This is a genomic window from Paraburkholderia sp. GAS41 (assembly GCF_050436545.1).
GTDB lineage: Bacteria > Pseudomonadota > Gammaproteobacteria > Burkholderiales > Burkholderiaceae > Paraburkholderia.
In genome coordinates this window covers 113095-170330 of sequence record NZ_JBNDMK010000016.1, presented here as the reverse complement: position 1 = coordinate 170330, position 57236 = coordinate 113095, and the positions used below count along the sequence as shown (strand labels likewise).

The 57236-nt window shown below is 64.1% G+C and carries 52 protein-coding genes (2 of these 52 only partly in view); 28 read left to right on the top strand and 24 right to left on the bottom strand.

Annotated elements, in window-relative coordinates; all coding sequences use genetic code 11:
* Together P3T43_RS21955 and P3T43_RS21950 are read left to right on the top strand one after the other, a co-directional pair.
* Window positions 1-1186: the 3' portion of a sensor domain-containing diguanylate cyclase gene (locus P3T43_RS21955; protein ID WP_429283140.1), read on the top strand. It extends 491 nt beyond the left edge of the window; the window shows 1186 of its 1677 coding nt (coding positions 492-1677); its start codon lies off the left edge, out of view; it ends in the stop codon at window positions 1184-1186.
* A gap of 123 nt (window positions 1187-1309) precedes the next feature.
* A complete protein-coding gene (locus tag P3T43_RS21950) occupies window positions 1310-1576 on the top strand; it encodes a hypothetical protein (protein WP_429283139.1) in 267 nt (88 codons plus the stop codon).
* A gap of 29 nt (window positions 1577-1605) precedes the next feature.
* Here the strand turns inward: P3T43_RS21950 and P3T43_RS21945 are convergent, their stop codons facing one another.
* On the bottom strand, window positions 1606-2922 hold the full coding sequence (locus P3T43_RS21945; protein ID WP_429283138.1) for an ATP-binding protein: 1317 nt from the start codon (window positions 2920-2922) through the stop codon (window positions 1606-1608).
* Complete coding sequence (locus P3T43_RS21940; protein ID WP_074265463.1) at window positions 2906-3631, bottom strand: response regulator; 726 nt, start codon at window positions 3629-3631, stop codon at window positions 2906-2908. The genes P3T43_RS21945 and P3T43_RS21940 overlap by 17 nt, the downstream gene beginning before the upstream one ends.
* Before the next feature lie 222 nt (window positions 3632-3853).
* Between P3T43_RS21940 and P3T43_RS21935 the strand changes: the two genes are divergently transcribed.
* Entirely contained in the window at window positions 3854-4390 is a 537-nt protein-coding gene (locus P3T43_RS21935) for a periplasmic heavy metal sensor (RefSeq protein ID WP_429283137.1), read from the top strand.
* A gap of 166 nt (window positions 4391-4556) precedes the next feature.
* Here the strand turns inward: P3T43_RS21935 and P3T43_RS21930 are convergent, their stop codons facing one another.
* On the bottom strand, window positions 4557-5267 hold the full coding sequence (locus tag P3T43_RS21930; RefSeq protein WP_429283136.1) for a pirin family protein: 711 nt from the start codon (window positions 5265-5267) through the stop codon (window positions 4557-4559).
* Window positions 5268-5701: 434 nt separating this feature from the next.
* Window positions 5702-5926 (bottom strand): hypothetical protein, encoded by a 225-nt coding sequence (locus tag P3T43_RS21925; protein ID WP_429283135.1) that lies wholly within the window; start codon window positions 5924-5926, stop codon window positions 5702-5704.
* Between the two features lie 162 nt (window positions 5927-6088).
* On the opposite strand from P3T43_RS21925, the gene P3T43_RS21920 reads away from it, so the two are divergent.
* From P3T43_RS21920 to P3T43_RS21905, 4 genes are all read left to right on the top strand, one after another.
* Window positions 6089-6778, top strand: a complete 690-nt coding sequence (locus P3T43_RS21920; protein WP_429283134.1) for an ABC transporter permease — start codon at window positions 6089-6091, stop codon at window positions 6776-6778.
* A complete protein-coding gene (locus P3T43_RS21915) occupies window positions 6775-7488 on the top strand; it encodes an ABC transporter permease (protein ID WP_429283133.1) in 714 nt (237 codons plus the stop codon). Before P3T43_RS21920 ends, P3T43_RS21915 begins: the two co-directional genes overlap by 4 nt.
* Before the next feature lie 20 nt (window positions 7489-7508).
* Complete coding sequence (locus P3T43_RS21910) at window positions 7509-8288, top strand: ABC transporter ATP-binding protein (protein ID WP_429283132.1); 780 nt, start codon at window positions 7509-7511, stop codon at window positions 8286-8288.
* Between the two features lie 582 nt (window positions 8289-8870).
* The gene (locus P3T43_RS21905) at window positions 8871-10007 is read left to right on the top strand and encodes a porin (protein ID WP_429283131.1); all 1137 of its coding nucleotides are present in this window, start codon (window positions 8871-8873) and stop codon (window positions 10005-10007) included.
* A gap of 144 nt (window positions 10008-10151) precedes the next feature.
* Here the strand turns inward: P3T43_RS21905 and glnK are convergent, their stop codons facing one another.
* Together glnK and P3T43_RS21895 are read right to left on the bottom strand one after the other, a co-directional pair.
* Window positions 10152-10490: a P-II family nitrogen regulator gene (gene glnK, locus P3T43_RS21900; RefSeq protein WP_074265470.1), complete on the bottom strand. Its 339-nt coding sequence runs from the start codon at window positions 10488-10490 to the stop codon at window positions 10152-10154.
* 100 nt (window positions 10491-10590) lie between these two features.
* Window positions 10591-12279 carry an NAD+ synthase gene (locus tag P3T43_RS21895; protein ID WP_429283130.1) on the bottom strand — a complete coding sequence of 563 codons (1689 nt, stop codon included), beginning with the start codon at window positions 12277-12279 and terminating at the stop codon, window positions 10591-10593.
* Between the two features lie 138 nt (window positions 12280-12417).
* Between P3T43_RS21895 and P3T43_RS21890 the strand changes: the two genes are divergently transcribed.
* Together P3T43_RS21890 and P3T43_RS21885 are read left to right on the top strand one after the other, a co-directional pair.
* Complete coding sequence (locus P3T43_RS21890) at window positions 12418-13587, top strand: GNAT family N-acetyltransferase (protein WP_429283129.1); 1170 nt, start codon at window positions 12418-12420, stop codon at window positions 13585-13587.
* Window positions 13588-13590: 3 nt separating this feature from the next.
* Window positions 13591-13911 carry a GIY-YIG nuclease family protein gene (locus P3T43_RS21885; protein ID WP_429283128.1) on the top strand — a complete coding sequence of 107 codons (321 nt, stop codon included), beginning with the start codon at window positions 13591-13593 and terminating at the stop codon, window positions 13909-13911.
* Between the two features lie 78 nt (window positions 13912-13989).
* On the opposite strand, the gene ppa is transcribed toward P3T43_RS21885, so the two are convergent.
* Window positions 13990-14517 carry an inorganic diphosphatase gene (gene ppa / locus P3T43_RS21880; protein ID WP_429283127.1) on the bottom strand — a complete coding sequence of 176 codons (528 nt, stop codon included), beginning with the start codon at window positions 14515-14517 and terminating at the stop codon, window positions 13990-13992.
* Window positions 14518-14694: 177 nt separating this feature from the next.
* On the opposite strand from ppa, the gene P3T43_RS21875 reads away from it, so the two are divergent.
* Together P3T43_RS21875 and P3T43_RS21870 are read left to right on the top strand one after the other, a co-directional pair.
* Window positions 14695-16134 (top strand): aldehyde dehydrogenase family protein, encoded by a 1440-nt coding sequence (locus tag P3T43_RS21875; protein WP_429283126.1) that lies wholly within the window; start codon window positions 14695-14697, stop codon window positions 16132-16134.
* 123 nt (window positions 16135-16257) lie between these two features.
* A complete protein-coding gene (locus P3T43_RS21870) occupies window positions 16258-17016 on the top strand; it encodes an SDR family oxidoreductase (protein WP_429283125.1) in 759 nt (252 codons plus the stop codon).
* A gap of 35 nt (window positions 17017-17051) precedes the next feature.
* Here P3T43_RS21870 and P3T43_RS21865 read toward each other — a convergent pair whose 3' ends face one another.
* Genes P3T43_RS21865 through hemC form a run of 3 tightly spaced genes read right to left on the bottom strand, consistent with a single transcriptional unit; the run spans window position 17052 to window position 21237 of the window.
* On the bottom strand, window positions 17052-18242 hold the full coding sequence (locus tag P3T43_RS21865; RefSeq protein ID WP_429283124.1) for a heme biosynthesis protein HemY: 1191 nt from the start codon (window positions 18240-18242) through the stop codon (window positions 17052-17054).
* Window positions 18243-18244: 2 nt separating this feature from the next.
* The gene (gene hemDX, locus P3T43_RS21860; protein WP_429283123.1) at window positions 18245-20254 is read right to left on the bottom strand and encodes a fused uroporphyrinogen-III synthase HemD/membrane protein HemX; all 2010 of its coding nucleotides are present in this window, start codon (window positions 20252-20254) and stop codon (window positions 18245-18247) included.
* On the bottom strand, window positions 20254-21237 hold the full coding sequence (gene hemC / locus P3T43_RS21855; RefSeq protein WP_429283122.1) for a hydroxymethylbilane synthase: 984 nt from the start codon (window positions 21235-21237) through the stop codon (window positions 20254-20256). The genes hemDX and hemC overlap by 1 nt, the downstream gene beginning before the upstream one ends.
* A gap of 457 nt (window positions 21238-21694) precedes the next feature.
* Between hemC and ppc the strand changes: the two genes are divergently transcribed.
* From ppc to P3T43_RS21835, 4 genes are all read left to right on the top strand, one after another.
* Window positions 21695-24829 (top strand): phosphoenolpyruvate carboxylase, encoded by a 3135-nt coding sequence (ppc, locus tag P3T43_RS21850; protein ID WP_429283121.1) that lies wholly within the window; start codon window positions 21695-21697, stop codon window positions 24827-24829.
* A gap of 283 nt (window positions 24830-25112) precedes the next feature.
* Window positions 25113-25928: a helix-turn-helix transcriptional regulator gene (locus P3T43_RS21845; protein ID WP_429283120.1), complete on the top strand. Its 816-nt coding sequence runs from the start codon at window positions 25113-25115 to the stop codon at window positions 25926-25928.
* 98 nt (window positions 25929-26026) lie between these two features.
* Window positions 26027-27433: an argininosuccinate lyase gene (gene argH / locus P3T43_RS21840; protein WP_429283119.1), complete on the top strand. Its 1407-nt coding sequence runs from the start codon at window positions 26027-26029 to the stop codon at window positions 27431-27433.
* Between the two features lie 268 nt (window positions 27434-27701).
* Window positions 27702-28625 (top strand): bestrophin family protein, encoded by a 924-nt coding sequence (locus P3T43_RS21835; RefSeq protein ID WP_429283118.1) that lies wholly within the window; start codon window positions 27702-27704, stop codon window positions 28623-28625.
* 24 nt (window positions 28626-28649) lie between these two features.
* Here the strand turns inward: P3T43_RS21835 and P3T43_RS21830 are convergent, their stop codons facing one another.
* The 5 genes from P3T43_RS21830 to apbC form a co-directional block, all read right to left on the bottom strand.
* Entirely contained in the window at window positions 28650-29372 is a 723-nt protein-coding gene (locus tag P3T43_RS21830; RefSeq protein ID WP_429283117.1) for a lysozyme inhibitor LprI family protein, read from the bottom strand.
* 2 nt (window positions 29373-29374) lie between these two features.
* A complete protein-coding gene (locus tag P3T43_RS21825) occupies window positions 29375-31660 on the bottom strand; it encodes an Orn/Lys/Arg decarboxylase N-terminal domain-containing protein (RefSeq protein ID WP_429283116.1) in 2286 nt (761 codons plus the stop codon).
* Between the two features lie 90 nt (window positions 31661-31750).
* Window positions 31751-32320, bottom strand: coding sequence for a dCTP deaminase (gene dcd / locus P3T43_RS21820; RefSeq protein WP_012432068.1), 570 nt, complete (start codon window positions 32318-32320; stop codon window positions 31751-31753).
* Window positions 32321-32486: 166 nt separating this feature from the next.
* Window positions 32487-33020 carry a superoxide dismutase family protein gene (locus P3T43_RS21815; RefSeq protein ID WP_429283115.1) on the bottom strand — a complete coding sequence of 178 codons (534 nt, stop codon included), beginning with the start codon at window positions 33018-33020 and terminating at the stop codon, window positions 32487-32489.
* A 119-nt stretch (window positions 33021-33139) separates the two neighbouring features.
* The gene (apbC, locus tag P3T43_RS21810) at window positions 33140-34228 is read right to left on the bottom strand and encodes an iron-sulfur cluster carrier protein ApbC (RefSeq protein WP_429283114.1); all 1089 of its coding nucleotides are present in this window, start codon (window positions 34226-34228) and stop codon (window positions 33140-33142) included.
* A 292-nt stretch (window positions 34229-34520) separates the two neighbouring features.
* On the opposite strand from apbC, the gene P3T43_RS21805 reads away from it, so the two are divergent.
* Both P3T43_RS21805 and metG read left to right on the top strand, forming a co-directional pair.
* Complete coding sequence (locus P3T43_RS21805) at window positions 34521-35171, top strand: OmpA family protein (protein ID WP_429283113.1); 651 nt, start codon at window positions 34521-34523, stop codon at window positions 35169-35171.
* Between the two features lie 383 nt (window positions 35172-35554).
* Window positions 35555-37705 (top strand): methionine--tRNA ligase, encoded by a 2151-nt coding sequence (gene metG, locus P3T43_RS21800; protein WP_429283112.1) that lies wholly within the window; start codon window positions 35555-35557, stop codon window positions 37703-37705.
* Between the two features lie 113 nt (window positions 37706-37818).
* Here metG and P3T43_RS21795 read toward each other — a convergent pair whose 3' ends face one another.
* Entirely contained in the window at window positions 37819-41943 is a 4125-nt protein-coding gene (locus tag P3T43_RS21795) for a translocation/assembly module TamB domain-containing protein (protein WP_429283111.1), read from the bottom strand.
* A gap of 54 nt (window positions 41944-41997) precedes the next feature.
* Window positions 41998-43830 (bottom strand): autotransporter assembly complex protein TamA, encoded by a 1833-nt coding sequence (locus P3T43_RS21790; protein WP_429283110.1) that lies wholly within the window; start codon window positions 43828-43830, stop codon window positions 41998-42000.
* Window positions 43831-44086: 256 nt separating this feature from the next.
* Here P3T43_RS21790 and P3T43_RS21785 point away from each other — a divergent pair, with 256 nt between their 5' ends.
* The 4 genes from P3T43_RS21785 to panD all read left to right on the top strand — a co-directional run bounded on the left by P3T43_RS21785 (window position 44087) and on the right by panD (window position 46659).
* Window positions 44087-44272, top strand: a complete 186-nt coding sequence (locus P3T43_RS21785) for a DUF3460 family protein (protein WP_429283109.1) — start codon at window positions 44087-44089, stop codon at window positions 44270-44272.
* 2 nt (window positions 44273-44274) lie between these two features.
* On the top strand, window positions 44275-45147 hold the full coding sequence (locus tag P3T43_RS21780) for a segregation and condensation protein A (RefSeq protein WP_429283108.1): 873 nt from the start codon (window positions 44275-44277) through the stop codon (window positions 45145-45147).
* A gap of 231 nt (window positions 45148-45378) precedes the next feature.
* Window positions 45379-46212: a pantoate--beta-alanine ligase gene (gene panC, locus P3T43_RS21775; RefSeq protein WP_429283107.1), complete on the top strand. Its 834-nt coding sequence runs from the start codon at window positions 45379-45381 to the stop codon at window positions 46210-46212.
* Between the two features lie 60 nt (window positions 46213-46272).
* Window positions 46273-46659: an aspartate 1-decarboxylase gene (gene panD / locus P3T43_RS21770; protein ID WP_429283106.1), complete on the top strand. Its 387-nt coding sequence runs from the start codon at window positions 46273-46275 to the stop codon at window positions 46657-46659.
* A gap of 81 nt (window positions 46660-46740) precedes the next feature.
* Here panD and P3T43_RS21765 read toward each other — a convergent pair whose 3' ends face one another.
* A complete protein-coding gene (locus P3T43_RS21765) occupies window positions 46741-47376 on the bottom strand; it encodes an AAA family ATPase (protein ID WP_429283105.1) in 636 nt (211 codons plus the stop codon).
* A gap of 175 nt (window positions 47377-47551) precedes the next feature.
* On the opposite strand from P3T43_RS21765, the gene P3T43_RS21760 reads away from it, so the two are divergent.
* The 3 genes from P3T43_RS21760 to P3T43_RS21750 all read left to right on the top strand — a co-directional run bounded on the left by P3T43_RS21760 (window position 47552) and on the right by P3T43_RS21750 (window position 48771).
* Window positions 47552-47971, top strand: coding sequence for a PaaI family thioesterase (locus P3T43_RS21760; protein WP_429283104.1), 420 nt, complete (start codon window positions 47552-47554; stop codon window positions 47969-47971).
* A gap of 132 nt (window positions 47972-48103) precedes the next feature.
* Window positions 48104-48349, top strand: a complete 246-nt coding sequence (locus P3T43_RS21755) for an AbrB/MazE/SpoVT family DNA-binding domain-containing protein (protein ID WP_429283103.1) — start codon at window positions 48104-48106, stop codon at window positions 48347-48349.
* Window positions 48247-48771, top strand: a complete 525-nt coding sequence (locus P3T43_RS21750) for a type II toxin-antitoxin system VapC family toxin (RefSeq protein ID WP_429283102.1) — start codon at window positions 48247-48249, stop codon at window positions 48769-48771. Before P3T43_RS21755 ends, P3T43_RS21750 begins: the two co-directional genes overlap by 103 nt.
* 75 nt (window positions 48772-48846) lie before the next feature.
* Here P3T43_RS21750 and P3T43_RS21745 read toward each other — a convergent pair whose 3' ends face one another.
* Both P3T43_RS21745 and P3T43_RS21740 read right to left on the bottom strand, forming a co-directional pair.
* Complete coding sequence (locus P3T43_RS21745) at window positions 48847-49263, bottom strand: DoxX family protein (protein ID WP_429283101.1); 417 nt, start codon at window positions 49261-49263, stop codon at window positions 48847-48849.
* Between the two features lie 152 nt (window positions 49264-49415).
* A complete protein-coding gene (locus P3T43_RS21740; protein ID WP_429283152.1) occupies window positions 49416-50921 on the bottom strand; it encodes a cobyric acid synthase in 1506 nt (501 codons plus the stop codon).
* Between the two features lie 99 nt (window positions 50922-51020).
* On the opposite strand from P3T43_RS21740, the gene cobU reads away from it, so the two are divergent.
* From cobU to P3T43_RS21720, 4 genes are all read left to right on the top strand, one after another.
* The gene (cobU, locus tag P3T43_RS21735; RefSeq protein ID WP_429283100.1) at window positions 51021-51569 is read left to right on the top strand and encodes a bifunctional adenosylcobinamide kinase/adenosylcobinamide-phosphate guanylyltransferase; all 549 of its coding nucleotides are present in this window, start codon (window positions 51021-51023) and stop codon (window positions 51567-51569) included.
* A 2-nt stretch (window positions 51570-51571) separates the two neighbouring features.
* Window positions 51572-52507, top strand: a complete 936-nt coding sequence (gene cbiB, locus P3T43_RS21730; protein WP_429283099.1) for an adenosylcobinamide-phosphate synthase CbiB — start codon at window positions 51572-51574, stop codon at window positions 52505-52507.
* A complete protein-coding gene (gene cobD, locus P3T43_RS21725) occupies window positions 52500-53519 on the top strand; it encodes a threonine-phosphate decarboxylase CobD (RefSeq protein WP_429283098.1) in 1020 nt (339 codons plus the stop codon). Before cbiB ends, cobD begins: the two co-directional genes overlap by 8 nt.
* A gap of 116 nt (window positions 53520-53635) precedes the next feature.
* Window positions 53636-54559, top strand: coding sequence for a cobalamin-binding protein (locus tag P3T43_RS21720; RefSeq protein WP_429283097.1), 924 nt, complete (start codon window positions 53636-53638; stop codon window positions 54557-54559).
* Between the two features lie 82 nt (window positions 54560-54641).
* Here P3T43_RS21720 and cobC read toward each other — a convergent pair whose 3' ends face one another.
* The 4 genes in view from cobC to P3T43_RS21700 are tightly spaced (at most 36 nt apart) and all read right to left on the bottom strand, a layout consistent with a single transcriptional unit that may run on beyond the window.
* Window positions 54642-55232 (bottom strand): alpha-ribazole phosphatase family protein, encoded by a 591-nt coding sequence (cobC, locus tag P3T43_RS21715; RefSeq protein ID WP_429283096.1) that lies wholly within the window; start codon window positions 55230-55232, stop codon window positions 54642-54644.
* Window positions 55217-55975 carry an adenosylcobinamide-GDP ribazoletransferase gene (locus tag P3T43_RS21710; protein ID WP_429283095.1) on the bottom strand — a complete coding sequence of 253 codons (759 nt, stop codon included), beginning with the start codon at window positions 55973-55975 and terminating at the stop codon, window positions 55217-55219. The genes cobC and P3T43_RS21710 overlap by 16 nt, the downstream gene beginning before the upstream one ends.
* A gap of 24 nt (window positions 55976-55999) precedes the next feature.
* A complete protein-coding gene (gene cobT / locus P3T43_RS21705) occupies window positions 56000-57082 on the bottom strand; it encodes a nicotinate-nucleotide--dimethylbenzimidazole phosphoribosyltransferase (RefSeq protein WP_429283094.1) in 1083 nt (360 codons plus the stop codon).
* Window positions 57083-57118: 36 nt separating this feature from the next.
* Window positions 57119-57236, bottom strand: partial view of an ABC transporter ATP-binding protein gene (locus P3T43_RS21700; protein ID WP_429283151.1) — the final stretch only. 725 nt of this gene lie beyond the right edge of the window; 118 of the gene's 843 nt are visible here — the last part of the coding sequence; the start codon falls outside the window, past its right edge — the gene reads right to left on this strand; it ends in the stop codon at window positions 57119-57121.

Here is a 57236-nt window from a genome sequence, read left to right as displayed (position 1 = left end):
GCTGCTGGGCGCCTTCGGGGAAGCCTATGGGGTGGGCCGGGCGAGCGGCGAGCCGGGCATCTTCATCGCGGCGCCGGTGTATGACGACGGCATTCTGGTCGGCGCAGTGATCGCCAAGGTGGGGATTTCACGGCTGCGCCACTGGGTCGCCCATGCAGGCACCTTCGTGGCCGACGAGAACGGCGTCATCATCATGGCCCACAACAGCGCGCTGGAAGGCCACGCCCTGCCGGACGGCCACGTCAAGGAGATGAGCGCCGCCGAACGACAGAACATCTATCGCCACGGAGACTTTCCGAACGTCCAGATCGAGGCGGACATGCAGCAGGTACGCGAGCAGGCGCCGTGGGTGCCCGCGGACATCGCGACGCATCTGTTCGGCACCGCGGATCGTGCCACGCCGGCCCTCTATGAATCGCGCGGCGGCCTCAACTCGGGACTCTCGGCCCATCTGGTCGACCCGCTCGCCGCGTGGCCCGAACTGCTGCGCAACCATAAGCGCGACCGCTTGCTGGTGTTTCTGACGCTGGCGGGCACGGTGGCGCTGGCGTGGGTGATTACCGTGTCCTATGTGCGTGAGCGCCGTCACCACCGCGCCACGCGCGATCTCGCCGAGCAGTTGCAATCGGCCAACACGCTGCTGTCGGCCGAGGCCCGCCACGATGCGTTGACCGGTGCACTGTCGCGTCGCTACTTCCTCGACCTGTTGCGCCATGAAATCGAACGTGCCCACGCGAGCGGCCAACCGCTTTGCATGGCAATCGGCGACCTCGATCACTTCAAACAGATCAACGACCGCTTCGGCCACGCCGCCGGCGACCGCGCCCTCGAGCATTTCGTCGATACCTGTCGTGCCGAACTGCGCGGCAGCGACGCGATCGGCAGACTGGGCGGCGAGGAGTTCGGCATCCTGTTGCCGGCTACCGCCCTCGAAGGCGGCCGCGAGGTCGTCGAACGGTTGCGCACCCGCCTCAAGGCGGTGCCGTCGACCAAGCTGCCGGCCTCGGCCAACCTCAGCGTCAGCATCGGGATCACCGAACTGTCGCCGGAAGATCTGCCCGAGCGGATCATGAGCCGCGCCGATCTCGCGCTCTATGCCGCCAAAACAGGCGGCCGCGACCGCACCGAGGCGCTGCCGCCGGACGACACCGCGCCGCCCGCGCGCACCGCCGCCACGACCTGGTAGCCTGCTCACCTGATTACCTGTCAAGCACTGGCGGGGCCTCGCCGCCTGCCCCACGCCCCAACCTTCCTGCATTAAGCAGGTATGATCAATGGCGGGTCGTTACTGAGCTATGGGGAGAGAGGTATGAAGGGAAATCTGGTCATCGTTTGCCGCGATCACGATGCTGACGCGTTCGACCATCTGCTGGCCGAGTACGGCGCCTTCCAGACGCGCCTGTCGTCGACCGCGTGGTATCTGAAACTGGACGTCGCGCCGGAGCTGATTCAGGAAGAAATTCTCACGCGCCTCGGTAAATACACGACGCACTATATTTTCGAGGCGGAGACCGTGACATGGAACACGGTGGACAGCGAAGCGGCCAATGCGCTGAATACGCTGTTTGCGGAGTAACCGGCTGCGATCCTGCGACTACCCCGCCACTACCACGCGCTTTCAGAAATCGACGTCATGCGCGGCACGGCCTCGAACGGGAACGTCATCAGCACCCGCAGGCCACGCCCGCCGTGATTGCCGATTTCCCATTCCCCGCCTGCGCGCCTCACCAACCTTTCGACAATCGCTAGCCCGAGGCCGCTGTGGCCATTGCCGCCGCGTGCCGGGTCGAGCCGCACGAACGGCCGGCTTGCATTGATGAGGTCCTGCGCCGCAATCCCGCCGCCGTTGTCCTGCACGGACAACGTGTAGCCCGCCGACGTGCGAGCCGTCGCCACCACCACCGGTGGTGCGCCATAGGCGTGGGCGTTATCAAGCAGATTGGACAGGATGCGGTCGAGCGTCGCGGCCGGCAACAGGAACCCCGGACCCGCCTTGAGATCGGTCAGCACGCTCCCCGCTCCCGTTGAGACCGCGCGGTAGCTGCGCACGACACGCTCGGATTGCGCATCGACCTCGACTGCCTCGCTGCGATCGGCGCCGTCGTGAGCGAACACCAAAAACTGCTCGACGATATGCGTCATCGAATCGACGTCGCGCACCACCCCGTCGCGCACCTTGGCTTCGTCCATCATCTCGGCGCGCAACCGCAGCCGCGCCAGCGGCGTTTTCAGGTCGTGCGCGACGCCGGCGAGCATCACGGCGCGATCGTTTTCCGTGCGCTCCACTTCCTGGACCATCTGGTTGAAGCCATGGGTCAACTGACGTAATTCGCGCGGCCCGCGTTCCGGCACCGGCGGCACCGGCTGGCCACGGCCAAAGCGGGCGACCGCGTTGGCCAGCGAGCGCAACGGCTGCTGCAATTGCCACGCCGCAAAGAGCGCCGCCATGACCGCAAAAGTAAAGATGATGGTGAGCCACAGCACCATACGGTCCACCGAACGCGGCGGACGCAGGGGTTGAACCGGCACGACGATCCAGTTGCGGTCGCTCGACTCACGGACCCACAGCGTAGGCGGCTTGCCCGGTTCGCCGAGGCGCACCTGGGTGCCGGGCGGCATGCGGTCACGCACGTCGTCAAGAAAGTGGTTGAGCGGCGTATTCGAACCTTCCTGCGGCGACGGCACGTCCGTGCTCGACGGGTCGACGAGGCGCACCCGCGAAGGTAACGGTTGATCCGGCGTATGCAAGACGTGCTGACGCACCGCGTCAACAAGGAAAGTGGCCTCTTCTACGGCGTAGCGGTTCTGAAACTGGCTGCGCTCCAGGCGAAACAGCGCGTACCCCGCGAAATGCGACAGCAGCAGCACCCCGACGACCAGTAACGCCAGCCGCCCAAACAGTGAATCAATGGGCCGGCGCATGCTGTTCGCCATCCGGCACGAACACATAACCGCGGCCGCGAACGGTCTGGATAAAGCGCGGTGTGGACGGGTCGGTTTCAAGGATGCGGCGCAGACGCCAGACCTGCACGTCGATGCCGCGGTCGGTGCCGTCGTACTCCGGACCGTGCAGCAATTCGAGCAGGCGCTCGCGGGTGAGCGTGCGCATGGGGTGATTGACAAAGATCTTCAGGAGCGCGAACTCACTGCCGGACAAGGTCAACGGTTTGTCTTCGAGATTGAGGGTGCGCGACTGGAAGTCCAGCGTAAAACGGCCGAACGTGAACGGTTCGCGCTGCTCCGGGGCCGCTGCCGAAGGCAGCGTACGGCGGCGGCGCAGCACGGCCTGCACACGCGCCAGCAGTTCGCGCGGATTGAACGGCTTGCCGAGGTAGTCGTCGGCACCCAGTTCCAGGCCGACGATACGGTCCACGTCATCCGCCCGCGCCGTCAGCATGATGACCGGGATGTCGTCGCCTGCGGCGCGCAGCTTGCGCAGCGCCGTCAGGCCGTCCACGCCCGGCATCATCAGGTCGAGCACGATCAGATCCGGGCGCTCGCGCTCCAGCCGCCGCTCGAGCGAGCCGGCGTCGTGCAGCACCGACACTTCAATGCCCTGACGCGCCAGATAGTCGCGCAGCAGGTCGCGGAGTTCGAGGTCGTCGTCGACGACAAGTATTTGAGTAGCCATGAGATGAAGTTTAACGCCCAGGCGGTAGGGTTTCCGGGCCGGACACCCCTCAAAGGGTTACCGGGTGTTACGGCGAAAGGCGCCAGTAATGTCGCGTAATAGCGACGCGTGCTCAGGTAACACAGCGCGGTCCGTAGGTCTCTACGCTGTGTCTTACCGAATGCATCCCGTCCTGTGTTGCCGTGTTTGCATCGTCGGCTATTCCATTACAAGGAGCCATTCATGGCCACAAAAATGTCACGCTTCATCGCCGTCGCCGCAGCATCGCTCGCTATCGGTCTCGGCGCCTACGCCGCTCAACCTGACGGCCAGGGCGGCCCCGGCGGCCCTGGCGGCTGGCACCATCACGAGCAATTCAAGGAGGAAATGGCCAAGCTTCACGGCCAGCTGAATCTGAGCCCGGATCAGGAAAAGCAGTGGCAGGCCGCGCTCGACACGATGAAACAGAATCGTGACGCCATGCGCGCCTCCCACAAGCAGATGCACGACCAGATGAAGGCCATGCAGCAACAGCCGATCCTCGATCTGAACGCCCTGCACGATATGCATCAGAAGGCCGAAGAGCAGAACCACCAGTTGCGCGAGCAGACCTCGGCAGCCTGGCTCAACTTCTACAACGGCCTGAACGACAAGCAGAAGACGCTCGTCAGCACCGCCCTCAAGCAGCATTGGGCCAAGATGGAAGCGCGCCACGAAAAGATGCATGACCATTGGCAGCATCATCAGGGCGCAGCTTCCGCGCCGGCCGCCAATCAGTAACGCATGGCGGTAAGTGCATGGCTAGCGCGCCATCGGGCGCGCGGTCGTGTGCCGTTGTGTAAACAGAAAACGCCGCGGAAGAGACTTCCGCGGCGTTTCTGTTTCAGCGAGAGACGGAGGGACAAGTCAGGTCACCGCCCGCTCAATCGCTCATTCAATCACCCGTTCAGCCGTTCAGCGAGCCGAGATCGAACACCAGCACCTCGGCGTCACGGCCCTGTTCGAGCGTCACCGTGGCGGCATCGACGATCATGGCAGCATCACCCGCTGTCAGCGCTTCGCCGTTGACCGTAAGCGCGCCACGCGCAACGTGAACATAGGCGCGCCGGCCAGTCTGCAACGGCAGCGTAGCCTGCTCGGCACCGTCGATCAACGCTGCATAAAGCGACGCGTCCGAATGAATCGTCACCGACCCGTCCCGTCCGTCCGGCGATGCGACGATACGCAAACGGCCACGCTTGTCGGCAGCGTCGAAGCGCTTTTCTTCGTAGCCCGGCTGATCGCCCGCGCGCTGCGGCAACACCCAGATTTGGAGCAGATGCACCGGCTCATCGTCCGACGCATTGAATTCGCTGTGCATCACGCCGGTGCCCGCGCTCATGCGCTGTACGTCGCCGTGGCGAATCGTCGAGCCGTTGCCCATGCTGTCCCGGTGAGCAAGCGCGCCGTCGAGCACATAGGTCACGATCTCCATGTCGCGGTGCCCGTGCGTGCCGAAGCCCTGGCCGCCTGCGATGCGATCTTCGTTGATAACGCGCAACGGTCCGAAGTGCATGTGCTCCGGGTCGTAGTAGTCGGCAAACGAGAAGCTGTGATACGAGTCGAGCCAGCCGTGGTTGGCGTGGCCTCGTTCAGCTGAGCGGCGGATCTCGATCATGCGGTTCTCCAGTGAGTGTGCGTTGTATTGCGATGCACAGAATGTATGGGCGCACAGCATCCAGAACAACCCGCGCCGGCGCACCGGATCGTTCCATAAATGCGCGCAATCGACACCCGGGGCGCGGCGCCGGGCACGAAACGGCGACCACCGCATACGGCAGCCCGCCGCGACACGAGCCCACGGCCGCACGACTGCGTGTCGGCAGGCGCCAAACTGGCATGGTGCGTACGTTCGGGTAAAATACCGCGCTTTTCGGGCGGACTCAGGCGTGCAGCCTTCTGCGTGAAATCGCGGATGACCACCGCGCGTGCCAATGGGGAAAACCCGCAGCAGCCGTGCAGGGCTCGCCAAAACGATCCGGCACGACAATTTTGACCGCCTAGAATAGCGACGGCCGGCCATAAGCTGGCGGTCATCGAGACTGTTAAAAATCACGACGATCCGCCGTGAGTCAGGAGAGACATGAAGAAGTTCGCAGTGTGCGTGGCGCTCAAGGCCACGACCACCGGCGCGATGTCGAAGGAAGGCAAACCGTGCGCATCGGCTTCGACGCTCGCGACCCGCCCTTCGCAGCGACTGCCGTCCAGGGCCAGCGGGTCGGTTTCAACACCGATCTGACGGGCCCGGCGCTTCGCGCCCAGGCTGCTCGGCAGCATCCGGAATCCGGGCGGACCCCCATGGGCCCGCCGTGAGCCCGGTAATACAGTCGGAAAACGCGCTGTCCAGCCGACCACGGCCGGACGGTCATGATTTGCTCAGCGGTGCAGTCAGACCGCGTCTTTCGCGATACGCACCTCACGTATCGTCGAGGACCTCATATGCTCCTTCAAGGCTACGGCCCGTTGCTTCTCAACGGCACCTGGCAGACCGTCAAGCTGGCGGTGCTGTCGCTTGCGTTCGCGTTTCTGCTGGGCTTGCTCGGCGCGGCGGCCAAACTGTCGAAAAACCGCGTCTCATACAGCATCGGCACGCTCTACACGACCCTCGTGCGCGGCGTGCCCGACCTCGTGCTGATGCTGCTGCTGTTCTATAGCCTGCAGATCGCCCTGAACAACCTGACCGATATGCTCGGCTGGGATCAGATTGACATCGACCCGTTCGTGGCCGGCATCGCGGTACTTGGCTTCATCTACGGGGCGTACTTCACCGAGACCTTCCGCGGCGCGTTTCTCGCCGTGCCGCGTGGCCAGCTCGAAGCGGGCAGCGCCTACGGCATGACGGGCTGGCAGGTGTTCTCGCGCATCATGTTCCCGCAGATGATGCGCTTCGCGCTGCCCGGCATCGGCAACAACTGGCAGGTGATGGTGAAGGCCACCGCGCTGGTGTCGATCATCGGCCTCGCCGATGTCGTGAAAGCCTCGCAGGACGCCGGCAAGGGCACCTTGCGGTTCTTCTTCTTCACCCTGCTTGCGGGGGGCATCTACCTCGTCATCACCACGGTCTCGAACTTCGTGCTGATGTACCTCGAAAAACGCTACTCGACCGGCGTACGAAAGGCGGATCTATGATCGAGATCATTCAGGAATACTGGCGCAACTACCTCTATACCGACGGCTATCGTTTAACCGGCGTCGTGATCACGTTGTGGCTGCTGGTGGTGTCGATCGGGCTCGGCTTCTGCCTGTCGATCCCGCTCGCGGTTGCGCGGGTCTCGAAGAAGAAGTGGCTCGCGCGCCTCGTGTGGCTCTATACCTATGTCTTCCGCGGCACGCCGCTCTATGTGCAGTTGCTGCTCTGCTACACGGGCCTCTACAGCCTCGAAGTGGTTCGCGATCACGCGCTCACCAATGCGTTCTTCCGCGACGGCATGCATTGCACGCTGCTCGCGTTCACGCTGAATACCTGCGCGTACACCACGGAGATTTTCGCCGGCGCCATCAAGGCGACGCCGTACGGCGAGATCGAAGCTGCGCGTGCCTATGGCATGTCGCCGTTCACGCTGTACCGGCGCGTGATCCTGCCGTCCGCGCTGCGCCGCGCGCTGCCGTACTACAGTAATGAAGTGATCCTGATGCTGCACGCCACGACGGTCGCTTTCACCGCCACCGTGCCGGACATCCTGAAGATCGCCCGCGATGTGAACTCGGCGACTTATCAGTCGTTCAATGCGTTCGGCCTCGCCGCCCTGCTCTACCTGGGTATCTCTTTCACGCTCGTGTGGCTGTTCCGCCGCGCCGAGCGCCGCTGGCTCGCTTATTTGCGGCCGCAAGGCAAATAAGCTGTCAAGGACCCCGAATCATGAACACCCGGAAGCAAATGCTCTTCGTCGACGAGCTGCATAAACAATACGGCGACAACCAGGTTCTCAAAGGCGTTTCGCTGCGTGCCAACGCAGGCGATGTCATCAGCGTGATCGGCTCATCCGGTTCGGGCAAGAGCACCATGCTGCGCTGTATCAACTTTCTAGAGCAGCCCAACGCCGGGCGCATCTTCGTCGACGGCGAAGAGGTCCGCACGCTGAAAGACAAAACCGGCGCGCTGAAAGTCTCCGATCCCAAACAGTTGCAGCGCGTGCGCACCCGGCTCGCCATGGTGTTCCAGCACTTCAACCTGTGGGCGCACATGACCGTGCTGGAGAACATCATCGAAGCGCCGGTCAACGTGCTCGGCCTGCCGCGCCGCGAAGCCGAGGAACGCGCCCGTCAATATCTGGAGAAGGTGGGTCTCGCGCCGCGCCTCGAGAAGCAATATCCGTCCCATCTATCGGGTGGACAGCAACAACGCGTGGCGATTGCGCGAGCGCTGGCCATGCATCCCGACGTCATGCTGTTCGACGAGCCGACCTCCGCACTCGACCCGGAACTGGTGGGCGAAGTACTGAAGGTGATGCAGACGCTCGCGGAAGAAGGCCGCACCATGATCGTGGTCACGCACGAGATGGCGTTCGCCCGCAACGTGTCGAACCAGGTGATGTTCCTGCATCAGGGGCGCGTCGAGGAAGAAGGGCATCCGGACGAAATATTCAGGAACACGAAGAGCGAGCGGCTCAAACAGTTCCTGTCCGGCAACCTTAAGTGACGTTTAAACAACGGTTAGGACTCCCTCTGTAGTCGATGTAGTATTACAAGGCGCTTTCAAACAGCGCCTTTTTTCATTTCTGCATGATATTTTGGGTTGCTAAACGTCCCAAATACCGCACGATCGTCCCGTTTGTTGCTCTACTCCCACCTTTTTACATCGTCAATAGTGGCAATCCTTAACGTTACCCTTGGCGAACCGTGATTCCCTTGTCAGACAAGGCTTTCATGATGTTTTGGGGAGGTCGTAATGGATCTGTCAGCACACCACTATTGCAATTTGGAGACACCTGCGCGGCCTCGGACCATTTTCTTCTCCCATCGAGGGGTATTTTTGATAAATTAGTAACCAAAGTACCAAAACAAAGTTCATTAAAAGTAGTTTTACTTCAAAACACGCAGAGGAGATACCGGTCGACGAGGGATCGGCATGACGCCAAAGACAGCTCCAGGCTGCACCGTCATGACACCACACCAATCGACCCAAACCGTCTCCCTGGTACGGATTTCTGTTCGGCGCCTCTGGCGTCCGGACACCATTCGCAGTACTGGGTTTTTCTTTTGACAGGGTATGGAGGAGAAGATGAAGAAAGCATTACTCGCCGCGGCGCTGATGTCGGCCGGTGTAGTTGCGCACGCTCAAAGCAGCGTGACGCTGTACGGTCGTCTGGATGCGGGTGTCGAATACATCAGCGGCCTGCCGAATGCCACTTACACGGGCTCCACCTCGCGTGTTCGCCTCGAGAGCGGCGACTGGGGCACCAGCCTGTGGGGCTTGAAGGGCGTGGAAGACATCGGTGGCGGCAATAAGGTGCTGTTCCAGTTGGAAGGCTCCTTCAGCACTGCAACCGGCCAACTCGGCTCCGCCGGCTCCATCTGGAATCGTTGGGCGACGGTCGGTGTAGCAAACGACCAGTTCGGTACCCTGCTCCTCGGTCGCGAACTGTTCATCTCCAACGGCGTGTGGGACTTTGACCCGTTCGGTCAATCGAACTGGTCGTCGGCATCGCTGGTCCGCGGCCGCAACTGGCCGCAGTCGAGCAACAACATTTCGTACCAGTCGCCGAAGCTCTACGGCTTTGACCTGTACGGCCAATACGCCTTCTCGAACTCGACGGCCTTCAACGGCGGCAACGGTTCGGCACAAGGTCGTGAAGACGGTCTGCAGTTGACGTACACGAACTCGCTGTTCCAGTTGCGCGGTCTGTATGACGAAATCCGCAACAACATCAACGGTAGCCTCGGCGATCCGACTTCGGGCGCTCCGAACGGTCCGTTCAGCTACGGCCGCGAGTACTTCGCGGGCGTGAACGTGTTCCTCGGCCAGTTCAAGATCCAGGCTGTGTACCAGGCAGCACGTACGTCGGGTGAAACCGGTGTACCTATCGGCACGCCGACGACGACCGACCAGGAATGGGGCGGTGTGACGTGGCAAGCAACGCCGGCAGCAGCGCTGATCGCAGCTGTGTATCACGTCAACGCCAACAACGGTGGCGGCAACGCGAACATCTACACGGTTGGTGGTTCGTACAACCTGTCGAAGCGCACGTTGCTCGACATCCAGGTTGCCCAGACGCGTAACAGCAAGACGGCCAACTTCGGTCTGGACGCAAACGGTCCGGGTAATGGCGGCGACGGTTCGGGCGGCTCGTTCAACGAGAACCCGATTCACGGTCACCAGCAGACCGGCGTTTATGCAGGCATCCAACACTCGTTCTAATCGAACGGTGTAAGAACAACAGCTTTAGAAACTTTTTCACGCTGCTGCGAGAGGCGCGTATCGGTGCGATGTCCGAAAGGGTATCGCACCGTTTTTTATTGGTGCGCGCGGCTCTGCGTCCGCGGCACGTTCCTGCGTGACTCGTTAGACTGCCGCTTCGTTTTCCTCGCCGGTGCGAATGCGGATCACCCGCTCCACTTCCGCCACGAAGATCTTGCCGTCGCCAATCTTGCCGGTGCGCGCCGCGCCGATGATCGCGTCGATCACCTGGTCGCACTGATCGTTCGCCACCACCACTTCGATCTTCACTTTCGGCAGGAAGTCGACCACGTATTCGGCGCCGCGATACAGCTCCGTGTGACCCTTCTGTCTTCCGAAGCCTTTGACTTCAGTAACCGTCAACCCGGTCAGGCCGACTTCTGCGAGCGCTTCCCGGACTTCGTCGAGTTTGAACGGTTTGATGACTGCAGTGATGCGCTTCATGGCGTACCTCGTCTCTTGAGCGGATAGGGATTTGGAAAATCGAAAGGAAACAGATAGGTTTGATTCTACGCTGCGGCGCGACCCGCAAGCCGGTCCTGCTTCACTCGACCGGCTCGGTGTAGCGCGACGTGATCGGATAACGCCAGTCGCGGCCGAACGCACGATGCGTCACGCGAATGCCGATCGGCGCCTGACGCCGCTTGTATTCGTTGATCTTGATGAGGCGCGTGACGCGCTTCACGTCGTCCACCGCATACCCCGCCGCAATGATCTCGGCCAGCGAGCGATCTTCTTCCATGTACATGCGCATGATGGCGTCCAGCACCTCGTACGGCGGCAGGCTGTCCTGATCGGTCTGGTTCTCGCGCAGTTCGGCCGACGGCGCCCTCGTGAGGATCCGCTCCGGAATGATGTTCTGGCTGGGGAATGTCGTCGCCGCGTTGCGGTAATGGCACAGGCGGTAAACCAGCGTCTTGGCGATGTCCTTGATGACGGCGAAACCGCCGGCCATGTCGCCGTACAAGGTGCAATAACCGACCGCCATTTCGCTCTTGTTGCCGGTAGTCAGCACGATCGAGCCAAACTTGTTCGACAACGCCATCAGCAACGTGCCGCGAATCCGTGCCTGGATGTTTTCTTCGGTAGCGTCTTCCGCGCGGCCGGCAAACTCATCCGCGAGCGAAGTGCGAAAGGCGTCGAACATCGGTGCAATTGCGATCTCGTCGTAGCGCACGCCGACCCGGCGCGCCATCTCGGCGGCGTCGGTGGTCGAGATGTCCGCTGTGTAGCGCGACGGCATCATCACCGCACGCACCCGCTCGGCGCCGAGCGCGTCGCAGGCGACGGCCAGCACCAGTGCGGAATCCACGCCGCCCGACAGACCGATCAGCGTGCCCGGAAAGCCGTTTTTGTTGATGTAATCGCGCACGCCCATGACGAGCACCGCATACACCTGCGCCTCCAGCGACTGCTCGGGTGCAATCGTGCTGGACACGGGATGCGCGCCGTCGAATTCGACGATGGCGTGCCCCTCTTCGAACTGCGCCATCTTCGCGACCATTTCGCCGTTGCCGTCCAGCACGAACGAGCCGCCGTCGAACACGAGTTCGTCCTGCGCGCCGACCATGTTCACGTAGACCATCGGCAGGCCGGTCTCGCGGATTCGCGCCCGCAGCATGTCGACCCGCACGGCTTCCTTGTTGAGGTGGTACGGCGAACCATTCGGAATCAGCAGCACCTGGGCGCCGGCTGCCTTGGCCTGCTGCGCCGCCGGCGCGTGCCAGACGTCCTCGCAGATCACGATGCCGTACTTGACACCGTCCAGCTCGAATACGAACGGCTGAGGATCCGACGCGAAGTAGCGCTTCTCGTCGAACACTTCGCTGTTGGGCAGATCCTGCTTCAGATAGGTGCCCACCACCGCACCGTCGACGATCAGCGAAGCGGCGTTGAACGTATCGGTTGGCGGCACGCCGCGCTCGATTGGCGCGTTTGCTTTACCATGGCCGTGCGCGGCGTCGCGGTGCGGATGACCGACCACGACGTGCAGGCCGGTGAACGGCTTCAGTTGCGCCGCGAGATCGGCCAATGCAGCGGCGCTAGCCGCATAGAAGGCGGGGCGCAGCAGCAGGTCTTCAGGCGGATAGCCGGACAGCGCGAGTTCCGGCGCGACGAGCAGCTTCGCACCGTCGTTGTGCGCAGCGCGAGCCGCGGCGACGATTTTGGCGACGTTGCCGGCGAAGTCGCCGACGGTGACATTGAGTTGGGCAAGAGCGATTCGGGTCTTCATGGCAGGATCGGGGGCAAGCCGCGCGGCTTGCCGGTTACGGCGAGCGAGATCGCTCGACGCAACGGACATACACACGGACAAACGAACGACGCTTCGCTACGCGCGGAGCACCGCTCAGATCAGGAACAGTCAAACAGATTGAACCAGCAACGCTTTGATTATCGCACGGGCATCCTGGCCTCACCCTCCGAGGTGGACGCCGCCGAGTGGAACGCCCTCCTCGCCCAGCAGGCACAGCCCACGCCATTTCTGCGGCATGAGTTCCTGAGCGCGCTGCATGCGAGCCAGGCCGCGGTCGCCGATACCGGCTGGGCGCCGCAGTTCGTCACGCTGACCGACCCGCACACGGACCGGCTGGTGGCGGCGGCACCGGTGTACCTGAAGGGCCATTCCTACGGCGAGTACGTGTTCGATTGGGCCTGGGCCGACGCCTACAAGCGCAACGGCCTTGCGTACTATCCGAAGCTGCTGTGCGCCGTGCCGTTCACGCCGGTGCAGGGCAACCGCCTGCTGGCCGCCAGCCCGCACGCGCTGCGCCAGCTCGCCGCGACGCTCGTGACGTTTGCCGAACAGGCGGACGTGTCGTCGCTGCACGTCCTGTTTCCGACCGCCAGCGAGGCCGACCTGCTCACGGAACTTGGCATGATGCAGCGCGAAGGAGTGCAGTTTCACTGGCTGAACGACGGCTATCGCGACTTCGACGAGTTCCTTTCGACGCTCGAACAGAAGAAGCGCAAGAACATCCGCGCGGAGCGCCGCAAGGTGCGCGAAGCGGGCGTGACGATGCGCCGCGTGCGCGGCGAAGACATCAGCGACGCCGAATGGCGCTTCTTCGTCAAATGCTACAAGCAGACCTACCGTGAGCACTTTTCGAGTCCGTATCTGAACCTCGAATTTTTCCGCACCATCGGCGCAACGATGCCGGAGAACCTGCTGCTCGTGATCGCCGAATATGACGGCAAGCCGATTGCGAGCTCGCTGGTGGTGTATCAGCGCGATGAAAAAACGGGCGGCACGCTGTTCGGCCGCTACTGGGGCGCGCTCGAACACGTGCCGTGCCTGCACTTCGAAACCGCTTATTACCAGCCGCTCGAATTCTGCATCGAAGAGAAACTCGCCGTGTTCGAAGGCGGCGCGCAAGGCGAGCACAAGATGGCGCGCGGCTTTCTGCCCACCGTCACGCGTTCGGCGCACTGGCTCGCGCACCCGGGGTTTTCCGATGCCGTGGCGCGTTTTCTCGACAGCGAAACGAACAGCATCCACGCCTACGTCGACGAGTTGCGCGACCACAATCCGTTCAAGAGCTAAGCGATGCCGTGGTTTCTCTATCTGATCGAATGCGCTGACGGCAGCGTCTACACCGGCATCGCCGTCGACGTCGAGGCGCGCTTCGAGAAGCACCTGAATGGCACCGGCGCGCGCTATACGCGCTCGCGCAAGCCGTTGCAGGTGCTGGCGTCGTTCGAACTCGCGGACCGCTCGAGCGCGTCGAGCGCGGAGTACTGGGTCAAGCGTTTGACTGCGCCTGAGAAGCGGGCACTGGCGGCGGGAGTGCGCACGCTCGAATCGGTGTTACCCGTGCCGACGCAGACCGAAGCGAGTACAGAGGCCGAGGCGTCAGGCGATCAATAACGTTTGCCGCCGTATGAAAAAACCGCGCTGCCCTCTCCGGGTCAGCGCGGTCTTTTACTTCTGGAACAGCTGACGAGCTTACTTCTGGTAGTTCGCCACGCCTTCGCTGATTTCCTTGTGCGCGGCTTCAAGGTCGGCCCAGCCTTCGACCTTCACCCACTTGCCCTTCTCGAGCGCCTTGTACTGTTCGAAGAAGTGCTTGATCTGGTCTTTCAGGTACGCCGGCACGTCGTCGATCGACTTCAGGCTGGCCGTCATCGGGCAGACCTTGTCGTGCGGCACCGCGACCAGCTTGGCGTCGACGCCCGATTCGTCCGTCATCTGCAGCATGCCCAGCGCACGTGCGCGCACCACCGAGCCAGCCAGCAGCGGGAACGGCGTGATCACCAGCACGTCGACCGGGTCGCCGTCGCCCGACAGCGTCTGCGGAATGAAGCCGTAATTGGCCGGATAGCGCATGCCGGTGCTGATGAAGCGGTCGACGACGAGCAGGCCCAGATCCTTGTCTGCTTCGTACTTGACCGGATCGCTTTGCGCCGGGATTTCGATGATGACGTTGAAATCGTGCGGAAGATCTTTGCCAGCGGGGACGTGATTGAAGCTCATGAGGGCTCTCTGAACAGGATGAAATTCGGAACACAGCGCGCAATACGACGCCTAACGGAGGTTGGGCGCGGCACGGCGGGCCGGACGTGCGGAATACGTCATTATAGCCAAACGGCCGATGGCACCGCCCGGACGATCGGCGCGATAATCGTTGCGAACGCGAGTACGGGAGCATGCATGGAAGAAGCGAAACACTTCATCGGCAGCGAATGGGTCGCCCCGGCCGGCGGCGAGACGATTCCCGTGCTCGATCCGTCCGACGGGCAGCCTTTCGCGCAACTGGCCCGCGGCACCGCAGCGGATATCGAGGCTGCGGTACGGGCCGCGCGGCGCGCCTTCGAAGGCCCATGGGGTGCGGCCAGCGCCGCCGACCGGGGCCGCGTTCTGTACCGCCTGTCCATGCTGGTGGCCGCGCGCCACGAAGAACTGGCGCAACTCGAAGCGCGCGACACCGGCAAGCCATTGCGCCAGGCGCGCGCGGACGCGGCTGCACTGGCCCGCTATTTCGAGTTCTACGCGGGCGCCGCCGACAAGCTGCACGGCGAAACCCTGCCCTATCAGACCGGCTACACCGTTTTCACGGTACGCGAGCCGCACGGCGTGACCGGCCACATCGTGCCGTGGAACTACCCGATGCAGATCTTCGGCCGCAGCGTCGGCGCGGCGCTCGCGGCGGGCAACGCCTGCGTTGTCAAACCGGCGGAGGACGCCTGCCTGTCAGTGCTGCGAGTCGCCGAACTTGCCGCAGAGGCTGGTTTGCCGGCCGGCGCGCTGAACCTCGTCACGGGTTACGGCCACGAAGCGGGCAGCGCGCTCGCGCGTCACCCCGGTATCGACCACATCTCGTTCACGGGTTCGCCGCAGACCGGCAAGCTGGTCGCGCAGATGGCCGCCGAGAATCACGTCCCGGTCACGCTCGAACTGGGCGGCAAGTCGCCCCAACTCGTTTTTGCCGACGCCGATCTCGACGCGGCGTTGCCCGTACTCGTTGCGGCGATCGTGCAAAACGCCGGACAGACCTGTTCTGCGGGCAGCCGCGTACTGATCGAGCGGTCGATCTACGAGCCCCTGCTCGACCGCCTCGGCGCCGCGTTCAGTGCGCTGCGGGTCGGCCCATCACACGCCGATCTCGACTGCGGGCCGCTCATCAGTGCCAGACAGCAGCAACGTGTGTGGGATTTCCTCTCCGACGCGCATCACGACGGCATTGCCATGGCGGCGCATGGCGAAGTGATCCACGAGGCGCCGGAAACCGGCTTCTATCAGGCGCCCACACTGTTGCGCGATGTGCCGCCAGGCCACCGGCTGGCCAACGAGGAAGTGTTCGGACCGGTGCTCGCCGCCATGTCCTTCGCCGACGAAGACGAAGCGGTCGCGCTCGCGAATGGCACGCCGTACGGACTCGTCGCCGGCATCTGGACACGCGACGGCGCGCGCCAGTTGCGCCTCGCGAGGCGGGTGCGTTCGGGCCAGGTGTTCATCAACAACTACGGTGCGGGCGGCGGGATCGAATTGCCGTTCGGCGGCGTCAGGCATTCCGGCCATGGCCGTGAGAAAGGCTTCGAGGCGCTTTACGGCTTCACCGTGCTGAAAACGGTGGCAATCCGGCACGGTTAGCCGGATCGGCAGCCGCGTGGGCGGAAGCATCAGCCCATGTGCAGACGCAGACGCAGGTGCAGGCGTAGGCAGGCGCAGGCAGATGCAGCGAGCAATACCCACGCGAACCCATACGGAGACATCATGCGGTTGACAGGTAAAACAGCCATCGTCACGGGTGGCGGCTCGGGTTTCGGCGAGGGCATTGCCAAGACCTATGCGCACGAAGGCGCGAACGTGGTCATCAACGATCTGAACGCTGCTGCCGCCCAACGCGTCGCGAGCGAAATCGCACTGGCGGGCGGCAAGGCTATCGCCGTGCCCGGCGACGTCACGCAGCGCGCCGACTGGGATCGGCTGCGCGAGGCGGCGCTCGAAGATTTCGGTAGCGTACAGGTGGTTGTCAACAATGCCGGCACGACGCATCGCAACAAGCCGGTGCTGGAGGTGACCGAGGCCGAGTTCGATCGCGTCTATGCCGTCAACGTCAAGAGCATCTACTGGAGCGTGCAGGCGTTCGTGCCGTATTTCCGCGAGCAAGGCGGCGGCGTGTTCATCAATATCGCCTCGACCGCAGGCGTGCGGCCCCGGCCGGGCCTCGTCTGGTACAACGGCAGCAAAGGCGCGGTCATCATCGCCAGCAAGGCGCTCGCCGCCGAGTTGGGACCGGAGCGCATCCGCGTGAACTGCGTGAATCCCGTGATCGGCGAAACCGGGTTGCTGTCCGAGTTCATGGGCGTCGAAGATACGCCCGAGAACCGCAAGCGCTTTCTGGCCGGCATCCCGCTCGGCCGTTTTTCGACGCCGCAGGATATCGCTAACGCCTGCCTGTATCTGGCCTCGGACGAAGCCGATTTCATCACCGGCATTTGCCTCGAAGTGGACGGCGGGCGCTGCGTGTAGTCACCTCGGAGGTTGCTCGCCCCGAGAACCCGCGCTCACACCACATTCATCGCCAGCGCGCTTTCCCGATAGTGCAGGCTCGCCTTCTCGCCATCGCCGAGCTGTTCGTGCAATCGCGCCAGTGCCCGATGCGAACGGATCTTCAGCGTCTCGTTGTCGGCCAGCTTCAGCGCCGTCTCGAGGAACGACTGCGCCTTGCCCCACAGCTGTTGATGCAGGCACAGACGGCCCAGCGTGAACATCAGATCGGCGTCCTCTGGACGTTCTTTCTGCCAGCCTTCAGCCTTCTGGATCAGCGGCAAGGCGTCGCCGCCGGCGGTATCCGGATAGCGGCGCAACAGACGTGCGTCCCAGTTCTGCGCCAGCGCTTCTTCGACGATCCTGCGCGCGTCCTGCGGACGATTCAGCGTCACCAGCAGTTCAGCCGCCAGATCGGCGAGGCGCGGAGAGTGCCGCTCGGTGGGCGAAAGCGAATGCCACAGTTCCAGCAGCGCATCGGCGTTATGACGACGGTCGCGCAGCAGGTTCTCGGCTGCGAGCTGGCGCAAACGCACCGCCACCGCCGGGTGAATCGCCTCGCGTTTTTCGAGCGTCTTGACCAGCTTGAGCACCTCGCTCCAGTTCTTCAACTGTTGCTGCGCACGCAACATGATCTGCTGTGCATGAATGCGGCGTCCGCCTTGCGATTGCATCTCCGTCAACGCGGCGAGCGCGCCGTCCGCATCGCGGCCGTCGGCGCGCATGTCGGCGGTTGCCATGAGGCGCGCGTCCTGCCAGTCAGGCTCGTCGATCTTCGCCAGCCATTCGTCGCGCCGTGCGTATTCGTGCATGCGGTGCGCGGCCGTCGCCGCCACCAGCCCCGCTGCCCCCTTGTTGTCGCCGTTGGCGAGTGCGTCGCGGGCCGCCTTTTCAGCACGTGAGAAGCGGCCGGCATACAGATTGCCGATTGCATCGCGCAGTGCCGCATGTGCTTTCGCCACACGCGAACGCGCCCGGTACGCGGCCACGCGCTGCGGCATGCGCCAGATGTTGCGCACGATGCGCAGCAACGCGTACACCACGATAAACAGCACGACGAGTGCGACTACGAAGAGGTTCAGCGACACGTCCACGCGGTACGGCGGATAGACAAGCAACACCTGTCCGGCATCGAAACGCCCGACCGTCGCCAGCGCGACAGCGATGACAAACAGCAAGGCCAGCCAAAGAAGTCCCCGGATTGCCATGATTAACCCCGGCTCCGGTATTGATTGACGGCCTGCAGGCTCGTATTCAGGTTCGGCACTTCAACCGCCGCCGAGCCCGCGTCCACGTCGTTCACCAGCCCGCGCACGGTTTGCGTGCGTTTGGATGCGTTGTCGAAATAGCGTCCAAGCGCCGCGTCGGCCGCGTGCAGGTCGGACTTCAGCATGGTCTGGTTGCGCGAAAGCAGCGCGAGGCGCGCCGACAGCAAGCGCAGCTTCAGATTCTCACGCACGAAGTAGCCCTCGTCGGGCGTGACGAGCATGGCATCGGCGTTGTCGATGCGGCGCACCTGCACGAGACTCGTCAACTGCTGGGCGATACCCGCCGAGAACTGCTGCCACCACACTTTCCAGCGCGGCTCGCCGGTGGCCGCCGCGATCTGCGCGGAATCGGCCGGCGTCGTGGCATGCGGCACCGTGTGCGCAATCAGCGCTTCGCCGCTGAGCGGCAGCGAGTCGACCTGGTCGATCGCGTTATCGAGCTTGATGGCGAGGCCGGTCAGGTCGGTGGACGGCGCCGACTTCAGCTTGTCGATGTCCTGTGCAATCGCCTTGCGCACCGCCATCACCTGGGCGCCGTCCGAGGCAGCCAGACGCGTATCGGCGCTTTGCAACGCGAACAGCGCGAGCTGCGTGTTACCCGTCAGTTGCAACTGCTGGCTCGCGCTGGAGAGCATCTGCCCCACTTCGGCGAGGGTCCAGTCGTCGCGATTGCGGGCGAGGTCCGCGTATTGCTGTTGCAGCGCCTGCTCGGCCTGCTGCGCATCGGTCAGCTTACCCTCGAGCTGCGACATCTGCGAATCGATCTCGTGCACGGTCGCCACGGCCTGATCGGTCTTCACGCTGAGCGCGGCAGTCTGCGCGTCGTTGGCCTGCTGGCGCTGCGTCAACTGCTGGTCGAGACGGATGACCTTGCGATTGAGCGCAATGCCGCCGGCTATGGCAGCACACGCAACGATCACCACGACAAACCACAGCAGCGGTCCGCTCGCGCTGCGGCGCTGTTGCGCTTCGTAGGGCGTGAAGGGGGGATTGGGCGGCAACGCGGTGGTCGCAGCCGGCTGGGGTGAAGCGTTCGTGGAAGCGTTCGTTTCTGTCATGCGTGAGTGAGCCGGGTTGGTCGGTACCGGTTGAACAACGGAAGGTACGGCAGCAAGCAAGGCACGGGCAATGCGTTCATCGCCCGCACCCGACACCGTAATGCTATCAAAACCCAGTCCCAGCGCGGTCTGCGCGATACGTGGATGTGGCGTGACGAGCGTGGCGCGCTTCAATTGCGCGATCTCGACGCCGTTCAGGTGCTCGCGCGCGAGCTCGTCCAGGTTGCGCACGCCCTCGGAACTGGTGACGAGCCATGCATGCGGCTCGCCCGCCAGCAACTCGTGCACGCGCGTCCAGGCGGCCATTGATGGCTCCGGCACGAGACGCCGGTAGGCCGCCACGGTTTCCACTTCGACGCCCGCTTCGCGCAGCCGCTCGGCCAGCCATTCACGGCCGCCGTCGCCGCGCACGATCAGCACGCGCCGGCCTTCGAGCGAGGCCGCGCCCAGCGAGGCGTCGATGGCGGCGAAGAGCGCCTCGGAGTCGAAGCGCGCCGCCTCGTCGTCCGCCGCAACCGCGGGACTGATGACCTGATACGCCGGCGCTTCGACGCCGTGCCGGGCGAGCGCCGCGACGCTGCCCGGGCCGACCACGCCGACCGGCAACGCATGCGGCCAGATCGCGCCGGACTCGGCAAACGCATGGTCGACCGCGTTGGGCGAGACGAACACCACCAGCGCATAACGTTCGAGCGCGCCTAGCGCCGCATGCAATGGCGCAAGGTCTTCAGCGGGCGCAATGTCGATCAGCGGGAAGTCGAGCGTGGCGATGCGGGCGGCCGCGAGTTGCGCGGCCAGCGCCGTCGACTGTCCCGCCGGACGCGTGACGACGACCGTATACGGCGCCGCGCCGTTCGAGTTGGGGGATGAGTTGATGCCTGCCGCTGCAGCCATCACGCGGCAGTCGCCGGACCGCTCGCCGTGCTGAGCGCCCGGACGATTTCAAGCGCACCCTGGCTTTCGAGCGCGCTCGCCACCTCTCGGCCCAACTGCAGTGCCCGTTCGATCGTCGGCGCGGGTGCCGAGGCCTGCGCGCTCAGCACGCGCTGACCGTCGGGCGTTGCCACGATGCCGCGCAGATGCAAGGCGCCGTCATGCCAGCTGGCATAGGCCGCCAGCGGCACTTCGCAACTGCCGCCCAGCGCGCGCGACACCATCCGCTCCGCCTCGACGGCAGCCGCGGTGTGCTCGTGATGCAGCGGTGCAAGCCAGGCTTCCAGTTCAGGACGACCCGCGCGAATCTCGATGCCGAGCGCGCCTTGCCCCGCCGCCGGCAAACAGTCGGCCGGATCGAGGTAGGCGCGAATGCGCTCGCCGAGACCCAGACGCTTGAGACCGGCAGCGGCCAGAATGATGGCCGCGTAATCGCCTCGGTCGAGCTTCGCGAGCCGCGTATCCAGATTGCCGCGCAATGGCTGCACCACCAGATGCGGATGACGCACCCTCAGCATCGCCTCGCGACGCAGACTGGAAGTGCCCACCACGCTGCCCGCGGGTAGCGCGGCAAGCGAATCGTAGGTGCTCGAGACGAAGGCATCGCGCGGGTCTTCGCGCTCCATGATGGTGGGCAGCGTGAAGCCCGGCGGCAGCTCCATGGGCACGTCTTTGAGCGAATGCACGGCCAGATCGGCGCGGCCCTCGGCCAGGGCGTTTTCCAGTTCCTTCACGAACAGGCCCTTACCGCCGACCTTCGATAGCGTGCGATCGAGAATTTGATCGCCACGTGTCGTCATCCCGAGGATTTTTACGTCACAAGATGGATATAATTTGTGCAGCGCACACCGCACGTGTTCGGCCTGCCACATCGCAAGGCGGCTTTCCCGCGAAGCGATGACAAGGGTCGAAGGCGGTGGCGCCGAAAGCGTCTCGGAGTTCATTGCAAGGTCAGTGGATGACGGGGAGTAATAACAAACAATGTTAGCACGCGCTCCAGCCTTGTTTTATCGGCCTGTTGGCCAGGCTGGCGCGCCACCGTCGGAGGAGACGGGCCCGCTCGCGCTACGTCGGAAGGCTTCAGTCCCATGCCATGCCGCCGTTCACGCACGATCGTTCGCGCGCCCGGCCGCATCATGCGGGATGATGCAATGCGACGTACCGCGCGATAGCACCGGGGGCCTCGCCTCTCCCGCCTGCTGGCAGCGTTGTTTGCCGCTCCGCTTTGTGCCGCTCTCGCCGTAGCGTTTTTTCGTGCAGTTCGCCGGGCGGCCCGTGTCGCGCGGCTGCCGCGCAAACGTCGTGCTTCGCAGTCCATGCGCCGTTCGCAGTTCGTGCGCAGTGTTCAAGTAGTAGCAGTCCTTCTCTCTTTAGACCCTGGCTTCCCTGAGGAAACCCATCGTGACGTCTTCCGGATCGGCGCGCCCTGCCCGCCGCAACACTGCATCGCTCAACGGTTCTGCGGGTGCGCCCGTAGTCGCCCCTACCGCACCGGCCACGTCCAGCGCCTTGTCCAAACGCAGCACCGCCAGTCCGGCCAAGTCGAAACAGGCCACCAAAGCGGTCAAGCCAGGCAAGCCAGCCAAAGCAGTCAAAGCCGACAAGGCGGCCAGCAGCGCCAAAGCCAGCAAGGCCGTGAGGCCGCAGGCCGGCAACGACGTGGCAGCCACGGTCCTGCATGCGGTATCGAAAGAGGCCGCGGCGCCCGCGCAGAAAGCCGGCAGCCGCACCCGCGAGGACAAGGACCAGCCGCTCTTCCAGGACATCCGCTATCTGGGACGCCTGCTGGGCGACGTGGTGCGCGAGCAGGAAGGCGACGCGGTATTCGACGTGGTCGAGACAATCCGCCAGACCGCCGTGCGGTTTCGCCGCGAAGACGACAGCAGCGCCGCGCAGACGCTCGACAAGAAGCTGCGCTCGCTGAGTCCCGAACAGACCGTGAGCGTGGTGCGGGCGTTCAGCTATTTTTCGCACCTGGCGAACATCGCCGAAGACCGTCATCGCAACCGCCGCCACCGCATCCACGCGCTGGCCGGATCAGCCGCGCAATCCGGCACGATTGCCTACGCGCTCGAACGGCTGATGGAAGCCAACGCCGCCGCCACGCCGGTCTTGCAGCAATTCTTCAACGACGCGCTGATCGTTCCGGTGCTCACCGCGCACCCAACCGAAGTGCAGCGCAAAAGCATTCTGGACGCCCAGCACGACATCGCCCACCTGCTTGCGGAGCGCGACCAGCCGCTCACCGAGCGCGAACGCACCCACAACGAAGCCATGCTGCGCGCCCGCGTCACCTCGCTGTGGCAAACGCGGATGCTGCGCGACGCGCGCCTGACGGTGGCCGACGAAATCGAGAACGCGCTGTCGTACTACCGTGCGACCTTCCTCGAAGAAATTCCCGCCCTGTACGCGGATATCGAAGCCGCGCTCGCCGAGCACGGTCTCGACGCGCGTCTGCCGGCGTTCTTCCAGATGGGCAGCTGGATTGGCGGTGACCGCGACGGCAACCCGAACGTGAGCGCCGCGACGCTCGAAGAAGCGATCACGCGCCAGGCCGCAGTGATCTTCGAACACTATCTGGAGCAGGTGCACAAGCTCGGCGCCGAGCTCTCGGTGTCCAACCTGTTGACCGGTGCGAGCGATGCCGTGAAGGCGCTGGCCGCCGCGTCGCCGGACCAGTCGCCGCACCGCGTCGACGAGCCGTATCGTCGGGCGCTGATCGGCATCTATACGCGGCTGGCGGCAAGCTCGCGCGTGCGGCTCGGGGAAGGCGCCGTGCCGTTGCGCAGCGCCGGACGAGGCGCGGCTCCGGTGCGGGCGCAACCATACGAGGATGCCGACGCCTTCGCGCGAGATCTGCATGTGCTGATCGATTCGCTCACCGAACATCACGGCGCGTCGCTGGCGAGCCCGCGTCTGTCGCCGCTGGCGCGTGCCGCCGAAGTATTCGGCTTCCACCTCGCCAGCATCGACTTGCGGCAAAGCTCGGATATCCACGAAGCGGTGATTGCCGAATTGCTCCAGCGCGCCGGCGTCGAAGAAAACTACGCCGGCCTGTCCGAAGCCGACAAGCTACGCGTGCTGCTCGCCGAACTCGCGCAACCGCGGTTGCTGCGCTCGCCGTATCTGGACTACTCGGAACTCGTGAAAAGCGAACTGGGCGTGCTCGAAGCCGCCCGCGTGACGCGCGAGAAGTTCGGCACGCGCGCCGTGCGCAACTACATCATTTCCCACACGGAAACCGTCAGCGATCTGGTCGAAGTGATGCTGCTGCAAAAGGAAACCGGTCTGCTGCACGGCCTCCTTGGCGACGCGCATCACCCGGCCAAGGCTGGCTTGATGGTAATTCCGCTGTTCGAGACGATTCCCGACCTGCAAAACGCGCCGCACATCATGCGCGATCTGATCGCGCTGCCAGGGGTCGACTCGCTGATCGAACACCAGGGCGGCGAGCAGGAAGTCATGCTCGGCTATTCGGACAGCAACAAGGACGGCGGCTTCCTCACGTCCAACTGGGAGTTGTATCGCGCCGAACTCGCGCTGGTCGCGCTCTTTAACGAACGCGGCGTGACGCTGCGCCTGTTCCACGGCCGGGGAGGCACAGTCGGACGCGGCGGCGGCCCGACCTATCAGGCGATCCTTTCGCAACCGCCGGGCACGGTCGACGGTCAGATTCGCCTGACCGAACAGGGCGAGGTGATTGCCAGCAAGTTCGGCAATCCGGAAATCGGCCGGCGCAACCTCGAAACCGTGGTCGCTGCCACCCTCGAAGCCTCGTTGCTGCCGCACGGCAACACGCCCGCGCAATTGCCGGCCTTCGAGGAAACCATGCAGCAACTATCCGACGCGGCGATGGCGTCGTATCGCGCGCTGGTCTACGAGACACCTGGGTTCAAGGAGTATTTCTTCGAGTCCACACCGATCGCGGAAATTGCCGAACTGAACATCGGCAGCCGTCCGGCCTCGCGCAAGCTGCAGGATCCGAAGCAACGCAAGATCGAAGACCTGCGCGCCATTCCGTGGGGTTTTTCGTGGGGCCAATGCCGCCTGTTGCTGACCGGCTGGTACGGCTTCGGCAGCGCGGTGGCCGCGCATCTGGACAGCGCGCCCTCGGATGCCGAGCGCACCCGCCGCCTTGCGCTCCTGAAGAAAATGCACAAGACGTGGCCGTTCTTCTCGAATCTGCTGTCGAACATGGACATGGTGCTGGCGAAGACCGACCTCGCGGTCGCCTCGCGTTACGCCGCGCTCGTGACCGACAAGAAGCTGCGCAAGCATGTGTTCGAGCGTATCGTCGCGGAGTGGGAACGCACCTCGCGCGTGCTGACGGAAATCACCGGCAAGAGCGAACGCCTGGCGGATAACCCGCTGCTCGCACGTTCGATCAAGAACCGCTTCCCTTACCTCGATCCGTTGAATCACCTGCAGGTGGAACTGCTCAAGCGCCACCGCGCAGGGGAGACGAATGTCCGCCTGAATCGCGGGATTCATCTGACCATCAACGGGATTGCGGCGGGCTTGCGTAATACCGGCTGATGCCGGGGTGAAGGGATTTGTCACCGGCGCGCATGATTTTCTGAGCGGGATATCCGAAGCGCTCCGTACTGCATAGCAGTACGGAGCGCTTTGTTTTGCGCGGTCGCTCTGCTGCGGAGTGGTGGGCGGTCGCAGCTCAGCGGCAGCGGCAGCGAAGGAGTTGACGACCGCACGCACCACGGATGCACGCACATGCGGTTCCCACCGCTACAATAGAGGCGCCTTGTACCAGTACAGATCGAGCAATTATTCTGGTATCCCCACCTCCCCCTTTGCCGACACGATGAGCACGCCGTCCTCCGCCGATCCTTCCCCGCCTCCGCTCGATGCGACGCCCGCGCACGCGCTGGGCGATTTCATCCGCGCGCACCGCGAGCGGCTGTCGCCGCAGGCGGTCGGTTTGCCGCCTGGCCCGCGTCGCCGCACGCCGGGCTTGCGGCGCGAGGAAGTCGCGCAGTTGTGCGGTGTCAGCCCCACCTGGTACACGTGGATCGAACAAGGACGGCCGGTTTCGGCATCTGCCGATGCGTTGGCGCGGATCGCCGTGGCGCTGCAACTGTCGCGCGCCGAGCGGGCCTATCTGTTCGAACTGGCGGCCCAGCGCGACCCGGCCGAGCCTGACCCGGCTGCCGCCGACGCCCCCGCGACGCTGCTCGAAACGGTGCAACTGGTCAACGCGCCCGCTTACGTGCTGGACCGGCAATGGAATGCGCTGGCGTGGAACGAGCGCGCCGCGGACCTGTTCGTGGGCTGGCTTGATGGCAGCCATGACCGCAATCTGCTGCGCTTCACCTTTACGGAAGCGGCGGCGCGCGAACTGATTGTCGATTGGGAGACGCGCGCCCGACGGCTGGCCGCCGAGTTTCGCGCCGACTCGATCCGCCACCTGACGGACGCCCCCACGCGCGGCCTGATCGACACGCTGACCAGCACGAGCGACGCGTTTGCCCGCTTCTGGGCGTCGCAGGACGTGGGCGAGCGCGAAGGCGGCCGGCGCGAATTCAACCATCCGCGCGACGGACGGGTCGTGTACGACCAGATCACCTTCAAGCCGGCGCACCGGGAGGATCTGAAGCTGGTGGTGCTGGTACGGGAGTAGCCGCGCCGCCGGATGTTAAAATCGATGCCTTGTTCGTTTCGGCGGCGCCTCTACCGTCGAGAGCTTTTCCACCGCACGTTCTTCACTGCCCCAACACCATGACGTCCCAACTGCACAAAAAAGGCGAAGCCTGGTCGGCTCGCTTCTCGGAGCCGATGTCGGAGCTCGTCAAACGCTATACATCGTCGGTTTTCTTCGATAAGCGACTGGCGCTCGTCGATATCCAGGGCTCGCTCGCGCACGCGGCGATGCTGGCTGCGCAGAAGATCATCGGCGCCGACGACCTCGTGTCCATCGAGCGCGGCATGGCGCAGATCAAGGGTGAAATCGAGCGTGGCGAGTTCGAGTGGCAACTCGACCTGGAAGATGTGCACCTGAACATCGAAGCGCGCCTGACGGCGCTGATCGGCGACGCGGGCAAGCGGCTGCACACAGGCCGCTCGCGCAACGACCAGGTCGCAACGGACATCCGTTTGTGGCTGCGTGGCGAGATCGACCGGATCGTGGGCTTGCTGAAGGATCTGCGCCGTGCGCTGATCGATCTGGCCGAACAGAACGCCGAAACCATCATGCCGGGCTTCACGCATTTGCAGGTGGCGCAGCCGGTAACGTTCGGCCATCACCTGCTGGCGTACGTGGAAATGTTCACGCGCGACGCTGAGCGCATGCGCGACTGCCGCACCCGCGTGAACCGGCTGCCCCTCGGCGCAGCGGCACTGGCCGGCACGAGCTACCCGATCGACCGTCACGCGGTGGCGAAGACGCTGGGCTTCGACGGCATTTGCGCAAACTCGCTGGACGCCGTGTCCGACCGCGACTTTGCGGTTGAATTCACGGCGGCGTCCGCGCTGGTGATGACGCACGTGTCGCGTTTCTCGGAAGAACTGGTGTCGTGGATGAGTCCGCGGGTGGGCTTTATCGATCTGGCGGACCGCTTCTGCACGGGCTCGTCGATCATGCCGCAGAAGAAGAACCCGGACGTACCGGAACTGGCGCGTGGCAAGACGGGCCGGGTGAATGGCCATTTGATGGCGTTGCTGACGTTGATGAAGGGTCAGCCGCTGGCGTACAACAAGGACAATCAGGAAGACAAGGAACCGCTATTCGACACCGTGGATACGGTGGCGGATACGTTGCGGATTTTTGCTGAGATGGTGGCGGGCATTACGGTCAAGCCACAGGCTATGCGGGCTGCCGCGTTGCAGGGATTTTCCACGGCAACGGATCTGGCGGATTACCTGGTCAAGCGCGGCTTGCCGTTCCGTGACGCACATGAGGCGGTCGCACATGCAGTACGGATTTGTGTCGATCGCAATTGCGATCTGGCGGATCTTTCGCTTGATGAGATGCGGGTTGAATTGCCCAATGTGGCTCACCTTATCGGTGAGGATGTGTTTGAGTATCTGACGCTCGAAGGGTCGGTGGCTAGCCGGAATCATCCGGGTGGAACGGCTCCGCAGCAGGTGCGGGAAGCCGTTAATGCCGCGCGGGCCTTGTTGAACTAGTTTTCCCGCTCGCGCCCCGCGCGCCATGGGCCATGGGCCATGAAAGGCGAACCCTTTTTGCGAAGGGTTCGCCTTTTTGCTTTTTAGTCCGCGCAGCCTGGGCATGGTCCGCGATTAAAGTTGTCCGATGAAATCGATCCGGCATGGCACATGCAGCCTTTGCACGACGTGTGTGGCAAGGAAATGCCAAGGCAAAAAAGCCCAATCATCCGCACATTGGCGATAATAAAAAGCAAAGCTCCCTACCGAAGATCAAAAAGCCATCTAAATGATCATCCGCCCCAACCTGCATTGGTTCCGCATGCTGCTAGCCTGGCGAGGCTCCGTTTTGCCGCGCCTGCTGCCGCGCCTGTTTATGATTTTCTGCATCTCGGTCGTCGCCGTCGCGGCCCACGAGCACATCCTCAAGGTGACGGTCAGGCTAAGCCCCGTGCCCTTTTCGCTCATCGGCATCGCCCTCGCCGTGTTCCTCGGCTTTCGAAACAACGCGAGCTACGACCGCTGGGGGGAAGCCCGCAAGCTATGGGGACAACTGCTCAACGAAGCGCGCTCGATGACCCGCCAGGCGCTCACCCTGCCCCGGCAAGCACTCGATCCCGCCGATGTGCACAAATTCGTCCATGTGCTCGGTACGCTTCCTCACGCGCTGCGGCATCAACTACGCAAAACCGACCCGGCCGAAGACCTTGCCGCGCGCCTGCCCGAACCGCTGCTCGAACGTGTCATGACCGCCCGTTATCGTCCCGCCGCCCTCATGCTGTGGCTCGGCGAATGGGTGCAGCGCCACGCGCGCACAGACGCCATCGATCAGATGGCCGTGCTCGCCTTCGATCGCAATCTGAATGGTTTGTCGGATGTCATTGGCGGTTGCGAGCGCATCGTCTCCACGCCGCTGCCGTTCGCCTATTCGGTGATGATTCACCGAACGGTCTACTTCTTCTGCGCGTCGCTGCCGTTCGGACTGGTGGACAGCATCGGCATCTTTACCCCGCTCTTCTCGGTATTCGTGGCCTACACGTTCATGGCCCACGAAGCGATCGCAGCACAAATTGAAGAGCCCTTCGGGACGGACGACAACGATCTCGCCCTCACTGTCATGTCCTTCTATATTGAAGACGCCCTGCGCGATCTGCTCGGCGAGCCGCAACTCGAAGTTGCGAGGCCCGGTCAGGAGGATTACGTGCTGAACTGATGTCGAGCTGAAAAAGCGCGCCCGTCAATCATGCCCGACCGTATCCGACAACCGCTTGAGTGTCGCGACGCGAGCGCCGATGATGTCGACCCGGCCGCGTTCGTCCGTCACTGCCGCTGCAGCATCGAGATAGGCGGCCCACGCACCCTGCGCCTTCACGAGCGTCGGACGCGCCCGCGCCGGCAGCCGTGTCTGCAACCGGTGATAGTAGCGGTTCATATCGAACGAGGCGTGCTCGCACAGCGCATCCGCGCTACATGCGCGCAGACGCGTCGGCGCACTCGCGCCCGCGCCAGCCGCGGCCACCGCGCTGCGCAGCGATAGCGCGCGGTCGCGCACCGGCTGCAATTGCATGTCCGCTTCGTTCAACTGATATGAAGTGCCGTGCGTCGTGGCAAACACGGCGTCGTACAACGACGACTGCGCATCGCGCGAGGCGTTCCAGCGCTTCTGGCTCTCGTCCCATGCCCTGCGCTGGTTCGTCGGCAATTTGGACTGCAATTGCTGATACGCGACGTCGATCGCGGACTGCCAGCCGAGCCGCGCCGCTTGCATGCACTGCACCTGCCCTGCCGTCGAAGACATGTCGCTGCGCGCGAGGCAGGCGCGCATCGCGGCGTCGATCGGATCGGCCGCGGCCACTTCCGCGTGGGCGCTGGTCGGCACCCACCCGCCAAACGACACCATCGTCAGCGCCATGGCGGCGGCGCGCCACCACGCGCCGCCGGTCTGTTGCGGCCTTCTCATTGTCAGGCGCGCACGCAATCGACGAAGTACTCGATGCGACCATTGATCGTTTCGCCCACCAGACCGTGAATATCCGTATGGAAGCCCGGGAAGCGCTCGTTGAACTCGCGCGCAAAGCGCAGATAGTTGACGATCGTTTTGTTGAAGCGCTCGCCCGGAATCAGCAGCGGAATGCCCGGCGGATACGGCGTCAGCAGAATCGACGTGACGCGGCCTTCGAGCTCGTCGATCGGTACCCGGTCGATCTCGCGGTGCGCGAGCTTGGCGAACGCATCGGACGGCTTCATGGCCGGCTCCATGCTCGACAGGTACATCTCCGTGGTCAGGCGTGCAATGTCGTTGGCACGGTAGACGCTGTGAATCTGCTCGCACAGATCGCGCAGCCCAACCCGTTCGTACATCGGATGATGCGCGACGAATTCCGGCAACACGCGCCACAGCGGCTGGTTGTTGTCGTAGTCGTCCTTGAACTGCTGCAACTCAGTCACCATCGAATTCCAGCGGCCCTTCGTAATGCCGATCGTGAACATGATGAAGAACGAATACAAGCCGGTCTTCTCGACGATGATGCCGTGCTCGGCCAGGTACTTCGTGACGATCGCAGCCGGGATGCCCGAGTCGCCGAACCCGCCGTCCATGTCCAGACCCGGCGTGACGATGGTCGCCTTGATCGGGTCGAGCATGTTGAAGCCTTCGGCGAGCGGGCCGAAGCCGTGCCACGCGTCGTTCGGGCGCAGCATCCAGTCTTCGCGCGAACCGATGCCCTCGTCCGCGAACTGCTCCGGACCCCACACCTTGAAGAACCAGTCGTCGACGTACTCGTCGTCGACCTTGCGCATCGCGCGGCGGAAATCGAGCGCCTCGGCGATCGACTCTTCCACCAGCGCGGTGCCGCCCGGCGCTTCCATCATCGCCGCGGCCACGTCGCACGACGCAATGATCGCGTACTGCGGGCTGGTCGAGGTGTGCATCAGATAGGCTTCGTTGAAGCGGTGCTTGTCGAAGCGGCTGTTTTTCGAGTCCTGCACGACAATCTGCGACGCCTGCGAAATGCCGGCCAGCAGCTTGTGCGTCGAGTGCGTCGCGAACACCAGCGCGCCGATGCGCGGACGGCCGGCGCCAATCGCGTGCATGTCCTGATAGAACTCGTGGAATTCGGCGTGCGGCAGCCACGCTTCGTCGAAGTGCAGCGTGTCGAGCCAGTCGCCGAGCATCTCCTTGATCATCTCGACGTTGTAGATCACGCCGTCATAGGTGCTCTGCGTGATGGTCAGGATGCGCGGCTTGAGTCCCGGGTTCTTCGCCAGTGCTTCGCGGGCGAACGGATTCGCCAGGATCTTCTGCTTGATGTTCTCAGGCTCAAATTCGCTGCGCGGAATCGGGCCGATGATGCCGAAGTTGTTGCGCGTCGGCGTGAGGAATACCGGAATCGAGCCGGTCATGGTAATGGCGTGCAGGATCGACTTGTGACAGTTGCGGTCCACCAGCACGATGTCGCCCGGCGCCACCGTGCCGTGCCAGACGATCTTGTTCGAAGTCGAGGTGCCGTTGGTCACGAAGAACACGTGATCGGCGCTGAAAATGCGCGCGGCATTGCGCTCGGACGCGGCCACCGGACCAGTGTGGTCGAGCAGCTGACCGAGTTCGTCGACGGCATTGCACACGTCCGCGCGCAGCATGTTCTCGCCGAAGAACTGGTGGAACATCTGGCCGAGCGGGCTCTTCAGGAACGCCACGCCGCCCGAGTGACCCGGGCAGTGCCACGAATACGAACCTTCGTCCGCGTACTGCACCAGTTCCTTGAAGAACGGCGGCGCGAGCGAATCGAGGTACACCTTGGTCTCGCGGATGATATGGCGCGCGACGAACTCCGGCGTGTCCTCGAACATGTGGATGAAGCCGTGCAGTTCGCGCAGGATGTCGTTGGGCAAATGGCGCGAGGTGCGCGTTTCGCCGTACAGGAAAATGGGAATGTCGGCGTTGCGGCGGCGCACTTCCGTCACGAACGCGCGCAGGGCGACGATCGCCGCGGCCAGCTCCGGCGTCTCGCCCTCGACCGCGACGTTATCGACATACGGCAGCAGTTCGTCGTCGTCGATCGAGAGGATGAAGCACGACGCACGGCTCGACTGCTGCGCGAAGGAGGTCAGATCGCCATAGCTCGTCAGCCCGAGCACTTCCGCGCCTTCTTTCTCGATTGCTTCGGCGAGAGCCCGGATGCCGGAACCCGAGATGTTCTCGGAGCGGAAATCTTCGTCAATGATGACGACGGGAAAACGAAACTTCATGGGCGATTCTCCAAAAGGAACGACCGCTGCCTTCTTTGGTAAAGAGCAGCGGTCACCTGTATTTCCGGGTGGGTCAGTGCGCTGCGAGCGTCACGTTTTGGGCAACGTCACGCCATGCTGACCTTGATATTTGCCGCCGCGATCCGCGTACGACGTTTCACAAATTTCGTCGCTTTCGAAAAACAGCACCTGGGCGACGCCTTCGTTCGCATAGATTTTCGCAGGCAAAGGTGTCGTATTTGAGAATTCGAGCGTCACGTGCCCTTCCCATTCCGGTTCGAACGGCGTGACATTGACGATGATCCCGCACCGCGCGTAGGTGGACTTGCCCAGACACACCGTCAGAACGCTGCGCGGAATGCGGAAATACTCGACCGTGCGCGCGAGCGCGAACGAATTGGGCGGGATGATGCAGACATCGCCCTTGAAATCGACAAACGACTTCTCGTCGAAATTCTTCGGATCGACGATGGTCGAGTTGATATTCGTGAAGATCTTGAATTCATCGGCGCAGCGAATGTCGTAGCCGTAGCTCGACGTGCCGTAGCTGACGATCTTCCGGCCGTCCTCGGAGACGCGCACCTGATCGGGCGCGAACGGCTCGATCATATTGTGCGACGCCGCCATGCGGCGGATCCACTTGTCGGATTTGATGGTCATAGTTGAACGCTGCGTGACGAATGAAAGACGGATGAAATCCGGCCAAGGCCCGTGGGGCCGCGTACTGCCGGACGAAAGGCGCTTATTTTACGCGATCGGCGCGAGGCTGCCGCAACTGCGGCAAATCCGCCGTGTGCATCTTGCGCTAACGCGCCGCATGCGCGCTTTACTGGCGAATCACGCCGCAGGCGAGCGGAGCGCCCGCGCCGTGTTGCGGAAATGCGTAGGGATCGGAGGCGTCGCGATGCACGACGACCGCACGCTGTGCCACTGAGCGGATACCGTCGAGCGAAACGTCGGGCGCCACGATAAAACCTGTCGCCACCCCATTCGAATCCGCGTGGATATTGCCGAGGTCGCCCTCGACGCGCGCGCCCGTCTTCAGCCGCTCGGCCGCCGGGGCGAAGATCGGGCCGGCGCTCGAGCCGTCCAGCGAATTGCAGTCACCGCGCTCGTGTACCTGCAGCGCGTGGTCGCTATCGGGCGGCAAGCCGGACAGGTTGTACGTCACCTGCACGCCATCCGAACGTTCGATGAAGGTCACCAGACCGCGTGCCTGGCTTCCCACGGCCGGCACTAGTTGTGCCTCGGCGCGTTTCTCCTGTGGCCTCAGGAATGTCGTGCAGCCGCATAACAGCAGACTGGTGGCAGCCAGGACGATGAACGCATGCACCGCCTGCCCGTCGATTCGTTTTCCCATGCGATCCTCTTGTCGACCGCCGGCCGCCCCTGCGGTCGCCGAGCCGAACCTGATGAAGTCGACATGATACCGCGAGCGGAGGCGTCTCCGACGCCTTCGCCCGCCGTCCAGAAGGCCGCTTAGGTGTTCTGGACAACGATACTCGGAAACTTCGAGGTCATATCGCGGGCGCGTTCGGCGATATGGATCGCCACCTTGCGCGCGATGGAGCGGTAGATCTCCGCAATCCGCCCGTCCGGATCCGCCGCCACGGTGGGCCGGCCGGAGTCGGCCTGTTCGCGGATGGCGATATCGAGCGGCAAGCTGCCGAGCACCTCGACGCCATATTCCTGAGCCATCCGCTCACCGCCGCCGGCGCCGAATACATGCTCTTCATGGCCGCAGTTCGAGCAGATATGAACGGCCATGTTCTCGACGATACCGAGGATCGGAATGCCGACCTTCTCGAACATCTTGAGGCCTTTCTTCGCGTCGAGCAGCGCGATGTCCTGCGGGGTCGTGACGATCACCGCGCCCGTTACCGGCACGCGCTGCGAGAGCGTGAGCTGGATATCGCCGGTGCCCGGCGGCATGTCGACGATCAGGTAGTCGAGATCGTCCCAGTTCGTCTGCCGCAGCAGCTGTTCGAGTGCGGAAGTGGCCATCGGACCGCGCCAGACCATCGGATTGTCCTGCTCGACCAGAAAGCCGATCGAGTTGGCCTGCATGCCATGGCCGCGCATCGGGCTCATGGTCTGGCCATCCTGCGACTCGGGCCGGCCTTCGATGCCGAGCATCATGGGCAACGAAGGACCGTAGATGTCGGCGTCGAGAATGCCCACCGACGCGCCTTCGCTCGCCAGCGCGAGCGCCAGGTTCACCGCGGTCGTGCTCTTGCCGACCCCGCCCTTGCCCGATGCCACCGCGATGATGTTCTTCACGTTCGGCAACAGTTTCACGCCGCGCTGCACGGTATGCGCGGCGACCTGCTGCGATACCTGCACGCGCACTTCGGCAACACCCGGCACGGCTCGCAGCGCGTCGCCAACCAGCACGCGGATCGCTTCAAACTGCCGTTTGGCCGGATAGCCGAGTACCACTTCCACGCTAACCGTGGCACCATCGATGGCGATGTTCTTGAGGTTTTTCGCCGCCGCAAACGAGCGGCCCGTGTTGGGGTCGGCGACGTTCGCGAGGGCGGCGTCGACCAATGCCCGATCAATGCTCATTGAGACTCCGTGGGGAACACTTGCGGGGCGGCCGAATCGAAGCTTCGGCCGCCGTCCGCAAATTGAAAGAAATTGTTATGCGGCATTGCGAAAAATGGCCTTGCCGGGCACCCTTCGGCTGCAGCGGGCCAGAGGGTCGCATCGCTCCTTACTTCAGTCATCATTGTAGTGGCTGGCGCCAGGCGTTGCCGGAAGACCCTTCTTCTACGTCGGGGCATCGCGCAGTTGCAGTGCGGTTTTCACGCGGTCTCGTCCACAGTCGACCCGCTTTAATAAATCAAGAGGATCCAAAATGAACGCAAAAGTCATGACTCGCTTCGCAGTATTCGCCGTAGCCGGCTCGCTGCTCGCAGGCTGCGCAACCCAGCAAGGCACCAACACGGCCGTCGGTACGGGCGTGGGTGCAGGCACCGGCGCCGCACTCGGCGCGATCTTCGGCGGTGGTAAGGGCGCGGCAATCGGCGCCGGCGTCGGCGCGGCCGTGGGCGGCGTCACCGGCTACAACTGGCAGGCCATCCACAACAAGCTGTCGGGCGCGACCCAGGGCACCGGCACGCAGATCACCGAGCAGCCGGACGGTTCGCTCAAGCTGAACATCCCGAGCTCGGTCACGTTCGACACGAACAGCTACGCGATCAAGCCGTCGTTCGCGCCGGTACTCGACCAGCTGTCGCAAACGCTGACGCAGAACCCGGAAATCATCGCGCAAGTGGTGGGCTACACGGACAGCACCGGCTCGGCCCAATATAACCAGACGCTGTCGGTCAACCGCGCGCAGAGCGTGACCGGCTACCTGGGTCAGCGCGGCATCAACCCGCAGCGCCTGTCTGCACAAGGCATGGGTCAGAACAATCCGGTGGCCGACAACAACACGGAAGCGGGCCGCGCCGCCAACCGTCGCGTGGAAATCTATCTGCGCGCGACCGCTCAGCACGCTCAGTAACGGCCATTCAGGCGGGAGGATGGGCGCCGCCAATGGCACGGCCGGGTTGGATCGACCCGGCCGGTAAAAGCGGTCCGAGCGGGCGGTGACAGCTGCACGAAGGTTTCCGCCATTTTCTGTTAGCGATTCGAAAAAAATTTCGAACTCTCCGGAAAATCCGCTGTCTGTCTTTACGGTACGTGGCTGGCTATGCCGCCGCGGCACCATTCTCCTCTTGTCGTTGTTGCTCCGGGGCCCATAGCCCCGGTTTTTTTTGGTGCCTGCCCAGCGCGCCAGAGCCTGCCGGGCACAGCTCCCGGCGCACGCCGGACACGCCAGGGCCGCTCGCCGCGGTCGCCCTGCTAGAATCGAAGTTTCGTCTCTCGCAAGCCCTCACATTCCCTATGTCAGCACCCGCAACCGGTCTCCCCGCAGGCGCGCCGTCCGGCCGTCGCCAGATCCTCGTCACGTCGGCCCTTCCGTATGCGAATGGGCAAATCCATATTGGCCACCTGGTCGAATATATCCAGACGGACATCTGGGTTCGGGCGCTGCGCATGCACGGGCACGAGGTCTACTACGTGGGCGCCGACGACACGCACGGCACGCCAATCATGCTGCGGGCGGAAAAGGAAGGGATTACGCCCAAGCAGTTGATCGACCGCGTCTGGCAAGAACACAAGCGCGATTTCGATAGCTTCGGCATTTCCTTCGACAATTACTATTCAACCGACTCCGAAGAGAACCGCGTTCTCAGCGAGTCCGTTTATACGGCGCTCAAGGAGGCGGGCCTGATCGAGGCACGCGATATCGAACAGGCGTATGACCCGGTCAAGGAAATGTTCCTGCCGGACCGTTTCATCAAGGGCGAGTGCCCGAAATGCGGCGCAAAAGACCAGTACGGCGACAACTGCGAGGTGTGCGGCTCCACTTACCAGCCCACCGAGCTGATCAACCCGTACTCGGTGGTGTCGGGCGCCACGCCCATTCATAAGACGTCGACGCACTACTTCTTCCGCCTGTCCGATCCGCGCTGCGAGAACTTCCTGCGCAGCTGGGTGGGCGGTCTGGCGCAGCCCGAAGCCACCAACAAGATGCGCGAATGGCTCGGCGACGACGGCGAAGCCAGGCTTGCCGATTGGGATATCTCGCGCGACGCACCGTACTTCGGCTTCGAGATTCCGGGTGCGCCGGGCAAATACTTCTATGTCTGGCTCGATGCGCCGATCGGCTATTACGCGAGCTTCAAGAATCTCGCCGAGAAGCGCGGGATGGATTTCGACGCGTGGGTCGGCAAGGGTTCGACGACCGAGCAGTATCACTTCATCGGCAAAGACATTCTGTATTTCCACACGCTGTTCTGGCCGGCCATGCTCGAATTCTCGGGTCATCGCACGCCGACCAACGTGTTCGCGCACGGCTTCCTGACGGTAGACGGCGCCAAGATGTCGAAGTCGCGCGGCACCTTCATCACCGCGCAAAGCGTGATCGACACCGGCCTGAATCCGGAATGGCTGCGCTACTACTTCGCGGCCAAGCTCAATAGCACGATGGAAGACCTCGACCTGAACCTCGACGACTTCCAGGCCCGCGTGAACAGCGATCTGATCGGCAAGTACGTGAACATCGCGAGCCGCGCAGCGGGCTTCCTCATCAAGCGTTTCGACGGGCGCATCCAGGACAGCGCGATGCAGCATCCGCTGCTCGGCACGCTGCGCGCGGCGATTCCGCAGATCGCAGCACATTACGAAGCGCGCGAGTACAGCCGCGCCCTGCGTCAGACCATGGAAATGGCCGACGCGGTCAACGCCTACGTCGACACCGCCAAGCCCTGGGATCAGGCAAAGGACCCGGCTAACGCCGTCGCCCTGCACGAAACCTGCAGCGTCAGCGTCGAGGCATTCCGCCTGCTGTCGCTCGCCCTGAAGCCGGTTCTGCCGAAGCTTGCCGAAGCGGTCGAAGGCTTCCTCGGTATCGCACCGCTCACGTGGTCCGACGTCGCGGTGCCGCTCAGTTCGGCGCAGCCGATCAACGCATACAAGCACCTGATGACGCGCGTCGATCCAAAGCAGATCGAAGCGCTGTTGGCAGCAAACCGGGATTCGCTGCAAGCCACTGACGCACCAGCGCCTGCGGACGCCAAAATCAAGGCGAAGGCCAAAGCGAAGGCGGACGCACCGGCCGCCCAAACCACGGCTGAAGACGACGGCTCCGGCATCATCTCGATCGACGACTTTGCGAAGATCGACCTGCGGATTGCCAGAATCGTCGACTGCCGCGCGGTCGAAGGTTCGGACAAGCTGCTGCAACTGACGCTCGATGTCGGCGAGGAAAAAACCCGCAACGTCTTCTCGGGTATCAAGTCGGCCTATCAGCCGGAGCAACTGATCGGCAAGCTGACCGTGATGGTGGCGAACCTGGCGCCGCGCAAGATGAAGTTCGGCCTGTCGGAAGGGATGGTGCTGGCCGCGTCCGCGACGGACGAAAAGGCCGAACCGGGCCTCTACATCCTCGAACCGCACAGCGGCGCGAAGCCGGGCATGCAGGTGAAGTAAAACCGCTCCGCGCAACGTTCAGCGCCAGCACGCCTGGAAAACAGAAAGCACGTCAGTCGACGTGCTTTCTGTCTTTGGGGGCGTTGCAGGACGTCGCAACGCAACCCGCCGCCCTACTGCGTCTGCGTGGACTTGCCAAACCACGGCCACTGATCAAAGCGCCGCGTGTAGAACAGCGTCGCACCCTGGAAGGTGCCGCCATAGGCCACCACCGACCAGTAGCGCGTCAGATTGACCGTCGCCTTGATCGCATTGCTGGCCGACTGCAAACCCTGCTCATAACCGAGCACCAGCCACTGGTTGATCGCCTTCGACACCATCACCACCTGCGGGTCCGTCAGACCCACATCGCTCGTGCCGATTGAAAACTCGTCGAGCCCGAAGGTCTGCGCAATCCGCTTGCCCTGGGTGTTGCCGAGCAACGCCAGTGCGGTCGTCATCGCGCTTTGCTGACCGAGGTTGTTGCCCTGATCCGTGCCATGGCCGAACAGCAGCCAGGAGAGCTTTTCGTTGTCCGGCACCGACGGCTCCGAGATCAGCTTGGCCACCGGCGCATCCACGGTACCGGTCACCTGCACGCCCGCCTCCACCTGCTGGTTGCGCCGCATGGCCAGGATGTTGATGCCCGGATTGGTCACCGGACCGTTGAACGTGAAGAAACCGTTTTCGATGTTCAGCTTGCGGCCGAACGCGGTGTATGTCGAACCTGGCGTCACGCGCACATCGCCCACCGCCCGCAATGGCGTGTCCGGTGCGCTCAGTGCAGTAATCTTGCCTGTCAGACCGAGATCCGCGCCCTGGCCGCGGAAGCGGAAGTTGTTACCCAGATTGAGTTCAACGCTGGCATGCGGGGCGAAGCGGCTCACCGGTTTGTTGCCGGCGATCACGCCCGGCTTCAGCTCGCCGGGTACCGTGCCATCGGGCCGCACGACCACCACGTCGTCACCCAGTTTCGGCGCCGACTGCTCGGGCATGTCGAAGAGCGCGCGATCGACCGTAAATTTGCCGTTGATGTCCATCGCCCCCAGATGTCCGCCATTGGCCACGGTGGCACTGCCGGAGAGCGACAGCGTGCGGTCCGGCGCCGCGAACAGATCGAGCTTGTCGGCGACGATGCCGGCGGTCAGATCGGGCTCCGAACCGTCGAGCCGCACCCGGCCGGTTGCGCGCAACGTCCCGCTCGCGCCGTGGAATTCGACCTGCTGGAAGTCGACCAGATTCTGTGACAACGCAATCCGGATCACGCCGTCTTTCAACTGGACGCCCTGATCGACCGCGGTGACCGAAAGACCGTCCCCCACCAGCGATCCCGACAGGTTCGGCTTCGCCACCGTGCCGCCGAGCGCGAGTTTCAGCGCGAGATGGCCGTCGAGCAGATAACTCGGGCCAAACAGACCGCCGGTGGTCTTGAGCGACGGCACATTCGCGGTGACGTCGCCCGAGAGCGGCGCCTCGTCGTTGATACCCAGTACGCCGTCGTTCATGGCGAGCGTGGTGTGGGCGTTGGCGTCGATCACGCCAAGCCGGCTCGCCTGCGCATGCACGGTCGCATTAAGACGATTGCCGGCACTGAAGTCGGCGCGCGCCGACAGGTCGGTGATGCCCATCGACGCAAGCCCGTTGCCGATCTCCACGGTGATATCGCCACCGCGCCGCTTCAACTGGATGTGGCCGCTCGCCGTGTTACCGAGCGCGAAGTCCCAGTCGCCGTCGAACACCAGATCGGTTTTCAGCGGCGGCGGTTCGCCGGTGAACTCCTGCCGGATCGCCATCAGACGCGTCACCGACACGCCCGTCAACGAGCCGGTCGACTGGATGCGGCCGTGATCCAGCGCGAACGATTTCAGATCGAGCACCGCGCCTTCGAGCGTCAAGCGGGTCGCGCCGAGTACCACGTGGCTGGGCGCGGCACTGATGGTCAGCGGCGCTTCGAGGTTGAGCGCGGGCGTGCCGCGATTTTGCAGCTGCGTCAGCGTGCCGTCCCAGCCCGTGCCTGCGGGCGTGTCGGAGAGGCGGCCGTTGGCGGCCAACGCCAGGTCGAGCGGCCGTTGATACAGCGTGCCGACCGCTTGGGCCTGCAGCGTGTGATGCGCGCGCGTGCCGTTCAGGCGCGCGCTGAGCGTCGACAGTTCGACGCCGGTGGTGCTCAGATCGCGGGCATCAGTCGTGAAGACCAGCGCGCCGTTCGCACCGTCGCGCAACTCGGCGTGGCCTTCGGCGTGACCGAGCCGGTTGGCGCCGAACACGATGCTCTCGGCCTTGTAGTTGAGCACGACATTCGGATGCGCGAACGAGCCGGTCACATCGCCGTCGGCCTCCGCCTGGCCGGCCAGACCGAAGCCGAGGCGCTCGATTTGCGGGGCATCGACGCGAAACCGCAGCCGGTCGCCCGGTGCCCCGAAACTGCCTTGCAGATCCACCTGATTGCCCGCCACCGACAGCGAGATCCGACTCGGCAAGATCCGCGAACCCGCCAGCTGGATCGTGCCGCCGCCCGTCATCGGCAAGTCGTCGTAGACACTCTCACCGAGTTTGATCTCGGCTTTGGTGGTGAACGTGGGACCGAGCATGCCCGCTGCCGTGAGCGTGCCGTTGACCCGCGCCAGGACTTTCGGCGACGCGGCTTTCGCCGATCCGGCGTCAGTTGCTGCGCGTTTCGCGGCTGTTGCCGGTCTGGCGGCGCTGCGCGCCTTGCCGTTGGCCGGCGCAGTGCTCGCGGGCGAACGGGCGGGCGTCGGAGAGGTCAGCCCGAGCGGGTCGAAATCGGTCAGTTGTGCTTTCAGGTTGTAGGTGGAACTCGCATCGTGCTTGATGGCGCCCGACAGATCGATGCGCCCCCGGCCCGAGGTGATCCTCACGTCGCTAAAGCTCATGCGCGCCGGGTCGAACGTGATCTTGCCCTGGGCGCGCAGAGCGGCCTTGGGGTCGGCGAGATCGAGGGTGATGCTCTGCACGTCGTCATTCAGGCGAATGCCGATCGGCCCGGCAAGCTGGGTCGGACGCACGCCCGCTTCCAGCGCGTTGAGGTCCAGCCCCGCCACGTGCAGATCGAACTGGCCGCGCTTGCCGGTCAGTGCGCCCGCGCCGGTCACCGTGGCGTTCTTGACGAGCCGCACGTTCAGGTTCGAGATGCTCTGGGCGTGCGCGTCGAGCCGCACGTCGGCATGCGCTTCGATGAGCGGCAGCAGATGCGCCTCGATGGCGCCGGGTTTCGCGTTGACGATCGACACCTGGCCGGCGACAACGAAGCCCGCAGCCGGCTTCGCAGCGGCGCCCTCCTCGCCCGTCACCGGCTGCAATTGCGCCCGCACCGCCAGATCCGCCAGCGGCGCGCCCGGCGCAAATGCCTGCGGGTTGATGTGATCGAACGTCAAGGTCGCGCGCTGCAGCGGCACTTCGGCGAACGGCGTCGCCTCGACCCGCGCATGGCCCGCGAGCTTCATGCCGCTCGCATCCAGTTCGGCCACCAGCGTCTCCAGCGTGCCGCTCAGATGACCGCTCACCTGGACCGGCTCCTCATTGACCTTGCCCGAGTATCCGATCTCGCCGGAGAGCGGAAACGGCCGCACGCCGTCGAGTTTCGCCGCCGCCGTCACCGCGCCGAACGGCGTGTCGAGTCGATCGATCGCGGCTTCGTGATGCCGCCCGTCGCTGCGTCCATGGAAAATAAAGTGCGAGTACTCCGACGTCGAGCCACCTTCATGCAACAGCAGCGTGTCGACCCGCACGTCGCGTATGTCGATCCGCATCGGCACACGGAGCTCTTTCGGCAAGCTCAACGGCGCGCTGCTAGTGGAAGAGGACGAGCCGATCCGCGCGTCGATGGTGCCCACGTGCAGGTAGTAGATCGCAAAACGCCACGGCCGCCCGCTCACCGCCCAACGTCCATCGATCTTGTCGACCTTGATATCCGTGCCGCTGCCGTCGAGGCTGCGCCACTCCACGTGCTGCAGCCGCAAGCCCGTGGCGAGCGCGCCGCCTTCGAGCGTGCCGGCGAGCCGCCCACCCAGCAGCCTGAGCGCCGCCTGCCACGCGTAGGCGGTACCGCGCTCGGTCGCCACCGCGCCGTACAACGTCCCCGCCAGCAATGCCACGAGCAGCACCGGCACGCCCATCGCCCATACGAGCGCCGTCCACAGCCGACGCTTGCGGCGCGCGGTAGGCGGCGTGTCAGAACCGCCCGGCGATACGTCACCGGGCGTCTGGGGAGGAGGCGTGGCGGAAGAATCCGTCGTCATACTCGAGCCTTGCGAATCACGATGCCTGATGCCGAAGTCAATGCGGTTAGAAGGTCAGAAGGCGATGCCCAGCGTCAGATACGGCCGGATATCCTTGTCACGAATGCCGTACGCGAGGTCGACGTTCACCGGCCCCACCGGACTGCGCCAACGCGCGCCGAAACCGACGCCCGGATAGAACACTTTCTCGCCCCATGTGTCGGTGGCTGTGCCGATGTCGAAGAACACGGCGCCGCCCCACTCATGGGTGAACCAGTGCTGGTATTCGGTCGATGCGGTGATCAGGTATTTGGTCGGCAGCACCGAGCCGTCGACGCTATTGCCGATGCCCTCGTAGCCATAGCCGCGCACCGAGTTCGAGCCGCCCGCGCGGAACAGCAGGGAAGCCGGAATGCCGCTCGAACTGCCCGCCGTGAACACGCCGCCCAGTTCGGCGCGGAACACCACCAGATCGGTCTTGCCGACCGGGAAATACTGCTGGCCGCGCGCGTAGAGACGCCCGAAGGTCTGATCCGCCGCAGCGCCCCTGACCGCGAAACCCGCTTCGACGTGGACCAGGTTGCCGGAACGCGGAAACAGCGGGTCGTCGGTATTGCGGCGCGTCCAGGACCATGCGGGCACCAGTGCGTGGGCGGTGATCGGTCCGACCGCGTTCTGGTCGAGCCGGTCGTCGTAATAGAGCAGCGAATAGCCGTAGTCGAGATACTGCGATGTGCGCGTGGTTTGCACGCCGCCGCGCAGACTGTAGATACGCGTGCCGGACACGTTGGTCGTGCCGTAAGAGGCCAGCACGCTGTTGGTCCAGCCGCGCTCGCCCGGCGGCATGGCAAGCTGGATCTGGCCAAACTGCTCGATCTGGTCGATCCGGCCGCTGACGGTAAACGGGTAGGCCTTGCCGAAGGTGTTCAGGTAGGAATAGTTGCCCTGCACCTGCGGGCCGGTATCGGTGGCGTAACCCACCCCGCCGCGAATACTGTTGTAGGGATATTCGCTGACCTTCACGCGCACCGGCGTCTCGAGCGGCTTCGCTGGATCGTTGCCCACGTCGATCGCGACGCTCGCGTAATACGGCGTGTTCTGCAACTGCCGTTGCAGCTCGGCAACGCGCTGGACGTCATAAATGGCGCCGATGGAAATCGGATTGACGTTCTCGACGATCTGCTGGGGATAGCGCTGGGTGCCGCTCACCTCGAGCTTGCCCATCGTGAAGGTCGGACCGCTGTCGAAGCTGACGGACAACTTCGCCTCGTGCGTACGCGGATCGATGCGCGCCTGCGACTGGCTGATCTTCGCGGCCACGTAACGGCGCGCTTGCAGCGCTCTGAGCGCCGCGCCTTTTGCGTCGTCCCAGCCGGACTGCGAAAACGGGTCGCCTTCGTGCAGCGAAAAGGCGAAGCGGGTGGCGTTTTCCTGGGCGGGATCTTCCGTGAGCACCGGCCCGTTGAACGACAGCGTAATCGAGGAAATCGTGGTCTGCGGACCGGGATCGACGCTCACCGTGACGCGCTTCTTGCCGTCCACGGTGCGCACGTCGGTACGCACCACCGGCGAAAAATAGCCTGCGGTGGCGGTCAGATCGCGCACCTGCTGCGGCGTGGCGGTGACGAGAAAGCCGAACTGGTCGTCGCTGATATCGTCGCGTTTCGCGAAGCGGGCGATATCCAGGTGATCCTCCAGCAGCTTGCGCACGGCGCGCGGCTTTGCTTCGATCTCGACCTTGTAGGCGGCCTGCGCCTGCGCGCCGGCCAACGCCAGCCAGACGATGCCGAACACCAGCCAGACGCGCAGCAGCCGCGACGCATCCAGTGCGCGGCGCGCGAGCGGCCCCTGCCGCACAACCGGTTTGCCCTTCCGCCTACGCCACGGTTCGATCGCGCAACCCGCCAAACAGGACCTCCGCGGCCGTTGTTGATGAATGATTCGGCTTGCCGGCCGCTGCGGCGGCCTGAAGCCTCGCTATTTGACCACATCGACGCGGCCTCGCGACGATCTCGAATGCGCCAGCGCGGCCCCGGCCGAGGGCCGGCTGTGGAAGCGGTGTTCCCCAAGTTTTCGCCTGCGGGCGGCGCTTGCGGTAAAATTAAGATCGACACGAGCGGCAGTCGCCACGGTTGCCGCCACTTCCCCATACGGACGTTGAGCCATGTATCAATCGGACATCACGCAATTCCTGAATCAATTGAAGGAAAAGAAGCCCACTCTCGAGGCGGAACAGCGCCGTGGCCGCTCGCTGCTGTGGGACAAGCAGCCGATCGACCTTGAAGAGCGCGCCGAGCAGCAAGCCTCACGCGTGCAACAGACCGCCTACCAGTACTACCAGAACTTCTGAGCGTGAGCACCGCCGACGAGGCCCGCGCCGCGAAGGCGCAGCCCGACGCTGCGCTCGCCGCGCCCGCGACCGACTCGACGCCCGATACCGTCGACGGTATTGCGTTTGCTCGCCTGTATGGCGAGCCGCTCTTCAAGATGCCGACGGATCTGTACATTCCGCCGGATGCACTGGAAGTTTTCCTCGAAACCTTCGAAGGCCCGCTGGATCTGCTGCTGTACCTGATCCGCAAGCAGAACTTCAACGTGCTCGACATCCCGATGGCGGATGTCACCACGCAGTACCTCGGGTACGTCGACCAGCTTCGGCAGACCAACCTCGAACTCGCCTCCGAATACCTGTTGATGGCGGCGATGCTGATCGAGATCAAGTCGCGCATGCTGCTGCCGGTCAAGAAGGCGGACACCGGCGAGGACGCCGAAGATCCGCGCGCCGAACTCGTACGGCGCCTGCTCGAATACGAGCAGATGAAGCTCGCGGCACAGCGGATCGACCATTTGCCGCAACTGGGCCGCGACTTCCTGCGTGCCGATGTCTACATCGAGCAAAGCATCACGCCGCGGTTTCCGGACGTGAACAGCGAAGACCTGCGCGCCGCCTGGGCCGACGTCATCAAGCGTGCCAAGCTCGTGCAGCATCACCGCATTTCCCGCGAGGAACTGTCGGTGCGCGAGCATATGAGCGTGATCCTGCGGCGTCTGCAGAACGCGCGCTTCATGGAGTTTTCGGAGCTGTTCGACACGACGCGCGGCGTGCCGGTGGTGGTGGTGAACTTCATCGCCATGCTGGAGCTGTCGCGCGAATCGCTGATCGAGATCACTCAGGCCGAACCCTTCGCGCCGATCTACGTCCGGCTCGCCTACCTGCCGGCTTGAGTCCTTCTCACAGGCTCGCCACGGCTTTGGGCGTGTCGCCCGTCCGGCAAGCGGGCAGCCGGGGCTTACCGGAGACGGGCCTCATTTCGGTGCGCCGCATGCGCAAATCCACTACAATCCCGCGCTCCGAACCTGTCATCACCGGAACGGGAGCCTGACGGGCAAAATGGCGCGAATGCCCCATTTTTGTGCCGGCCGGTCCTGCGCCGCGCGAGGAAACCACGTCCGAACATGAAAGTCATCAGCTCGATCCACGAATTGCGCGACCAGTTGCGCGGCCAGAACCGCACTGCGTTCGTCCCGACGATGGGCAATCTGCACGAGGGCCATCTATCGCTGATGCGCCTCGCTCGCCAGCACGGCGATCCGGTGGTGGCGAGCATTTTCGTCAACCGGCTGCAATTCGGGCCGAACGAGGATTTCGACAAATATCCGCGCACGATGGAAGCGGATATCGAGAAGCTGCAAAAAGAGAACGTCTACGTGCTGTTTGCGCCGACCGAGCGCGATCTGTACCCGGAACCGCAGCAATATCGCGTGCATCCGCCGCACGATCTGGGCGACATCCTCGAGGGCGAATTCCGCCCGGGCTTCTTCCAGGGCGTCTGTACCGTGGTGATGAAGCTGATGTCGTGCGTGCAGCCGCGCGTCGCCGTGTTCGGCAAGAAGGACTATCAGCAGCTGATGATCGTGCGCCAGATGTGCCACCAGTTCGCGCTGCCGACCGAAATCGTCGCCGCCGAGACCGTGCGCGACACCGACGGTCTGGCGCTCAGCTCGCGCAACCGTTATCTGCAGGCGGCCGAGCGCGCCGAAGCGCCCAGGCTCGCCATTGAACTGAACCGGGTGCGCGATGCCGTGCTGGCGGGCAACCGCGATTTTGCCGCCATCGAGCGCGACGCCATGGCGGCCCTCGCCGCGCGCGGCTGGCAACCGGACTACATCGCGGTGCGCAAGCGCGTCGACCTGCTGCCGCCCACGGCGCAGGACGCCGAAGCCCCGCTTGTAGTGCTGGCCGCGGCCAAGCTGGGCGCCACGCGGCTCATCGACAACCTCGAAATCTGACGCCGCCCGACCCGTTCGGGGGCGCATCTCAACGCTATAAGGAAAGGCAAGGCAACGGTCATGCAACGTCACATGCTGAAATCGAAGATCCATCGCGTCGCGGTCACACACTGCGAGCTGCACTACGAAGGCTCGTGCGCGATCGACGAAGATCTGCTGGAAGCCGCCAATATCGTCGAGAACGAACGCATCGACATCTGGAACATCAATAACGGCGAACGCTTCTCGACCTATGCGATCAAGGGCGAGCGCGGCAGCGGCATGATTTCGTTGAACGGTTCGGCGGCGCGGCGCGCGCAACTGGGCGATCTGGTGATTATCGCGGCCTTCGCGACGGTTGACGAAGCCGAGCTGCAAGCGGGCTGGAAGCCGGATCTGGTGTTTGTCGACGACCACAACAAGATCAAGGGCAACCGCGATCACGTGCCGACTCAAAGCTGGACCTGAAAGGTCTGCGGCGGGGGCTGCGCTGCGGCCCTGCCCCTCCGCTGGTGGCTGGCTTGACGCTTGCCGCCTCCCACCTCCCGCTCACCCCTTCGGCTTACGCTCCAGCCATTCGACGATCGGCTGCCACTGCTCCAGATCCTTTTCGACCCGGCTCTTCGCCACGTCCCACAGCGTGAGGCCGTGGGCGGCCAGTTGCACGTAGTTCTGCGTATCGCGCAGGTAGCCGAGCACCGGCAGCTTCAAACCCTCGACGAACCGGTGCAACTGCTCCGCCGAACGCGTGCGGGCGTCCACCCGCATCCCCACCACGCCGATTTCGATGCCGCCTTTGCGCACCGCCTTCTCCTTGGCGAGGCGTTCGAGAAATTCCTGGGTGGCGAGAATATCGAACAGCGACGGCTGGAGCGGCACGATGACCTTGTCCGCCAGTTCCAGCGCAATGCCAAGGCGATTGCCGTGCAAGCCGGCGGGTGTATCGATGATGGCGTGTTCCAGCCCTTTGGGCGGCTTCGCGGGCGTCTCCGGATCGACATCCCAGACTTCGATTGCCGGCAGCGTGGCGGGCCGCAACTCCAGCCAGGCGTGCGCCGAGTGTTGCTTGTCCAGGTCCGCCAGCGCAACCCACTCGCCGGCGGCTGCGAAATAGCCGGCCAGATTGGTCGACAGCGTGCTCTTGCCCACGCCGCCCTTCGGATTGGCCACCACGATTACCGTCATGAATACTCCCGGGAAGAAGGCTGGGCGCCGCCAGCCGGTTTGCCGCTTCTGCTTCTAGTCGGGTGTTGCGTCGACCCCGTCGATCCAGCCGTTGATAATATCGACAAAATCAGCCGGGCCGTAACCCCCGAAGTGCGGTTTGTGCCGCCATTCTTACAGAAAGGAGCGAAATACCATGAGCAAACTGCGAGCCGACTGGACGATCGAGACGCTGACCGAGCGCCAGCGGGGCACGCTCCCCGATTTGCTGGGCGTGCGTGTACTCGCGCTGGAAGAGGGTTCGCTGACGGCCGAACTGACCGTGCGCAAGGAACTGCTGGCGCCGAACGGCTTTCTGCATGCGGCCACCGTCATCGGTCTGGCCGACACTTCGTGCGGCTACGCCTGCCTCGCGCACCTGCCGCAGGGAGCCCGCAGTTTCACGACCATCGAGCTGAAAAGCAATTTTCTGGGCACCTGTCTTGAAGGCACGATACGCGCGGTCGCCACGGCCGTGCATCTGGGACGTACGACGCAGGTCTGGGATGCCACCGTGTTCGATCCGAATGGCAAGACGATTGCCTTGTTCCGGTGTACGCAGATGGTGTTGGTGTGAGGGTTTGAAGGCTTGGTGGATCAGGTGGCGAGCACTATCTGATCCACCGCAGTTTCCCCCCCACCACGACCTTGCCGACAACCGCGGACAAGATATAATGTATCTACGAATATGTAGATACAGGAGGATCAAATGAATCTGCAGGTCGCAAAATGGGGCAATAGTCTTGCGCTGCGCATTCCCGCAGATTACGTGCGCCATATCGGCATCCATGAGGGCGATCAGGTCCAGGTCAACCTGACGGCAGACGGCGGCATCAACATCCGCGCAGCCAAATGGGACCGTACTACGTTCGCATTGGAACTGGAAAAGACGCGCGACTCCATGCCAATGACAGAGTCGGTCATGGAAGAACTTCGGCGCGGGGCCCGCTATTGATGGTGTACGTCGATACGAGTGTATTGGTAGCGCTTTGCGTCCGTGAAGCGATGAGCGCTACCGTCGGGCGTTGGTATGCCGGATGTAGCGAGGAATTGGGCTCGGCCACATGGTGCGTGACCGAATTCGCCAGTGCTCTCGGCATCAAGCAGAGGATAAAGCAAATCTCAGCAGATCAAGCTGGTGGTGCCTGGGAAGCCTTCGAAAGACTTTGCGCTAGCGATCTGCAACTGTTGGCAGTGGAGCCACCCACATTTCATCGGGCGGCCATGCTAACCCTCGATGCCACGACGGGACTGCGGGCCGGAGATGCGCTGCATCTTGCTGCCGCTCTCGACGCAAAGGCGAGTAGCCTGGCAACGCTTGATGACGTGCTGGCTCGCAACGCCATGCGAATGAACATTAGCCCCACCGGGTTTTGAGCATCACGCGTAACGACGCGCTCGTTCGCCACAGCGGCTTGACCCTTGTTTAAGCCGCTTCTACCCGACCTTCCCTCAAGCCGTCACCGCCCTCGTCACCTTCGCCCCGCTCAGCGCGCCCACACCGCCGCCGAGCAGCGACTGCACCACCAGCGTCACCGCCCAGAAAGCCGGATATTCCCAGCCGCCGTTCGGCGAAGCGAAACCCCAGCCGTTGTGCAGGTGAGCGGACATGGCGCCCAGCATGAACGGCAGCAGCACGAGGGCGACCCAACGGACCTGCACGCCGAGCAGCAGCGCGATCCCGCCAGCCAGTTCGACGAAGGCCGTCACGTAGCCGAGCCAGCCCGGCAACCCTAGCGATTCGAAGAAATGCGCTGTCCCCGGCAGCGTGAAAACGAAAATCTTCTGCAGGCTGTGCGCAAGGTACAGCACACCCAATGCGAGGCGCAGGAGGGTGGCAGCCAGCTCGGGCGAACGGTTCGAGTTCATCAAGAGTCCTTTTCAGTTGGATGGGACGACGCACCCGCGCCGTCGATAGACCAGACTGTATTCGAACCGTGGAAAGGGAAAAACCGTCAATCAGGCTTAGATTGTTTCCTGTCAGGCGTTAATCGCGCGCGACCCAACCAATCAGACGACGCTTACCGGATTGCCGCAAACAGCCGCGCGAGGTCGACATGCTCAGTCAGCGTATCGGCCAGCCGCTCGAGCGAGGCTTCGCGCAGCGCCGGATAGTCGATAGTCCCGGCATCACGCAAGCCAGCCCATTCCAGCAGCGCGGCACACGCTGCCGGGGTATCGAACAGGCTATGCACATAGGTGGCGAGAATCTGGTCATCAGCCGAACGCGCGCCGTCCGCACGCTCGCCCCCTTCCGGCGTGCCCAGCCGCAACGCAGGCCTCGCCAGCGCCGGGCCGGCGGTCTCACCCATGTGAATCTCGTAGCCGGCCACCTCCGGCGCGCCCGGCAGCGTGAGGCAACCGGTCACGTTCTTCAACGTCTTGTCGCGCGTCAAGACGGTCGAATAATCGAGCCAGCCCAGACCCGCAACGCTTCCCGGCGTGCCTTCGACGCCATGTGGATCGGCCACTTCGCGGCCAAGCATCTGCATGCCGCCGCAAATGCCAATGAGCTTGCCGCCGTAGCGAAGATGACGTTGTAGCACCGGGTCCCAACCCTGTGCGCGCAAAAACGCGAGGTCTCCCTGGACGTTTTTCGAGCCGGGCAAGATGATCAGATCGGCCGCGGGCGGTGTCATCCCGCTGCGCACGTAATGAAAATCGACCTGCGGATGCGCGCGCAGTGCATCGAAGTCGGTGTGATTGCTGATATGCGGCAGCACCGGCACGACCACGCGCAAGGTCGTTCGTGCTTCGGCGCCCGCCGCCTGGGCGGCGCGCAGTTCGGGCGGCAACATGTCTTCCGCATCGAGCGTGAGACCGTGCAGATACGGCACCACGCCGAGCACCGGCTTGCCGGTCTGCGCTTCGAGCCAGTCCAACCCGGGTTTGAGCAGGCCAATATCGCCGCGAAACCGGTTGATGATGAAGCCGCATACGCGCGCCTGCTCACTCGCCGACAGACACGCCAGCGTCCCGGTCAGATGGGCGAAGACGCCGCCGCGATCGATATCCGCCACCAGCACGACCGGGCAATCGACGGCCTCCGCAAAGCCCATATTGGCAATATCACGGTCGCGCAGATTGATTTCTGCGGGACTACCCGCCCCTTCGACGAAGATCGTGTCGTACCCAGCTTGCAGACGCGCGTACGACTCCAGCACTGCCTCGAAGGCCACGGGTTTGTAGTCGTGATAGGCGCGCGCGTCGAGATTCATGCGCGCCTTGCCGTGGATGATGACCTGCGCGCCGCGATCGCTGGTCGGCTTGAGCAGCACCGGGTTCAGATCGGTGTGCGCGGCGATGCCCGCCGCGATCGCCTGCAACGCCTGGGCCCGGCCGATCTCGCCCCCATCCACCGTCACGGCGCTATTGAGCGCCATGTTCTGCGGCTTGAACGGCGCAACCCGCACGCCGGCGCGACGCGCGATGCGGCACAGGCCCGCGACCAGCGTGCTCTTGCCCGCATCGGAAGTCGTCCCCTGGATCATCAGCGTGCCGCGCGGTACGCGTACGCTGTCCGGCATGTTCGAAGTCTTTACCGTCGTCACGAAACAGCAGTCCTGGCGGGTTGTCGGAAGCCGGCATTATCCCATCGCACCAAAGCGCACCGGTACAATCACGCCATGATTCCTCGCGACCTCACCTTCGTGCTCGGCGGCGCCCGCTCAGGCAAAAGCCTGCATGCCGAACAACTCGCGAGCGACAGCGCGCGGCCCGTCACGTATATCGCCACCGCGCGTCCCGCAGACGACGCGGAGTTCGCCGCCCGCATCGAACATCATCGCGCGCGGCGTCCGGCGCACTGGCATCTGCTCGAAGCCTCCGTGGATCTGGCCGGCGCACTCGGCGAGGCCGACGCGCCCGGGCATTGCATCCTGATCGACTGCCTGACCTTGTGGCTCGCCAATCTCCTGTGCCCGCCCGACGGTACCGCACCCAGCCACGATTATCTCAAGCGTTTCGCGGCCTTCGAAGCAGCGCTCGGCGCGGCAGCCGGCAAGATCATCGTCGTCAGCAATGAGATCGGTCTAGGCGTCGTGCCAATGGGCGCCGCAACGCGTCTCTACGTCGACGAACTCGGGCGTCTCAATCAGCGTATCGCGGCATTGAGCCCCCACGTCACGATGATGGTCGCGGGCCTGCCGCTCGCACTCAAGCCGGCGCCCCGCTAGCCATGCTGTCGCTGCCCCTGATCGCCACGCTGGCGACCGCCGGCGTCGCCGTGGACCGCTGGTTCGGCGAGCCGCGTACGGCGCATCCGCTGGTCGGCTTCGGCAAGCTCGCCATGCGTATCGAAGCGCGCCTGAACACCGGGCGGCGCGGACGCCTCATGGGCCTCCTCGCATGGGCACTCGCCGTGTTGCCGCCAGTGCTGATCGCCACGTGGCTCGTCGTGTTTCTGCCGTTCGCGCTGGCCTGCGCGGTGCATGTTCTGCTGCTGTGGTTCGCGCTCGGCGCACGCAGCCTCGACGATCACATTGCGCCGATCGCCCGCGCGCTCGCTCGACGCAATCTCGTCGAAGCCCGCACGCTGACGGCGCGCATCGTCTCGCGCGAAACCAGCCGCGCCGATGAAACCGCGCTCGCCCGTGCCGCCGTCGAATCCGCGCTCGAAAACGGCAACGATGCGATCTTCGGCGCGCTCTTCTGGTTCGCGGTAGCAGGCGGTCCGGGCGCGCTCGCGTTCCGCCTCGCCAATACGCTCGATGCCATGTGGGGCTACCGCACGCCGCGTTATCTGCGCTTCGGTTGGGCTGCGGCACGCATCGACGATGGCCTCAACTGGTTTCCCGCCCGCCTGACCGCCGCAAGCTATGCGTTGCTCGGCGACACGCGCACCGCCTGGCGCTGCTGGCGCGAGCAGGCGCCGCGCTGGGACAGTCCCAACGCAGGGCCGGTCATGGCCTCCGGCGCCGGCAGTCTGAACGTGCTGCTGGGCGGCGCCGCGATGTATCACGGCGCCATCGAGCAACGTCCGACACTCGGCGAGGGACAACCCGCCAACGCCGGGCATATCGTCGCCGCGCTGCAACTGGTCGAGCGTACGGTGATCCTGTGGCTCGCTGTCCTGATCGTGCTGGCGTTGCTGAGCGTGCCTTTTCATGGCTGATGCCATCGTTCACGGCGGCAATCTGCATGCAGCGGCGCAGCGCTACGGGATTGCTTACGCGCAGTGGCTCGACCTCTCGACCGGCATCAATCCGCACGGCTATCCGGTGCCGCCGGTGCCCGCCGAGGCGTGGCGCCGTCTGCCCGACGAGGGCGACGATTTCGCGGCCTGCGCTGCGCACTACTACGGCGCGCCCGACGCACAGCATGTGCTGCCGGTTGCAGGCAGCCAGGCGGCCATCCGCGCATTGCCCCAGTTGCTACCGCGCGCAGCAGTCGCGATTGCGCCGCTCACCTATAGCGAGTACGCCCCTGCGTTCGAGCGGGCAGGTCACCGGATCGTGCCGCTCGATCTCGCCTGCGACACGCTGCCCGACGATGTCACGCATGCCGTGGTCGTGAATCCGAACAACCCGACCGCCGATCATCTGAGCGCCGCCAAACTGTTGCAATGGCATGCGCAACTGGCGGCACGCGGCGGCACGCTGGTGCTCGACGAGGCGTTCGCGGATGCGTTGCCTGCGGCGGCGTCGCTTGCCGCCTATACGGATCGGCCTGGCCTCGTGGTACTCCGTTCTCCTGGCAAGTTCTTCGGCCTTGCGGGCGTGCGTGCCGGGTTCGTGTTGGGCGAGCCTGCGCTGCTTGGCCGCTTGCGCGACCTGCTCGGCGCATGGACCGTCAGCGGTCCCGCACGCCATGCCGTGAACGCCGCCTTCAAGGATCTCGTGTGGCAAAGCGAGATGCGCGCGCAACTTGCAACGGCAAGCGCGCGCCTGACCCGTTTGTTGCAGGCACAACGTTTCTCGATACACAGCACGCCGCTCTTCGCGTGGACCGCAGATCCGCGTGCCGTCGGGTTGCATCACGCGCTCGCATCGCGCGGCATATGGACGCGCTTGTTTCCCGTCTCGGCAAGCGTGCGGTTTGGCCTGCCAGGCACTGAGCACGAGTGGCTGCGTTTCGAGCAGGCGCTGAGCGAAAGTCTCAGCGCAATCGATACGCGCGCAGGCTAGCCAGGCACAACATGCATGGCTGCGTTCACCGAGCTGACTTGCCAACCTCGCCAGACACGCCGACGTCTACGCTATCCGGCCGTCCCTGGCATCTAACGAAATCAACGCCTCATCTCATGATCCAACTGCCCCGCCTGGCCTCGCTTATCAGCGCCATGCTCGTTGCCTGCATTTGTGCCTCGTCCGCGCAGGCCAGCGTCACCGCGACCGACGACAGCGGTGCGACCGTCTCGCTCGCCGCACCGGCGCAACGCGTGATCAGCCTCGCGCCGCACGTCACCGAACTGATCTACGCAGCCGGCGGCGGCGCGAAGCTCGTCGGGACGGTGTCGTACAGCGACTATCCGCCCGCGGCGATGCAGGTCCCGCGCGTCGGCGACAACAAGGCGCTCGATCTCGAACGCATCGTCGCGCTCAAGCCGGATCTGATCGTGGTCTGGCGGCACGGTAATGCGCAGGTCGAACTCGAGCGTCTGCGCGAACTGCACATTCCGCTCTTCTTCAGCGAACCGCATCGACTCGACGATATCGCGCTCACGCTGACCCGCCTCGGCACCTTGCTCGGCACCTCGAACACAGCCGATGCCGCCGCCAGCACATTCCGGCAGGACATCGCGCAACTGCGCACGCGCTACACGAACCGGCCGCCCGTCACCGTGTTTTATCAGGTCTGGAATCAGCCGCTGATGACACTCAACGACACCCACATGATCAGCGACGTGATCACGCTATGTGGTGGACGAAACGTGTTTGCGAACCTCGCGCCGCTCGTGCCGACGGTATCCACTGAAGCGGTGCTCGCGGCCAATCCGGAAGCCATCGTGACCGCATCCGCGGGCGCAACGACGCCTGATAAACCATTGCCGCAATTCGAAACATGGCGCGCGTGGCCGAACCTCAAAGCGGTGGCGCGCAACAACCTGTTCGCCATTGACGGCGATCTGATCGACCGTCCCGCGCCACGCATCGCACAGGGTGCGGCGCAATTATGTGAGGATCTGGAGGTGGCGCGCTCGCGCAGACCTGCGGGGGAAGAGTGAGATTCGCGCTACGTGCAGCGCGATGACATGCAGCGACGCGCAACGCGCCGCAACGCGCGATACGCGCAGAGTTACAGCGGCTTCACACATTCCACCGCACGAGCGACCAGACCTGCCGCTCATCGTCGCGCCGCAGCCATGCGACGCCGGACATATCGAGCGACCATTGGGTCGTACGCGCAACCGGCACGCCCAGCAGCAGCGATGCGATCACCCGTATCACCCCGGCATGCGTCACGACATAAGCTGGTGAACATTCACGCGTCAGACCAAACGCATCGAGCCACGACTGCACGCGCGCGACAAACTGCGCGACACTCTCGCCACCATGCGAACGGGCGTGTTCGAAATCCGCAGCCCATTCATCCAACGCGGCGCGTTCGATCGCATCCCAGCGCTGCTGCTCCCACGCGCCGAAATTCATTTCCTTCAGACGTTCGTCGATGCTATGCGCGCAGCCGAAATCACCCGCCATCGCAGCGGCCACCGTTGCGCAGCGTAGCAGCGGACTCGACAACAGCACGCGCGGCGGAGGCACCTGCAAGGTGGCGAGACGCATGGCCAGCGCGGTGGCGGATGTGGATGGCTCGTCGGCGAGCGCTACGTCGGTGAAGCCATAACACACGCCTTGCTCTACGGCGACGGCCGGATGACGCATCAGAACGAGATCCATGCAAGCCCCGCCAGATAGAGAGCCAGTTCGAAAATCTGCTGCGCGAAGCCAAGGCAGTCGCCCGTATAGCCGCCAATGCGTCTGACGAAATAGCGGCCCATCGCAAAGCGCAGTACTGCCAACATCATAAGCGCCACACAACCGAAGCGCCAATCTGGCCAGAACAGCATCGGCAGGCCGAACAAGGCCGCCCATGCCAACGACGCGCCGGTGAGGCGCTGCGCAACCGGCTTCGCCTTGCCTTCCGCCCGCACATAATCAAGCGTCGCCAGAAAACTGATCGCGCCGGTGCGGCTCGCAGCATGCGCCGCAATCATCAGACCTGCGGCGCGCAAGGGCGGCAACGCCGCAAGGGTCTGCCACTTCAATGCCAGCGCGATCACGAGCGCGATGGCGCCGAACGCGCCAATGCGCGAGTCTTGCATGATGCGCAGGACGTCCTCACGCTGATAGCCGCCACCAAAACCGTCACAGCAGTCCGCCAGACCGTCTTCGTGGAAAGCACCCGTGACCAGCAAGGTCGCGGCCATCGACAGCAGCACCGCTACGCCCGCCGGAAACACGCGCCACGCGGCCAGATACACGAGTGCGCCCAGCCCGCCCACCAACAGACCGACCAACGGGAAGTAACGCGCGGCTGCCTGCAGATAGTGCGGCTCATAGCCGACCCAGCGCGGCACCGGCACGCGTGTGAAATAGCCTAGTGCCGTGAAGAAATAGCGCAGTTCCATGAGCGGGTTCATCAGCGTGCGACGCCTGTGATCCGCTTACGCATCGCGGTCCGCGACACCCGCCGATTCGAAGCTCGCCATCTGCTCGAGGAATGCGACCGCCGCGCGCAGTAAAGGCACAGCAAGCGCCGCGCCCGTGCCTTCGCCAAGCCGCATATCCAGAGCGAGCAGCGGAATGGCGCCGAAATGATCGAGCATGCGGCGATGTCCCGCTTCGTTCGAGGCATGCGCAAACACGCAGTATTCGCGCACGTTGGGCGCAAACGCGTCGGCCACGAGCAGCGCGGAGGTGGCGATGAACCCGTCTACCAGGATCGTCATGCGCGCTTCGGCGGCGGCCAGATACGCACCGGCCATCATGGCAATTTCGAAGCCACCGAAGGTTGCGAGCACATCCAATGCTGCGATGTCGGATGAGGCGGTGCCGCGCGTGTCGGCGCCCGGTGCATGATGCGCCAGCGCTGAAGCCAGCACGTTGCGTTTTTTTGCGAGCCCGGCATTGTCGAGCCCGGTGCCGCGGCCGACGCACTCGTCGATCGGCACACCGCAAAGGCGGCTCATCAGACAGGCCGCCGCCGACGTGTTCGCAATTCCCATCTCGCCAAAACCGATCACGTTGGTCCCCAGCGCCGCATGATGGCGCACGCGCTGCGCACCAGCACGCAGCGCGTCGAGCGCCTGCTCGCGCGTCATCGCGGGTTCGTGTGCGAAGTTGCGTGTCCCCGCTGCGATGGGAATGTCGACGAGGCCATCGGTATTCGGCAACGACGTCGCAATCCCCGCATTGACCACTTCGAGCGTGATTTCCGCAACCCGGCTCAAGGCGTTGATCGCGGCGCCGCCTGCCAGGAAGTTCGCCACCATCTGCGCAGTGACCGCCTGCGGATACGGGCTCACGCCTTCCTGCGCGATGCCATGGTCGCCTGCGAACACGATCATGGCTGGCCGCTGCACCGTGGGATGCGTGGTCCGCTGGATCAGGCCCATCTGCCGTGCCAGCGTTTCAAGCCGCCCGAGGCTGCCGGGCGGCTTGGTCTTCGAATCGATCAGATGTTGCAGCGCGCTGCGCAGCGTCTGGTCGAGCGGTTCGACAACGGGTAAGTCGAGGGACGAAATCATAGGGCTTCGAGTAAAAGAGCGGTTCTTGTGGGTTCTTCACGACGCTGAGTTTGCCGTGCCACGCTGCGCACCGTGCGCCCGCGGTGCCGGGATCAGCGCCTCGTGGTTGCCGTCCTGCAGCAGGATCAGCGGATAGCCGAACGCGCGGCTCGCG

Coding starts and splice junctions, on each gene's coding strand:
- P3T43_RS21950 (WP_429283139.1), top strand. CDS start 1,310: ATGAAGGGAAATCTGGTCATCGTTTGCCGCGATCACGATGCTGACGCG.
- P3T43_RS21945 (WP_429283138.1), bottom strand. CDS start 2,922: ATGCGCCGGCCCATTGATTCACTGTTTGGGCGGCTGGCGTTACTGGTC.
- P3T43_RS21940 (WP_074265463.1), bottom strand. CDS start 3,631: ATGGCTACTCAAATACTTGTCGTCGACGACGACCTCGAACTCCGCGAC.
- P3T43_RS21935 (WP_429283137.1), top strand. CDS start 3,854: ATGGCCACAAAAATGTCACGCTTCATCGCCGTCGCCGCAGCATCGCTC.
- P3T43_RS21930 (WP_429283136.1), bottom strand. CDS start 5,267: ATGATCGAGATCCGCCGCTCAGCTGAACGAGGCCACGCCAACCACGGC.
- P3T43_RS21925 (WP_429283135.1), bottom strand. CDS start 5,926: ATGCTGCCGAGCAGCCTGGGCGCGAAGCGCCGGGCCCGTCAGATCGGT.
- P3T43_RS21920 (WP_429283134.1), top strand. CDS start 6,089: ATGCTCCTTCAAGGCTACGGCCCGTTGCTTCTCAACGGCACCTGGCAG.
- P3T43_RS21915 (WP_429283133.1), top strand. CDS start 6,775: ATGATCGAGATCATTCAGGAATACTGGCGCAACTACCTCTATACCGAC.
- P3T43_RS21910 (WP_429283132.1), top strand. CDS start 7,509: ATGAACACCCGGAAGCAAATGCTCTTCGTCGACGAGCTGCATAAACAA.
- P3T43_RS21905 (WP_429283131.1), top strand. CDS start 8,871: ATGAAGAAAGCATTACTCGCCGCGGCGCTGATGTCGGCCGGTGTAGTT.
- glnK (WP_074265470.1), bottom strand. CDS start 10,490: ATGAAGCGCATCACTGCAGTCATCAAACCGTTCAAACTCGACGAAGTC.
- P3T43_RS21895 (WP_429283130.1), bottom strand. CDS start 12,279: ATGAAGACCCGAATCGCTCTTGCCCAACTCAATGTCACCGTCGGCGAC.
- P3T43_RS21885 (WP_429283128.1), top strand. CDS start 13,591: ATGCCGTGGTTTCTCTATCTGATCGAATGCGCTGACGGCAGCGTCTAC.
- ppa (WP_429283127.1), bottom strand. CDS start 14,517: ATGAGCTTCAATCACGTCCCCGCTGGCAAAGATCTTCCGCACGATTTC.
- P3T43_RS21875 (WP_429283126.1), top strand. CDS start 14,695: ATGGAAGAAGCGAAACACTTCATCGGCAGCGAATGGGTCGCCCCGGCC.
- P3T43_RS21870 (WP_429283125.1), top strand. CDS start 16,258: ATGCGGTTGACAGGTAAAACAGCCATCGTCACGGGTGGCGGCTCGGGT.
- P3T43_RS21865 (WP_429283124.1), bottom strand. CDS start 18,242: ATGGCAATCCGGGGACTTCTTTGGCTGGCCTTGCTGTTTGTCATCGCT.
- hemDX (WP_429283123.1), bottom strand. CDS start 20,254: ATGGCTGCAGCGGCAGGCATCAACTCATCCCCCAACTCGAACGGCGCG.
- hemC (WP_429283122.1), bottom strand. CDS start 21,237: ATGAACTCCGAGACGCTTTCGGCGCCACCGCCTTCGACCCTTGTCATC.
- P3T43_RS21845 (WP_429283120.1), top strand. CDS start 25,113: ATGAGCACGCCGTCCTCCGCCGATCCTTCCCCGCCTCCGCTCGATGCG.
- argH (WP_429283119.1), top strand. CDS start 26,027: ATGACGTCCCAACTGCACAAAAAAGGCGAAGCCTGGTCGGCTCGCTTC.
- P3T43_RS21835 (WP_429283118.1), top strand. CDS start 27,702: ATGATCATCCGCCCCAACCTGCATTGGTTCCGCATGCTGCTAGCCTGG.
- P3T43_RS21830 (WP_429283117.1), bottom strand. CDS start 29,372: ATGAGAAGGCCGCAACAGACCGGCGGCGCGTGGTGGCGCGCCGCCGCC.
- P3T43_RS21825 (WP_429283116.1), bottom strand. CDS start 31,660: ATGAAGTTTCGTTTTCCCGTCGTCATCATTGACGAAGATTTCCGCTCC.
- dcd (WP_012432068.1), bottom strand. CDS start 32,320: ATGACCATCAAATCCGACAAGTGGATCCGCCGCATGGCGGCGTCGCAC.
- P3T43_RS21815 (WP_429283115.1), bottom strand. CDS start 33,020: ATGGGAAAACGAATCGACGGGCAGGCGGTGCATGCGTTCATCGTCCTG.
- apbC (WP_429283114.1), bottom strand. CDS start 34,228: ATGAGCATTGATCGGGCATTGGTCGACGCCGCCCTCGCGAACGTCGCC.
- P3T43_RS21805 (WP_429283113.1), top strand. CDS start 34,521: ATGAACGCAAAAGTCATGACTCGCTTCGCAGTATTCGCCGTAGCCGGC.
- metG (WP_429283112.1), top strand. CDS start 35,555: ATGTCAGCACCCGCAACCGGTCTCCCCGCAGGCGCGCCGTCCGGCCGT.
- P3T43_RS21795 (WP_429283111.1), bottom strand. CDS start 41,943: ATGACGACGGATTCTTCCGCCACGCCTCCTCCCCAGACGCCCGGTGAC.
- P3T43_RS21785 (WP_429283109.1), top strand. CDS start 44,087: ATGTATCAATCGGACATCACGCAATTCCTGAATCAATTGAAGGAAAAG.
- panC (WP_429283107.1), top strand. CDS start 45,379: ATGAAAGTCATCAGCTCGATCCACGAATTGCGCGACCAGTTGCGCGGC.
- panD (WP_429283106.1), top strand. CDS start 46,273: ATGCAACGTCACATGCTGAAATCGAAGATCCATCGCGTCGCGGTCACA.
- P3T43_RS21765 (WP_429283105.1), bottom strand. CDS start 47,376: ATGACGGTAATCGTGGTGGCCAATCCGAAGGGCGGCGTGGGCAAGAGC.
- P3T43_RS21760 (WP_429283104.1), top strand. CDS start 47,552: ATGAGCAAACTGCGAGCCGACTGGACGATCGAGACGCTGACCGAGCGC.
- P3T43_RS21755 (WP_429283103.1), top strand. CDS start 48,104: ATGAATCTGCAGGTCGCAAAATGGGGCAATAGTCTTGCGCTGCGCATT.
- P3T43_RS21750 (WP_429283102.1), top strand. CDS start 48,247: ATGGGACCGTACTACGTTCGCATTGGAACTGGAAAAGACGCGCGACTC.
- P3T43_RS21745 (WP_429283101.1), bottom strand. CDS start 49,263: ATGAACTCGAACCGTTCGCCCGAGCTGGCTGCCACCCTCCTGCGCCTC.
- P3T43_RS21740 (WP_429283152.1), bottom strand. CDS start 50,921: ATGCCGGACAGCGTACGCGTACCGCGCGGCACGCTGATGATCCAGGGG.
- cobU (WP_429283100.1), top strand. CDS start 51,021: ATGATTCCTCGCGACCTCACCTTCGTGCTCGGCGGCGCCCGCTCAGGC.
- cbiB (WP_429283099.1), top strand. CDS start 51,572: ATGCTGTCGCTGCCCCTGATCGCCACGCTGGCGACCGCCGGCGTCGCC.
- cobD (WP_429283098.1), top strand. CDS start 52,500: ATGGCTGATGCCATCGTTCACGGCGGCAATCTGCATGCAGCGGCGCAG.
- P3T43_RS21720 (WP_429283097.1), top strand. CDS start 53,636: ATGATCCAACTGCCCCGCCTGGCCTCGCTTATCAGCGCCATGCTCGTT.
- cobC (WP_429283096.1), bottom strand. CDS start 55,232: ATGGATCTCGTTCTGATGCGTCATCCGGCCGTCGCCGTAGAGCAAGGC.
- P3T43_RS21710 (WP_429283095.1), bottom strand. CDS start 55,975: ATGAACCCGCTCATGGAACTGCGCTATTTCTTCACGGCACTAGGCTAT.
- cobT (WP_429283094.1), bottom strand. CDS start 57,082: ATGATTTCGTCCCTCGACTTACCCGTTGTCGAACCGCTCGACCAGACG.